Below are 51,189 nucleotides of genomic sequence, written 5' to 3'. Positions count from 1 at the left end.
CCACCAGTGATTCGCGGCATCCATAGAGATTGTCGAATTTGGATTTGGTGACTGAATCATTGACATTGATTGCCGGAAACGGGAGTTCGCCTTTCTTTTCCATTTCGTACAGGCGATGGACACCGGTTGTCGTTTCTTCAGTCACACCGTGAATTGCAGCAAGATTGCGTGAATACCAGCCCGGATGGCTGGCAAGACGGTTGCGGATGGAAGCAAACAGGACCTGCTCTTCTTCATTGGTCGGATTGGCAATCACGGAAGGATCGCGCTCAGCCTTGCTGCCCAGAATCAGCAACAGGGTTGCATCCCCCCCATCATCCAGAATCATGTTGGCAGCATGAGAACCATCGCTGACCCATTCAAAAATCCGGTGAGCATAATCCCAGTACTCTTCCAGTGATTCCCCCTTGTAGGCGAATACCGGGATATTACGGGCGGCAATCGCTGCGGCAGCATGATCCTGAGTAGAGAAAATGTTGCAGGAAGCCCAGCGAACTTCTGCTCCCAGCGCCACCAGTGTTTCAATCAGTACAGCAGTCTGGATGGTCATGTGCAGAGAACCTGCAATCCGCGCACCTGCCAGCGGTTTCCTGCCGGCATATTGCTCGCGTAATGCCATCAGACCGGGCATTTCGGTTTCGGCAATGGCAATTTCCTTTCTTCCCCAGTCAGCCAGCGATAGATCAGCCACTTTGCAGTCGGTGAAAACAGGATTGCCCGCTATAGGGTTAATTGTTGCGCTCATAACATTCTCCACAAAAATGAAAGAGCGCCGTTGTTGAACTATCCATTGGTACGAGCCTCACGGAATCAACCGTTGCAGCGCCCCTCGGTACCAATGGAACTTTATTCACATTGAATGACAGTGAAAACGATCAGAAACCGGCATCTGCTTTAAGCTGTTCTGCCTTATCGGTATTTTCCCAGGTGAAACCGGGCTCTGCCCGGCCAAAATGACCATAAGCAGCTGTTTTGCCATAAATCGGGCGCAACAGATCCAGATCATGAATAATCGCCCGGGGCCGCAGATCAAAATTGCGGGCAACCAGTTCAGCAAGTTTTTCATCTGAAACTTTACCCGTACCGAAAGTTTCCACCATGAGTGAAACCGGTTTCGCCACCCCGATTGCGTAGGCCACCTGGACCTCACATTTACGTGCCAGACCGGCAGCCACAATATTTTTGGCAACATAACGCGCAGCATAAGCGGCTGAACGATCCACTTTGGAGGGATCCTTGCCGGAAAAAGCACCGCCACCATGATGGGCTGTGCCACCGTAGGTATCGACGATAATCTTGCGCCCGGTCAGCCCGCAGTCCCCCATGGGGCCACCCACCACGAAACGGCCGGTCGGATTGATCAGGTACTGAATATGATTGCTCAGCATTTCAGCCGGCAGAACGGGTTTAATGATCTCCTCAATAACACCTTCAACCAGTTCAGTACGGGAGACATCGGGAGAATGCTGAGTGGAAATAACGACAGTTTCGATATTTTTCGGGCTGCCATCCGCATAACGAACGGAAACCTGTGATTTGGCATCCGGACGCAACCATGGTAATTTGCCGCCTTTTCTCAGTCTGGCCTGCTGTTCAACCAGACGGTGTGCATAATAAATCGGCAACGGCATCAGTTGCGGCGTTTCGTCACAGGCATAGCCGAACATCAGCCCCTGGTCACCCGCCCCCTGATCCATTTCCTCTTCTTTGCTGCGATTCACACCCTGAGCAATATCAGGAGACTGTTTATTAAAAGCGGTCAATACCGCGCAAGTACTGGCATCAAAACCAATTTCAGAACTGGTATAGCCGATTTCACGCACGGTATCACGCGGGATAACATTGTAGTCAATCGTGGCATGAGTCGTGATCTCGCCGGATAAAACAATCAGCCCCGTACTGCACATGGTTTCACAGGCAACTCGCGCATGCGGGTCCTGATGCAGAATTGCATCGAGAATGGCATCCGATATCTGGTCGGCAACTTTGTCAGGATGACCTTCCGAGACAGATTCAGAAGTAAAAAGATAGTTACTCATTATTAGTTATTCGTTAGATTCAGATTGTGAGTGAGATAATGCTTACAGATAAATCGGCTCCGGGTTTGAGTCGGGAACCGATAACAACGGCAGGTCGTAACGGCAGATACAAAAATTACCTTAGTTCGCCTCTGCGCGAACTTTTGGATTATTCCAGAAATTCATATAAAAATCATTGCTCATTTGCCGGATACCCCTTAACCCATAAAATGCGAATGAAATAATCGGATATTTTTCAATTTGTAATTTATTTACCTGGTTAAAGTGAAACGATTCAGTTACTGATAAAGGTCATTATGAATACTGTTTTGATTACGGGCGCAAATCGGGGGATAGGCCTTGAATTTGCCAGACAATATGCTGCAGACGGCTGGCAGATAGTAGCCTGCTGCCGGCAGCCGCAACAGGCCATGGCGCTTAACCGGCTGGCTGAGCAGCACAAAGATCGGTTTTCTGTTTATCCGCTTGATGTGCGGAAGCTGTCTGAAATAGATCAGCTGTCGCAGAAACTGCATGATTTATCCATTGACATTCTGATCAACAATGCCGGAGTTTATCCCCCTGCACAAAACGGAGAATTCGGTCGTATCAGCTATGATGACTGGATAGAAGCCTTCAGGGTAAATACATGCGCTCCTCTCAAAATGGCAGAAGCCATGGTAAAACAGGTTGCACGCAGTAAATTGAAAGTTATTGCCACCCTCACCAGCAAAATGGGCAGTATCGGCGACAATCAGCGCGGTGGCAGTTATATCTACAGATCCAGCAAAACTGCCGTTAATATGGTGGTAAAGAGCCTGGCCATTGATCTGCAGCCACGTGGCATTATTACGGTGCTGCTGCACCCGGGCTGGGTACAGACTGACATGGGCGGGCGTGGTGCATTGATATCTGCAGAGCAAAGTGTTGCCGGTATGAGACGTATTCTGGATAAAATTACGCATGCAGATACAGGTAAGTTTTTTGCCTATGATGGCCAGCCTGTCCCCTGGTAGCTTTTCCATCAGCCGATCGGGAAAAATTTTATCGGACTCCGGATGCATTCACCTCATGTGGTAAAGCTGGATGATGAAGTAGCGACCCTGGCGCTTGGGGAGCAGCTTGCCACCCTGCTTCATCCCGGTTTGACTATTTTTTTATATGGCGATTTGGGGGCGGGCAAAACCACGCTGGCTCGCGGGATACTGAAGGGGTTGGGGCACCACGGCAAGGTCAGAAGCCCCACCTATAACCTGGTTGAAATCTATAAACTTTCTAGGTTATACTTGTATCACTTTGATTTTTATAGATTCAATAACCCTTTAGAGTGGGAAGAGGCGGGTTTCCGGGAATATTTCAACCAGGGTTCAGTTTGCCTGGTTGAATGGCCTGAAAAAGCAGAAGGTTTTTTGCACACAGCTGATCTGAAAATAAGGATCAGTTATTCTGGAACAGGAAGAATCGCTGAATTTAGAGCCGAAACGGAGGCTGGAGAACAATGCTTATCACACTGGAAAAAACGGGTATCCGTTTGAATCAACTTAGCGTCAGATCGTTAACATTTTTCTCATTTCTCATCATCACATTCTTCCTGCTGCTGGCTTCATATAAAACTGCAGTTGCTGATACGCAAATCACTGCAGCGCGCTATTGGGCTGACAAGGAATACACCCGGGTGGCAATGGAAGTAAGCAAGCCTGTTAAATATAAAATCAGCACGCTTGATGCTCCCAAAAGAATTGTCATGGATATTGAGGATGTGGCCCTATCTGGTGCACTGAATGATTTATCCGGCAAACTCAAATCGCAGGATCCCCTGGTTAAAGCACTCAAAATAGGTCGTTCTGCCCCGCAAACAACCCGGCTGGTTATCGAATTAAAAGCAGACGCCGTACCCAGGGCTTTTGTGCTTGCACCGGACAAACAATACGGGCACCGCCTGGTTCTGGATATTCACGCATCCCAATCAGCTGGCAAAGCTCAGGAAACAGAAAATTATGATCCGCTAATGGCGTTATTACGTAAGGAAACCAGGCCGGCAGCGATGTATTCCCCCCGACCGGTCGCTCAAAAACCAAATTCAAATCTCGTCATGACTGCGATCAATCGCAGCCCCGGGAGTAAACAGAATTTTGTGGTCGCAATCGATGCAGGACATGGTGGCAAAGATCCGGGAGCAGTGGGTCCACGAGGTACGATGGAAAAAGATATCACACTGTCTGTTGCCAAAAAACTTAAAGCCAGAATAGATAAGGAGCCTGGCATGCGCGCCGTTCTGATTCGTGACGGTGATTATTTTATTTCGCTGGCCGGACGGCGTATCAAGGCAAGACAGGCTAACGCTGATTTGTTTATATCTGTCCATGCTGACGCTGCACCGCGCAGAGAAGCGCATGGTGCCTCGGTTTATGCCTTGTCTGAACATGGCGCGACTTCAACTACGGCAAGCTGGCTCGCCAAAAAAGAGAATGAAGTTGACCTGCTCGGCGGCGTCAAGCTGGATGACAAGGATCGTTATCTGAAACAAACACTTATTGACCTGTCCTTAAATGCCACTATTGACGATAGCATCCGGCTGGGCAGCCATGTGCTGAATGAAATTGGGTCCATCAATCATCTGCATAAGAGAAACGTCGAACAGGCGGGGTTTGCTGTACTCAAATCTCCCGATATTCCGTCAATTCTGATAGAAACCGCATTTATCAGCAATCACTCTGAAGAAGCCAAACTCAATTCCGAGATCTATCAGAACAAACTGGTTGATGCAATATCATCCGGTCTTAAGCGCTATCACGGTGGGAAATCCTGGCAAACACGTGTGGATGTTGCTGATACCCGGTAAGCTGTATCCCGTGCTATGGGTAGATCAGTTCAAGTTTATAGCCCTCAGCGTTCACTCCACCTGTATTTAGAAAACATCTGGCCTGCACTTCACTCCCTCCGGCAAACACTGATTGCTCCACTGCAGAATCAAGATAGTCCTTTGCAGTAAACACCCGACTGGCAAGCAGTTTTTCTTCAGCATCAGTCAGTGTCAGCAGCAACGCTGGCAGTTCCTGTGGAAATGGTGCGTGATTACGGATGATTGCCGTTAACGTTACCACATCAGGATCTGTGGTGGAGCTGACACGTAAGTCGGATGATTCCAGACTCAGCAAATGAAGATGGCGCGGCATGTTGATTTCACATCGCATTAAATTGCAGTAATGATTTAATGCTGACTGAAGTGCAGGGAAGGCAATAAAAATTTCAGTACGGTAGGCATGAACAAACTGCCCTGACAGCAATACCAGCAACAAGGTATTGGATACCAGCCACCATCGGGAAAGCTTGTGTGCCGGAGGATTGGTATCAAAATGATCAGCGGGGAATACAGACGTGGCAGCCGGTAAAGCAGCAGCACTGCTATCGGGCTGTTCAAGGGATGTTGATACGGCTGCAGGTTGAATCACCATTTCCGGAACAGTAATCAAAGCTGCAAAACCATTGAAAATCTGCTTGCACTGCCCGCAGCGAACCTCTCCGTTATGCGTGTGCAGCTGGATTCCTGTCAGCCGAAAAACTGCGTGGCAGCCCGGGCATTGCGTCACCAGCGGCATTAAAAGCCACTCCTTTTTTTCCGGCCTGAAAGCAGCACCCAGTCCAGCTCTTTTTCAGCAACGCGCATATCACACCATTGACTGTAAACCCGCAGCACCTCATCAGCCTGGGATTCCAGTATTCCTGAAAGTACAACATGCCCGCCAGGCTGCAATGCCTGCATCAGAACAGGAGCCAGCATAATGAGGGGGTTGGCCAGAATATTGGCCACTACCAGGGTAACAGCGGCATTACCCGACCTTCCATTCTCCAGAGAAGACAATGATGTAGTAAATCGAAGTCTGCCAAGATCACAATCATTATTTCCGGCATTACTCAAGCTTGCGGTGATGGCGTTGGGATCGATATCAACTCCCGTGACTCGATCAGCCCCGAGCTTTAGTGCTGCTATCGCCAGAATTCCCGATCCACAGCCGTAATCAAGCACGCTGTCACCCGGTTGAAGAAACTTATCCAGCCAGGTCAGGCATAAACGGGTGGTCGGATGACTGCCTGTGCCAAAAGCCAGCCCCGGATCCAGTCTGAGATTGATTGCTGAAGAATCAGGCGGGGCATGCCAGGAGGGAACAATCCACAACCGTGACGAAATCTCAATCGGCTCAAACTGTGACTGGGTTAATCTGACCCAATCCTGCTCCATCACTTGTGCCAGCTGATATTCCGGTAATTCAGCCAGCCCGGTTATCTCAGCAACCTTCCGGATAAACTCATCTGTATTGGTATTTTCTTCCAGCAGCACAGTTACCTCGGCCAGCTGCCAGAACTGATCCGGGGGTGAATCCGGCTCGCCGAACAAAGGCTGCTCCCGGCTTGTCCCCTCTCCGGCATCATGCACATCCACTGATAAAGCGCCCTGCTCCAGTAAGCGGTCACTTACCCAGTCAACGTGATCTGATTCAATTCTAAAGGTTAAGGATAGCCAGGGCATGACCGAAGTGTACCGCTCAGGTTGCTCACTGCCTTATCAGCCCGATTTTTTGTTATGCAGCGAAAGTTTATTTTCGAGATAGTGAATAGAAACAGAATCAGACAGGAAATTACAATCCGCCAGCAGATCCAGATGTAGCGGAATATTGGTTTTTATGCCATCGATGATCATTTCCGTTAAAGCAATACGCATACGAGCCACAGCGAGATCACGATCATCACCATAAGCGATTACCTTGGCAATCATGGAATCATAATAAGGAGGCACACGGTAATTATGATAAATGTGTGAATCCACTCTGATCCCCGGCCCTCCGGGAGCATGATATTGCGTAATACGTCCGGCCGAAGGCGTTAATTTGTAAGGATCTTCCGCATTAATACGGCACTCTATAGCGTGCCCCTTGAATACGATATCTTTTTGCTGCAAAGACAGCTTTTCTCCCGCGGCCACGCGAATCTGTGCCTCAACCAGATCGATTCCGGTAATAGCCTCTGTCACCGGATGTTCGACCTGTAACCGGGTATTCATCTCGATAAAATAAAATTCATTATTCTCATACAGAAATTCGAAAGTCCCGACACCCCGGTAATTGATGCGTTTACACGCCTCCACACACCGCTCCCCGACTTCATCACGCAACTGAACAGGAATACCTCGAGCGGGTGCTTCTTCAAGAATTTTCTGATGGCGACGCTGCATGGAGCAATCACGCTCACCCAGATGAACGACATTGCCATATTCATCAGCCAACACCTGAAATTCAATATGGCGAGGATTTTCCAGGTATTTTTCCGCATAAACAACCGGATTACCAAATGCTGCCTGCGCCTCGTTACGTGTGGTAATCACAGCGTTTGAGAGCGCCGCTTCAGTATGCACAACGCGCATACCACGCCCTCCTCCTCCGCCAGCTGCCTTGATAATGACCGGATAACCTATCTCTTTAACAATTTCCTTAACTTCATCCAGAGATTCCGGCAATGCACCACCGGAACCCGGGACACAAGGTACGCCTGCCTGCAGCATGGCATTTTTGGCACTTACCTTGTCCCCCATTAACCGAATCGTATCCGGCCTGGGGCCAATAAAGAAAAAACCGCTTTTTTCAACTCTCTCGGCAAAATCAGCATTTTCAGACAGAAAACCATATCCCGGATGAATTGCTTCTGCATCGGTTACTTCTGCAGCACTGATAATGGCCGGTATGTTCAGATAGCTCTGTGCTGAAGCCGCAGGTCCGATACATACGGACTCATCGGCCAGTTTGACGTACTTGGCCTCGGCATCCGCTTCGGAATGTACAGCGACAGTTTTAATACCCATGGTACGACATGCCCGCTGGATGCGCAGTGCGATCTCGCCACGATTTGCGATCAATATTTTTTCAAACATAGAAATTGGATGCTGAAAGCCTGAGCTGGGTGGTTGCTTGAGAATTCAAGAAATTACTTCCCGGAAAATCATCATTCAATGACAAACAATGGCTCCCCATATTCAACCGGTTGACCATTTTCCGGCAAAATAGCTTTAACTTTGCCGTCACGATCCGCTTCGATTTCATTGAGTAATTTCATCGCCTCAATGATGCACAGCGTCTCACCAGATTTAACCTGCTGGCCGATCTCAACAAACGGTTTTGCTCCCGGAGCCGAGGCACGATAAAAAGTCCCGACCATGGGCGATTTAACAATATGCCCTGCCGGCAAACCGGGCGTATCCGGTGAATCAGTTTCAACCGCAGCATTAACAGCCGGCTCTGCAGGAACAGGAACCTGATACTGTGGTATTACTGCGGTTGTTTGTGTCAAAGCAATAGATTTACTGATTCGCACCTTTTCTTCACCCTCAGTTACCTCCAGCTCAGTAATGCTATATTCTTCAACTAATTCAATTAATTTTTTGAGTTTTCTCAAATCCATATTTTTCTCCGGGGAAAGATCCCGCGCATAAACACCTTAATCTATCTTCAGGAATTAAAACAAATCGATTTTTGATAAGTGCTGTAACTGATTAGTGAGCATATTTCAGCTTTCCGGCCGGTGTGTTTATTTGCTGATCAAGAAATCCAGCCGCAAATAAACCTGTTCTTACATATAGTATTCCCTTCTTTTTGCGCTAGTCCCGGCCAAGCGCAAATTGGAGTGCCAGCTCATACCCCGCAGCACCTAAACCACTGATAACCCCAACTGCAATATCCGAGAAATAAGAGGTACGGCGGAACTGTTCACGTGTATAGATATTGGAAAGGTGGATTTCTACAAATGGCAGGCTTGTCGCAGCCAAAGCATCTCGCAGTGCAACGCTGGTATGAGTCAATGCAGCCGGATTAATAATAATAAAGTCAGTACCATCATCCATGGCCGCCTGCACACGATCAATCAACTCGTGCTCAGCATTGCTTTGAAAGGTACTTAAGGTCACAGAAGCTGTCTGTGCCTTCAGGAGCAGATTCCTGTTAATATCTTCCAGCGTTACCCGCCCGTAAACAGTCGGCTCCCTTCTGCCCAGAAGATTCAGATTAGGACCATGTATTACCAGGATATTTACAGCCATGCCAACCGCTTTTCCGTGATGGTTAATTATGTCTTTTTCTCCTGATATTGTACAGTTTTTTGTGTATTTTCCCCGAAGTTACTGAAGTAACGATTATCTGAACAGGATACCCGGATGTGGATCCGGGAGCTGCACTCCGCCAAACACGCACATGAACACCAGCCGGATGACAAGAACAAGTGATTTCGTCGTAATTGGTGCTGGCATTATCGGCCTTTCCACCGCACTCCGATTACTGGAGGAAGGCGCTTCCGTCACTTTGCTTGATCGTGGAAAAATCGGATGCGAGGCTTCGTGGGCCGGTGGTGGTATTTTATCTCCCTTATACCCGTGGAATTATGTCACTCCAGTCATTCAGCTGGCCACATTCAGCATGTCACGCTACGCACGGTGGGTTGCAGTACTGGAAATGGCTACCGGCATTAACCCTGAATACCAGACAAGCGGGCTTGTCATCCTTCCCCCCTATGACCTGAATACGGCGGTCAGCTGGTGCTCTGCCCATGCAATAAAACTGAGACATCAACCGCTCTCGCTCATTAGCGGATTACCCGGCATTTACAATGACAGGCAGGAAAATACCCAGGTACTGTTTTTTCCTGAAATTGCTCAGGTTCGCAATCCGCGCCTGTTGCAAGCACTGTGTATACGAATCAGGCAGCTGGGGGGCAACATCATTGAGCACTGTGAAATCCGGAAACTGGATACACTCAAACATAAAATTCATACCGTTCACTCTGCACAAAGCGAATTCCATGCCGATCAGTATATTCTTTCAGCCGGTGCCTGGAGCAAACAAATCCTTGGGAAACACGCACTGAATCTCGATATAAAGCCCGTACGCGGACAAATGCTGTTATACAAACTACCCGAACAACTGCTCCACCACATTGTGCTGCAGCAGGATTTTTATCTTATTCCCCGATGCGACGGACATTTGCTGGCAGGCAGTACGGTTGAAGATACAGGGTTTAACAAACAGACCACACCAGAAGCCGGAAACATGCTGGCCAATCGGGCTGAAAAAATCCTGCCGCAACTGGAAAACAGGTTACCGCTGAAACATTGGGCGGGATTGAGACCGGCCACACCCGGCAATTTACCTGTCATTGGAGCGCACCCGTACCTCAGAAATCTTTATATCAACAGTGGGCATTTTCGCTATGGTGTAACAATGGCACCCGGCAGCGCAGAAATTTTACTGAATGAAATTCTAAAACGCCCGCAACCGTTCGATACCACGCCATATCAGCAGGGGTGGAATTTCTCCGGACAGTCGAATCCGGGAACCTCTGAGAAACGTTAGTGAGGCAGCCCGCACAAGGAAAAAAACAGAAAAAACGAAAAAAAGCAGGCGACGCAAGCAAAGTACGACGAACAGCTGTGAGGCTGGTTCGCAGGGCATACGAGATGAGATTGCCTGCGCCGGGTAAAAATACAGTTACAGATAATAAACAGGTATTTTGAGATCGTTTCTAACGTGGCGGGGTAATGCCGGTAGTTTTCAGAGAATCCTTAGATATATTTATTGAAGCTCAGGGGTTCTGCCTTTGGAAGCGGGAAAGTTACCGATTCAAGCACCCCCCCCAACTCTTCCACCACCACACTCTGATCCGACTGGCTCTCTGCAATTTTCTCAAGGCGCTCCAATACCTGCTGAACCAGTATTTCCGGAGCTGACGCCCCTGCTGTAATGCCAATACACTGTTTGTTAAGCAACCAGCTCGCCTGCAACTGGTTCGCCTGATCAACCATGTAAGCCTCTACATTTTCATTCCTTGCCACTTCACACAGCCGGTTTGAATTTGAGCTGTTTGGCGAACCCACCACGATTACCAGATCGCAAAGCTTGACCAGTTTTTTGACTGCGTCCTGGCGGTTCTGTGTGGCATAACAGATATCATCCTTCTTCGGACCGATAATTTTTGGAAAACGGCGCTTCAGCGCCTTGATCACGCGCGCCGCATCATCAACCGACAGAGTCGTCTGGGTAACATATGCCAGATCACCGGCATCTCTGACCTGCAGTTTATCCACATCCTCAGCTGTTTCCACGAGATACATCGTTCCCTTGTTTTTTTCTATCTGCCCCATGGTCCCTTCAACTTCAGGATGACCCTGATGGCCAATCATGATGATCTCCTTTCCCTCCTTATCCATTTTCGCCACCTCAACGTGCACCTTGGTAACAAGCGGGCAAGTGGCATCAAATATCTGCAGTTTACGAGCAGCCGCTTCCCTTCTCACTTCATGGGAAACACCATGTGCGCTGAAAATGAGCATACTTCCTTCCGGCACCTCTTCCAGATTTTCCACAAATACCGCCCCTTTTTTTTCCAGGCCTTCAACCACGAAGCGATTGTGAACAACCTCATGTCTTACATAAATTGGCGCCCCATACATGGTCAGAGCCCGCTCGACGATTTCAATAGCTCGGTCAACACCAGCACAGAACCCCCTCGGATTCGCAAGCAATACTTTAATCATCAGCCCATCCCTCCAGGATTTTAAATATAAGTCCGATTATAAAATAATCCCGGCAGGGTACCATACACAAACTTCTTAAAATTTCACTCTGGATGTATACTTTTCCACAGAAAACACTTAATCTGCTTCAGAAGCATTTAACAGTTTTGTTTGGAGTTACTCGGGATTTTTGATGGGTGCGCTACTTTTTTATACTTTTATTTATTTTGTTGGCCATTTTGCCGCACTCGGTCTGAACGAAGTCACCAAAAAAAAATTACTCAAGCATCGCCGGGCGGGGTTGGGTGGCGTCGTCGCCGTAGCAATACTGCATGGCTATAAAATTATTAGCAGCATTCCTCCGTCAGGCCACGAAGATGACACGCTGTATGCACTCAGTTATTTTGTGATTTTTCCGGTCGCCGTTATCAGTGCAGCTGTCTTTTACCTCAGCAGCAAGGATAAAAACGATAGTGGTTCCAAATAACGACTGCGCATCCTGGCTCCTTCCATTTTTTTCTGTCTGATATATGGCTTTAACGTTACCTGACCAGATCGTTCGCCAGGAAATTCTTGCACTATCGGCCTATCACATCTCTCCCGCACAGGATATGATCAAGCTGGATGCGATGGAAAATCCCTATCAGCTGCCACCTTTCCTGAATAAAGAAATTTCCCGTATTACGGCAGATGTGTGCATTAACCGCTACCCGGATCCACATGCTACTGCACTCAAGGAAACACTCCGCACCACATTATCCATTCCGGCCGAAATGGATATCATGCTGGGTAACGGCTCTGATGAAATCATTCAGATCATTATGCTGGCAGCAGCAAAACCGGGAGCAAAGCTGCTGACGGTCGAGCCTGGATTTGCCATGTTCAGAATGATTGCCACTTTTACAAATCTTGAATACATCGGTATTCCATTAAGGTCCGATTTTTCACTGGATACCGATACGATGCTTACGGCACTCAGGCACCATCAGCCGGCTATTACATTCCTGGCCTACCCGAACAATCCGAGTGGCAATCTGTTCGACACCGGTGCTCTGGAAAAAATTATAGAAGCATCTCCCGGGCTGGTCGTGATAGATGAGGCCTACCACCCCTTTGCCGGAAAAAGTTTTATTGAAAAGCTTGCCGATTACCCCAACTTACTGGTAATGCGCACTCTTTCAAAATTAGGATTGGCAGGGCTCCGCCTGGGGCTTCTGTCTGGCAGACCGGAATGGCTGTCTCAACTGGAAAAACTGCGCCTGCCCTATAATATCAACGTGATCACTCAGCTTGTCGCAACCAGGGTCATGCAGCACTACGATGTGTTACAACAGCAGGCTGAAGCCATCAAACAAACACGTACCAGACTTCAAGAATTTCTAGCCACTTTAAAAGGGGTTGAGGCATACCCTTCCGATGCTAATTTCATTTTATTTCGCCTCGACGACGCCAGCCGGATCTTCAGACAGCTTCAGCAGCGCGGTATCCTGGTGAAGAATCTTGACAACAGTCACTCCTTATTAAAAAATTGTCTGCGTGTAACGGTTGGCACTCCCGAAGAGAGCGATTACTTCTGCAATACACTGCAAGACCTGGTCGGGAAATAACCCGGAAAGCCGGTCAGGATACTCTGTTAAAATCCAATATTCATGCGTACAGCTCAAGTCACCCGAAATACCCAGGAAACACAGATCACAGCAGCAATCAGCCTGGATGGCAATGGGAAAGCAGAACTGGACAGTGGCGTTCCATTCCTCGATCACATGCTCGATCAGATTGCCCGTCATGGTATGTTTGATTTGAGTATCTGCGCAAAAGGGGATCTCCATATTGATGCCCACCATACCGTGGAAGACATTGGTATTACACTGGGCCAGGCGTTTAGCCGTGCAATCGGCGACAAAAAAGGCATTTTCCGTTATGGTCATGCTTATGTACCGCTTGATGAAGCCTTATCCAGAGTAGTTATCGATTTATCAGGAAGACCGGGCCTGCAGTTCAATGTCACGTTCACACGCGCTGTTATCGGTACTTTTGACGTGGACCTTGTCCGGGAATTTTTCCAGGGTTTCGTTAATCACGCCATGGTGACATTGCATATCGACAATCTGGCCGGGGAAAATGCACATCACCAGGCTGAAACTGTTTTCAAAGCTTTTGGCCGGGCACTGCGGATGGCCACAGCAACTGATCCGCGCTGTGATAACCTTGTTCCGTCCACTAAAGGTGTCCTGTAGATAACCCCTCTGAATCCCGGAAACAAACATGAATTCGATCGCCGTTGTTGACTACGGAATGGGCAACCTGAGATCGGTATCCAAAGCACTGGAATACGTCGATTCATCTGCGGTTGTCACCGTAACCAGTGATCCTGAAGTGATCCGTTCAGCCTCCCGCGTTGTCGTCCCCGGCCAGGGAGCAATGCCTCATTGTATGCAGGCGCTGGACGAGCAGGGTTTGCGTGAAACTGTTGTTGAGGCTGCCCAAAACAAGCCTTTTCTCGGTATCTGTCTTGGACTGCAAATGCTGTTTGAGGAAAGTGAGGAAGGCTGTACTCGCGCACTTGGTATTCTGCCTGGCCGGGTAAAAAAACTGGAACCGGCAAAGACGGCTGATAACAGTTCCACTAAAATCAAGATCCCTCATATGGGCTGGAACCAGGTTCACCAGACCCGGGCACACCCGTTATGGCAAAATATTGCAGCCGACACACGCTTTTACTTCGTTCACAGCTATTACGTGACAACAGATGAATCACAGTCAGTGGCGGGCAGTACTGATTATCCGGATCCGTTCACATGTGCAATTGCCCGGGATAATATTTTTGCTGTTCAATTCCATCCCGAGAAAAGCCACTCTGCAGGACTGACACTACTGAGCAATTTCCTGAAATGGGCACCCTGACGGTATTCCTGTATCGTTTTCTTCCCTGTTTTTACATAACTTCAATCCTGATCAACAACCCAGATAAACCTGTATGCTGATTATTCCTGCTATAGACCTGAAAGATGGACATTGCGTCCGGCTGAAACAAGGCATTATGGAAGATGCCACAGTATTTTCAGAAAACCCTGAAACAGTAGCTCTGCACTGGCTTGAAAACGGGGCACGTCAACTGCATCTGGTTGATCTCAACGGTGCATTTGCCGGAAAGCCAAAAAATGGTGAAGCAATCCGCGCCATTGTCGAAGCAATTGATGGAAGAATCCCTATCCAGCTGGGTGGTGGAATCCGTGATATGGAAACCGTGGAATACTATCTGGACAACGGTATCAGCTACGCTATCATCGGCACCGCTGCAATCAAGGTGCCCGGATTTCTGCACGATGCCTGCTATGCATTTCCGGGTCAGATTATGGTCGGTCTGGATGCCAAAGGAGGTAAAGTGGCGGTTGATGGCTGGTCCAAAGTAACAGGCCATGATGTCATTGACCTTGCAAAAAAATTTCAGGATTATGGTGTGGAGGCAATTATTCATACCGACATCGGCCGTGACGGCATGCTTAACGGCCTCAATATTGAGGCTACTGTCGAACTCGCTCAGGCACTGACAATTCCTGTCATTGCAAGCGGCGGCGTTACCAATCTGGATGACATCAGAAAGCTGTGCAAAGTCCAGTTTGAGGGAATTACAGGTGTCATCACCGGTCGTGCAATTTATCAGGGCACGCTTGATTTCAAAGAAGCACAATCACTGGCGGACAAACTTAATTCAGAAGCGTGATCGTCATATACTCAAACTTCAGAGCTGTCTGAGTGTCCTATTCCACTTTCCTTTCTGTTCCACAGGTTTTCTGATCAATGGGATTAGCCAAACGTATCATCCCCTGTCTTGATATCAAAGACGGGCGCGTCGTCAAGGGAGTCAATTTTGTTTCACTGCGGGATGCGGGTGATCCGGTTGAAATCGCCCGCAGCTATAACGAACAGGGAGCCGACGAACTCGTTTTTCTTGATATTACCGCCAGTTCAGATAATCGCGATCTGATCCTGCATATCGTGGAAAAAGTTGCTGAACAGGTATTCATCCCCCTGACAGTGGGTGGCGGTGTCCGGAAGGTTGAAGATGTCCGCCGACTTTTGAACGCAGGGGCGGACAAAGTCAGTATCAACACTTCCGCCGTGTTAAATCCGGCACTGATCCGGGAATCAGCAGACCACTACGGTTCTCAATGTATTGTGGTCGCCATCGATGCCAGACAGGTATCTGACGCAAATCCTGAATCCCCGCGCTGGGAAGTGTTTACACATGGCGGCCGCAAACCAGCCGGAATTGATGCCATTGAATGGGCTCGGAAAATGCAATCCCTGGGAGCGGGAGAAATCCTGCTGACCAGTATGGATCGTGACGGCACCCGTTCCGGATTTGATCTTGCACTGACACGCGCCCTCTCCGATGCAATTGATTTACCGGTTATCGCCAGTGGTGGCGTAGGTAACCTGGATCATCTGGCGGATGGGATCTTGCAAGGCCGCGCTGACGCCGTGCTGGCAGCCAGTATTTTCCATTATGGTGAATTCAGCATTCGCCAGGCCAAGGAATATCTGTTGTCACACGGCATAGAAGTTCGCCTGTAATACCCCCAGTACAATTACACGATTACCCGTCTCACCATTTTATAAACACACCTGAAACTGTTAAGATCGCCCGGGAAAACAACAAAATCTATGGAGCGCACAGTGGCAGATGAATGGCTGGATACAATCAACTGGTCGGCTGATGGCCTCATTCCCGCCATTGCGCAGGATAAAGATAACGGTAGAATCCTGATGGTTGCATGGATGAATCGTGAAGCACTCAGGCGTACTGTCGAAACAGGTGAGGCTGTTTACTGGTCCCGCTCCAGAAAAAAATTGTGGCACAAAGGCGAAGAATCAGGCCACACCCAGAAAATCAGCGAGATCCGTCTGGATTGTGATGAAGATGTGCTGCTGCTGAGCGTGGAACAGCAAGGCAGTATCGCCTGCCATACAGGCAGACAGAGCTGCTTCTTTCGCCGGCTGGAAGATGGCAAATGGGTTATTGCTGAACCTGTACTTAAAGATCCATCACAAATCTATACCAAATGACAGCATCAACCATACTGCAGCGCCTGGCGCAAACAATTGAAGCACGCAAAAATGCCGATCCTGCCCGTTCTTATGTCGCAAAACTGCTAAGCAGCAGCGAAGACAAGGTTCTGAAAAAAATTGCCGAAGAAGCAGCCGAGACTATCATGGCCTGCAAAGACAATGACAGAGAACAGATTATTTATGAAACAGCAGATTTGTGGTTTCATTGCCTGATCATGCTTGCCCGGCATGATATTTCTCCGGAAACAGTATTGTCTGAACTGGAGCGCCGGGAAGGTATTTCCGGTATCGAAGAAAAACGGTCACGATTGCAATCAACACAAACTGAATGATATGGAAGACTGTCTATTCTGCAAAATCGTCCGTGGAGAAATCCCGGCCACCAAAATCCATGAGGATGAGGATACACTGGTATTTCTTGATATCCATCCGGCAGCACCCGTGCATCTGCTGGTGGTACCAAAGCAGCATATCGGATCACTGAGTGAAGTCGATGCGAGCCATCAGCAGTTACTCGGGAAAATGTTGTGGCTGGCTCCCCGACTGGCAGCCAGTCAGGGATGTACAGATGGATTCCGAACCATTATCAACACCGGCCGGGTAGGTGGGCAGGAAGTGTTTCATCTTCACCTCCATGTTATCGGAGGGAAAGACCGCCTGCCCGCCATGATTCACCACAGTTAATCTGACCAAGGAGCAAATGATGGGAAGTTTTAGTATTTGGCACTGGTTGGTTGTTCTGGCAATCGTTGTACTGGTATTTGGCACCAAAAAACTGCGTAACCTTGGCAGTGATCTGGGTGGCGCCGTTCGCGGATTCAAGGAAGGAATGAAAGGCGCTGAAGAAGAAAATATTTCTTCCACTCCTTCCCGGCAGGTCACCAGCCATTCAATCAAAAGTGAAGCTGAAGAAAAAGAGCAGACAAAGGCCTGATTCGCCAACATGGCACACAACCATCACCGGTATCAGATTTCCCTGATTGCCGCACAGTGCGGTCTACTGAAGCTTTAATGCAAAATGTTTGACGTCAGCTTCGCCGAACTCATCGTCATCGGGATCGTGGCACTGGTTGTCATCGGCCCGGAAAGATTGCCGGCAGTTGCACGCACAGTTGGTTATTTTCTGGGACGGGCGCGGCGCTATGTCGATCAGGTCAAGCGTGACCTGCATGAAGAGATGGAGCTGGACAGTCTGAAAAAACTGAAGGATTCCATGCACGAAACCATCGATTCCTTTGAAAATTCGGTTCATAGCCAAATCAGCGAAATACAGGAAACGGTGGGTGCCCAATCTGTGGCCAAACCGGAAAAACAGCCTCAGGGTGAAAAATCTGCAGACAGTGCCAGACTTGCCGGCAGCAAAGAAACAACGGCTTCACCGGTTCCTCAGGAGCCCCGACAGCCGGAAAACTGATTTCTCGCACACATTCAGTGACTGCAGACTGCTGATTACCTTCAACTACTGTCCGATCGGCCAGGTGAGTTTAACAACAGCAATTTAATAACGGGATAAACCATTACAACAGATGGATGATGACATCAGCTTTATTTCGCATCTGGTGGAATTGCGTTTCCGGCTGATCCGGGTACTTCTGATACTGTTCCTGGGTTTTCTTCCCTGCGCCTTCTTTGCACGCGAGCTTTACAGCATTCTGGCTTTCCCGCTGCTGGCAAAGCTGCCGCAAGGCGGGCAGATGATTGCCACCGAAGTTATCACCCCGTTCTTCATTCCAATGAAAGTTGCGTTAATGGTGTCATTTCTTGCCACATTGCCGCATACGCTTTATCAGGTTTGGGCATTCGTTGCGCCCGGCCTGTACAGTCATGAAAAACGCCTGTTTCTACCGCTGGTATTCATCAGCAGCATCCTGTTTTTCATTGGTATGGCATTTGCCTATTTTGCCGTGTTACCACTGGTATTCGAATTTATTGTCTATTTTGCGCCGGAAGGTGTCGCGGTCATGACCGACATCAGCGAATACCTCAATTTTGTTCTGTCCATGTTCCTGGCTTTCGGGATTACATTCGAAGTCCCCGTTTTTGTGCTGATCCTGATCCGGACCGGACTCGTTTCAATCGGGAAAATGAAATCGATCCGCCGTTTTGTGCTGGTTGGCGCATTTATCATTGGTGCGATTTTCACCCCGCCGGATGTAATGTCACAAATCCTGCTGGCAATCCCGCTTTATCTGCTGTATGAGCTGGGCATCATCCTCGCCGCCCTGTCAATGAAACAATCTGCTCAAGAAGCAACATCCGCTATCGTACAGAACCAGCACAATGACATGGAAAAAGGTGAGTAACAGGATCTATTCACCGCAGCCGAAGCTATATACCTCTCCCCGATCAGAAAATCCTTTCTGTACACAGATACCCTCCCACCCGATCCAGAGGGTGTTTTCATCACCACCAGCCGGAGCCGGCTTGACAGGGTCATACTGCTGCTATAGTCTGCGCCCCTTGTTTGAGGTGTCCTTACTGCATTTGCACGTAGGATGAAACGGGAAGCCGGTGCGCGCTGCAATCAGCCAGCGCAATGCCGGCACTGCCCCCGCAACGGTAAATGAGTCAGCGATCTGCATACGCCACTGGGCTGCAAGGCACGGGAAGGCGCAGAATCAGGAAAATTATTCCACTCATGAGTCCGGAGACCGGCCTGAAGCAATATCACGTTATTGCGGAGGGCAATATGCGGTGCCGGATCTATTCCCGACATTCAGTCACGCCCGGTTTTCTGCAATTCCTCCGCAATCTGTTTACAACCTGAATAACGCGCGGGTGTGCGCGGAGGAAAAAATGTTGAGAAACCATCCCCTGTTTATACCAGCCTTAGCCATAGGGCTGATCCATTCTGCAACCTTGCCGGCTGAAACAGCTGGCTATCTTGAAGATCCCATTGTTGTTACTGCAACCCGCACCGCAGAAGCGGCAGATGAAACACTTGCCTCGGTTACTGTCATTACGCGCACTGATATTGAGCGCCAGCAGGCACGTTCCATGCAGGATCTGCTGCACGGCATCGCCGGTATCAACATCGCCAATACCGGCGGCCCCGGAAAACTGACCACCCTGCTCCTGCGCGGGACAGAATCTGATCACGTACTGGTTCTGGTGGATGGCATCAGAATGGGCTCTGCCACCTCCGGCTTCAGTGAAATCCAGAATTATCCGGTAGAACTGATCGATCGTATCGAAATCGTCCGGGGACCCCGATCCAGCCTGTATGGCTCGGAAGCTGTGGGAGGAGTAATCCAGATTTTCACCCGCAAAGGTGGAAAAAAAGGATTGAAACCGACTCTCAGTTTTGGAGGGGGCAGCTTCGGTACCATCAGTGGCTCAGCCACTCTCTCCGGCGGCAGTGAACGTGCCTGGTTCAATCTCGGCATCAACGGATCAGATACCGATGGCTTCAATGCCTGTAAAGGCTCATTCAGTGCGGGGTGCTTCACTGTTGAACCGGACAGGGATGGTTACCGCAACCTCTCCGGCTCGGCTCGCACCGGTTACCGCTTCGATAATGGCCTGGATGTCGAGGCAAGTTTTTTACATACTGACGGTCATTACGAGTACGACGGCAGCTTTCAAAACCGGACGAAACTGTCACAGCAGATGTTTGGAGGAACAGCGCGTTATTCACCCTTTGAGCCCTGGCGCATTACATTAACTGCGGGACGCAGCAATGAAGACTCCGATAATTTCAAGGAGAAGCTATTCACGACACGCTATTACGCCCGGCGCGACACGATCTCCTGGCAAAATGACATAACGATCACCCCGAATCAGCTTTTAACCATCGGTACGGATTATCTGTACGATCATGTCAACAGCTCGGAAAAATTCACCACCACTTCACGCTATAACTGGGGCGTATTTGCACAACACCAGCTTTCACTCGCCGCGCACAAACTGCAGCTTTCTGTACGCCATGATGACAACCAGCAGTTTGGTGGCCAGGTAACCGGTGGCGCTTCCTGGGGCTATTCACTGACCGAACGGGTCAGGCTGACTGCCGGCTTCGGCAGTGCGTTCAAGGCCCCTACTTTCAATGAGCTGTACTTCCCCGGATTTGGCAATCCCCATCTCAAACCGGAAGATGCCCGCACGGTGGAGCTGGGTGTATCCGGCCGGTTTAACCGGGGAAACTGGTCACTCAACCTGTATGAAAGCTGGATCGATAACCTGATTTCATTTAATGCCGCAACCTTTGCTCCGGACAATATCGACAAAGCGCGCATACAAGGATTGGAAGCTATCCTCAACACTGAAATCAGAGGCTGGCTGATTCAGACCAACCTGACTTTCCTTGATCCGGAAAACCGCTCCAAAGGTGCAAACCTGGGCAATATTCTGCCGCGGCGCAGCAAACAGGCTTTCCGGATTGATGCCAGTCGCCAGTTTGGCAATTTTGTAGCGGGAGCAATGTTCCTGGCGGAAGCCAATCGCTATGATGATCTGGCAAACAAGCAGAAGCTGGACGATTATGTCAAAGTCGATTTGCGGGCAGAATATCTGATCAATCCACAGTGGCGCATCCAGGGACGGATTGAAAACCTGTTTGACAAGGACTATGAAACCGCTGCATTCTTCAACCAGCCGGGGCGCAGCTTCTTTGCCACCCTGCGTTATCAACCATAGGATTAAAAAATATGCTGACATTACCACTGCGACATCAGTACCTGATCGGGTCGATTCTGGTCGCCCTGATGATCGCTACACGTGAATATCACTTCGCCTCACTGCACAGCCTGCCGGGCGCTTCCTGGGCCGTATTTTTTCTGGCTGGCATCTATCTTCGCTCGAGCTGGTCATTACCTGCCTTCCTGGCACTGACCTGGATACTCGATGCATCAGCCTACTTTACCATTGCCGAAAGCGAATTCTGCCTGACATCAGCCTACGCCTTCCTGCTGCCCGCCTACAGCGCACTCTGGGCTGCCGGCCACTGGTTTGCAACCCGTTATCAATTCTCATGGCAAGCATTGGCGCCCCTGTCCATCAGCCTCCTGATCGGAGCGATATTGTGCGAATTATTCTCCAGTGGCGGATTCTATTTTTTATCCGGCCAATTTGAAGAAACCACATTTGCCGAATTCTGGCAGCGTGAATTGCACTACTTCCCGCTTTATCTCCAGTCCCTGCTGTTTTATGTCGGTACTGCAGCCATGATACATACCCTGTTCGTGCTGATTCATAAATCACGCCACCCCCAGATTAATGCCACCGGCTGACAGCACAGACATTGATGCGAACAAAGCACAGCGCTACCGCTCGCGGATGCAGCGCCAGAAAGCAATCGTGGATGCAGCGATTGTCAGTGCCGATAAAAGCAAAGGGCTGTTGCTGGTACTGACCGGCAACGGCAAGGGTAAATCGAGTTCCGCCTTCGGTATGGCCACTCGCGCGCTGGGACATGGTATGCGCGTGGGTGTCGCACAATTCATCAAGGGGCGCTCCGATACCGGCGAGGAAGCCTTCTTCAGACAACAGAAAAATATTGTCTGGCATGTGCTGGGGGAAGGATTCACCTGGGATACGCAGGACCTTGCGCGTGACAGAGAAACCGCCCGGCGAGGGTGGGCAATCGTACAAGCCATGCTGTGCGATACATCGATCGATCTGTTGATACTCGACGAATTCACCTATCCACTCAAATTCGGCTGGCTGGAAATCAGCGAAGTATTAACCGATCTGCAGAACCGGCCGGCCATGCAGCATGTCGTCATCACCGGCCGCGCCGCGCCGGATGCTTTATGTGATGCGGCTGACACTGTTACCGAAATGCACGATGTCAAACATGCTTTTCAGGCAGGCATTCAGGCACAAACAGGAGTTGATTACTGATGGCGGCTTCTCAAAAAAAGAAGCAGGTTGAATTAATATTTCCAGGTTGAAGCAATCACGAAGCTTGTCATAAAATGTATTTGTCACACTACATCAGGCCAGGCGTGTCAGCGGAATCAGACCGGCAGCTTCATCTTCCTGGAAAAAGCCTGCTACATCCCCGCAGTACACGCACGTACTTCCGGAATCATTAAAAAACGACCATGCTCAGACTGATACCCAGTAAAGGATTGAAAAAAACGATAAATACACTCACAGTTGCTGAAAAAGCCAAAATCAACCATCAGGACATTGAAGAACAACTGCTGAGATATCAGAGAAACTGCCCCGAGGATGCGGCCAGAAACATCACCGAGGTCACCAACCCCAGCCAGGAGAAGCACGATGGACTCCGGGTGTTCGTAATCCAGACATGGATCGCGCTTATGCTGGCAAGTTCTTACGGCACAGAGACCTATCAGACTTTGAAAATGTACATGGAGAGGCAGGGCTACAAGACGCAGCCCGACCCCAAGTCCGCGGCGACAGAGCAGAAAGATTGAGATTTATGCACAATTTAGGCAGCTACAGCCATAAAGCTGTAATTACGGGGTCCAAATAGCTGGAGCAGTCAGCTGCCCATACAGATAGAGGTTGGTAATTTCCGTAATGCCGATCTGATTCCAGTTATAAGTCATGATTCACCTTTTTGTTGAATTGCTTCCACAGAAATACCACGCGTTCCGTTTTCTGCATCCCATAAGTTTCCGCAGACATCAAAATAAAATACCCCCCCTTCGCTGGATAACCAATTCCAACGATGACATCCTGCGCCCCGAATAGCCGGTGAATCAATGAATATTCTGTCAATATTCTGTCGGTTTACGTTTAACAATACAGCAATCCGGATCGTCAAAATCAGGCAGATGATCCCAGCGCTTATAAAACTCACTGCCATACTTCCCCCGATACCTGATAACAGAATCGTCATCTGCAGGAAGCCCGGCTGCTTTCAGTTGTTCTCTGATCTGCTGCGTATCCCTACCGGAGTTGGTGAAGCAGCTGCGATATTCCTGGGGCCAGATAGTTTCAATGATCCGATCGATGGCGGCCTGGAGGGCGTCAGAGGATCGTTCGGCGGCTTTATGCAGAAAGATTTTGATTCTGGAGAAGATCTGCTCAATGAGGTTGAAGTCGGGAGAATATATCAGTCCAGGCATCTTGCCAGACATTTGGATTGGATCGTAAGACGAGCAGCGGTGCATCACCAATCTATATGACTTCCACAGGTGCCACCTCATTTACCGTCACTGCAAAGCATCGGCATGGGTACCATCCTCATCGACCAGATCGACACTGATCGTATAGTTACTTCCAGCAGTCCCGACAACGCAATCGTTGGTGCCACATTGTTCACACCGAGATAGAATTACCGGGTGTTCGAATCATTTGTCATATCTGTGACTGTGGTACTGGTACTTCAGCACAGCAACCTTTGCTGCTGTAGCCGTTAATGGCGGTAAGCAGATCAACAGACCCGGCAATCGACGATATAATTTCACCAGCGAAGCAGTGCTCTCAGAATTTATAGGAAACATATCCCATAAATGTTCTGGGCATACCGGGGGTAAAACTGATACGTGAACCGCTGGCATCTTTATTGACATCAACCGCGTAGCGTTTATCGAACAAATTCTGGACATTAAACGTGACCCCCCAGTGCTTCCGGTCATAGCCAACAGTCAGGTTAGTCAGAAAATGATAACCGCCACGCCGCTCGGTATTGGCATTATCGGTAAAGTAATTACTTTGTCCGCGCGTTTCGACCCGCCCGTGCCAGCCACTCGGATGCCGGTAAGTTGTGTAAACGAAATACATATGCTCAGGAAAACGAGGTGTCTGGTTACCGGAACGATCGGCATTAATCGTGGTGCGCCGGTTCGTAACGGGATCAACCATCGTCAGTGGTTCAGTCAGTTTGCTGAATTTCAGGCTGGTATAGGTATAGCTGGTTCCCACTTCCAGCCCGGAATCAAATGCATAGTTTCCAAAAAATTCAAAACCGTTCTTGTCAGTTTTACCCGCGTTGACATACAGCGTCTGGAAATTTTGCATAAGTGAGATAATCTCGTTGCTGACATCGGTATGGTAACCGGCAAGATCAAACGACCAGTTTCGTCCACGCCCCTTGAATCCGGCTTCGTAATTAAGATGGCCGGATGCCTTCAGTGTGCGCCCGAACTCAACCGCATTTTGTACTTCACTATCCGCCGGCACCTGGTTGGCATGTGCAACTGTCGCATATATGTTGATCTGGTCAGTTGCACGGTACGTTATCGCCGCTTTCGGCGCAAACAGGTCATAACTTTCCCTGACCTTAATCAGGCCGCGACCCGGTACATAACGTCCATTTGCAAAATCGTAACTCTGAAACTCATCGCGCTCGATATCAAAACTGACCTGATCAAAGCGCATTTGCAGATCCACGGTCAGGCGATCCAGTGGAGAGAGGCTTTCCAGAAAATAGATCCCCCATAGGTCATTGGTAGATTTGCTGCGGGAATTAAGCTGCCCTTTACGATCAGAAAGAGTGGACAGGATGCGTCCGCTCCCCGGTACTGTCAGCACGTCAGCATAAGCGTACTGCAATGCACCGTCATTCCAGTTGCGCCGCCAGGTACCGCCGATCACCATTGACCCGGCTATGCCAAACAGCGAATGTGTATGGTTTCCTTCGAAATCAATACCAAAATTCCGCTCCCAGCCATCCGTGACATTAATCTGGCCGGTAACCGGATGAAACTGCTTCCACTGGTTGTAATAGATACGCGGCTTGAACAGCCAGTTGCCCACACGATGTTCCAGGCGGCTGTTCATAAATAATATCTGGGAATCTCGCGCAGAATTTTTCCAGGGATCCTGTGTTTCCAGTGCATTACCAGTATCACGATATCGCGCGTATTGCTCCCGATTGAGTGAACCCGGCAGGTTTAACTTGACATCACTGTAAGTAACCTCGGTTTCAAGCAGACTTGATCCCCCCAGTTGCCAGCCATGTTTAAGCCCCGCATTCGTGCTGCTGAAACGGTTATGCTCCCGCCAGTCATTGTCGGTGTGGCGGCGCGAAAAGGTAAAAGCAAGCGCATGCTCGTCGAAAACCTTGCCAAAACGGGTATGCAGGCTATGTGTACCCCAGTTACCAACGCCGCCCCGGACAACGTTATGTCGGTCATCAAATGCGGAACGTGAAATGATATGAATGGTGCCGCCGGCTGTCCCTGCACTGTAGAGATCACCCGGCCCGCGCGTGACTTCAATACGTTCGATATCATCCGGATCGACAAAATCAAGCCGGCCGAAGCTGTCCGGATCAAGAATCGGCACCCCATCACGCAGCAGATTGATTTCACGTACCCCAAACTGTGCCTTCAATCCCGCACCACGGATCGAAATCCTGGCATCGTAAGCATTGTTATTGCTTTCGATACGCAACCCCGGCACCTGTCCCTGGAGGGCGTCCTTGATATTGAACATACGCACATCTTTAATCCGCTTTTCATCCACCACGCTGACTGACTGCGGTACTTCTTTGGTGGTGCGCGCTTCACGTGTAACGGTAACGCTGATGGCATCAAACTGTGCCGGCTGATCTGGCGGAAGCGGTTGCGCAACTGAAGGGAGTGCCGGTAAACAGAGCAACAGATAAGAGGCGCATTTCCATGTCTCAATTCCTGCAAGACACATCCGGCATGTAAATTTACCCGGCACTGATGCACCCCGGTTACCACCACCCCAAACCTTCATAAAATTTCCTCCCTTATTCCTGTTAAAACGCTGACTGATACGAATAAGGATGCCGTGCAGGCCCGAGGGGCGTCAATGTGACAAATTGTCGCATGATTAAATGGATTAACCCGCAAATTTCACGGGAATCCTGTGGATTATGATCTTTTCGTGATTTTTGACTTACTGCACGTATGCCGGCTCTGACCAGAGAAGCTGCAGCAGTTCAGGTGTGATCCGGCATTCGGATCTTGTCAGGGGCGGTGGAATTCAAAGATGAAATTACCCGGTTTGATAATCCGGTTCTTCCAGGTATTCGCTGTTCAACGGGAAAATTACGCAGAAAAGATTGTGCAGAAAGACCGCGCAAGACTGCGGTCTTCATGATTATGCCGGCCAATAACCGGCACATCATTAACCATGGCTAAACTCGAATAGCCCTGCCTCTCAGCCGGCTGGTATTTTTCAGGAAAATTTACTTCACCCGCATCCCCGGTTGTGCACCGCTGTCCGGAGCAAGCAGAAAAGGTCCACCGGCTTCGCCACCTGCTGCCAGCACCATTCCTTCCGAAAGTCCAAATTTCATTTTGCGCGGAGCAAGGTTGGCAACCATTACCGTCAGCCGTCCTTTAAGCTGTTCCGGGTCATAAGCAGACTTGATGCCGGCAAAGACAGTACGCTGTTCAGAACCGATATCCAGCGTCAGCTGCAGCAGTTTGTCCGCACCGGGGACATGTTGTGCATCGAGAATACGGGCAATACGCAAATCTACTTTGCTGAAATCCTCGATTGAAACCGTGTCTGCGATCGGAGTTACGGCAGACTGTTGTGCTTCGCCATGGCGTTGCCGGGAGTGTGCGTCTGTGTTCACGGTCGATTGCACGGTTTGCTGCATGGTTTTCTGGTTGGCGGTAACCAGTGCGGTAATCTGCCCGGGATCAATACGGGTCATAAGATGCTGATAAGGATTGATTGCATGACCGGGCGGCAGCAATACGCTGGATAAGGGTTGCCCGGCCTGCTGTTTCTGCCAGCCCGGCTCGCCCAGATTGAGAAAACCTTCAACCTGTCTGGTGGTGTGCGGCAAAATCGGTTTCAGGTAGCAGGAAAGCAGATAAAACATCTGGATCCCCAGGCTGCAGGCACGGTGCAGTTCTCGTTCGCGCACGGTATCTTTAGCAATTTCCCAGGGAGCAAGCGCGTGAATAAGTTCATTCACTTCATCGGCCCGCCGCATGATAAGGCGCACTGCTGCAGAAAAATCACGTGCTTCATAAGCGGCTTCAATCCCCCCCGGCTGCCAGCCGGAAAAATGTTCATCCACCATTTGCTGCAGCAGACGGTAATCGTCACCGCTCACCAGTTTTCCTTCAAACCGTTTGCTGATGAACCCCGCACACCGGCTGGCAATGTTGATGTATTTGCCCACCAGATCGGAATTGACACGTGCGACAAAATCATCCAGGTTAAGGTCAATATCCTCCATGCTGCCATTCAGCTTGGCCGCGTAATAGTAACGCAGCCATTCCGGGTTTAATCCCTGCTGCAGATAACTCTCCGCGGTAATGAACGTGCCGCGTGACTTACTCATCTTTTCACCATTCACGGTCAGAAAACCATGAGCAAAAATCTGTGTCGGAGTTCGATAATCCGCATTTTCCAGCATCGCCGGCCAGAAAAGTGCATGAAAATACAGAATATCCTTGCCGATGAAATGATAAAGCTCCGTTATGGAATCTTTCTTCCAGTAGGTATCAAAATCAATTCCTTTGTCAGTGCAGAGTTTTCTGAAACTGCCCATGTAGCCGATAGGTGCATCCAGCCAGACGTAAAAATACTTGCCTGTCTCACCGGGAATCTCGAAACCGAAATAAGGGGCATCGCGCGAAATATCCCAGTCAGAGAGCTTGTTCTCCCCCGCTTCGCCCAGCCATTCCGCCATTTTGTTGGCCGCTTCCGCCTGCAGGTGATTGCCTTCACGTGTCCAGCGACGTAAAAAATCCGCGCAACGTGCATCCGACAGTTTGAAGAAAAAATGCTCGGAAGCTTTCCTGACGGGTGTTGCACCGGAAACAGCAGAATAGGGATTTTTCAGATCGGTTGGTGTGTATGCGGCTCCGCACACTTCACAGGAATCACCGTACTGGTCAGCCGCACCACATTTGGGGCACTCACCTTTGACAAAACGATCCGGCAGAAACAGGTTTCTGACCGGATCATAAAGCTGTTCGATTGCCCGCACGGCAATCAGCCCGGCCGCTTTCAGCCTTTTGTAAATTGTTTCAGCGTAATAGCGTGTTTCCTCGGAATGCGTACTGTAGTACTGATCAAATGTGATATGAAAACCGGTAAAGTCACGCAGATGCTCGGTATGTACACGCGCAATCAGTATTTCCGGCGAAATCCCCTCCTTCTCGGCACGCAACATAATGGGCGTGCCATGCGTATCATCCGCGCAGACATAATAAACAGAGTGTCCCTGCATTTTCTGGAAACGTACCCAGATATCGGTCTGGATATACTCGACCAGATGCCCCAGATGGATGCTGCCATTGGCGTAAGGCAGCGCGGAAGTTACCAGAATCGTGCGCGTAGTCATCAGTTATCAGTTGGTTTCAAACAGGGAAAAAAAAGATTGTAGCAAACCAGCCGGCGCGATATTTGCTAACATCAACGGTTTTGATGGCAGGAGAACGCTCTCAATGGTCACACAACAGCAGATTGAAACTGCACTCGCACAAATCACAGATCCCACAACGGGTAAAGACTACGTCACCAGTAAATCGGTCAGCAACATACAGATCAGCCAAAATAATGTAACCGTAGCAATCGAACTGGGTTACCCGGCAAAAAGTGTAATAGACCATATCCGTCAGCAGATCGAACAGGCATTGCGTGCCGTACCGGATATTGGATCGGTAACAGTCAGCGTAGCCAGCAACATCATCGCGCATAGTGCACAGCGCAAACTCAAGCTGATTCCCGGCGTCAAGAACGTTATTGCCGTGGCTTCCGGCAAGGGAGGGGTGGGTAAATCCTCAACTGCAGCCAATCTGGCACTGGCACTCGCCGCTGAAGGCGCCACTGTGGGATTGCTGGATGCAGATATTTATGGCCCTTCTCAACCGCAAATGCTCGGTGTCAGTGGCCAGCCGCATTCGCCGGACGGCAAAACCATTGAGCCAAAGATGGCACACGGTATTCAGATGATGTCGATCGGACTGCTGATTGATGTGGAAACCCCGATGGTCTGGCGCGGCCCGATGGTCACACAAGCCCTGCAGCAACTGCTGAATGATACCCGCTGGAATGATGTGGATTACCTGGTCATTGATCTGCCACCCGGTACGGGTGATATTCAGCTGACACTCGCCCAGAAAATCCCGGTCACCGGCGCAATCATCGTCACCACTCCACAGGATATTGCACTGCTGGATGCCCGCAAGGGGCTGAAGATGTTTGAAAAAGTCGGCATTCCCATTCTGGGCATTGTGGAAAACATGAGTCTGCACACCTGCTCAAAATGCGGCCATACCGAACCCATTTTCGGGACCGGCGGCGGGGAGAAAATGTGCCGCGACTACAACGTCGAATTGCTGGGCGCGTTACCGCTCGATATTCGCATCCGTGAACATACCGACGCCGGTAAACCCAGCGTGGTAGCTGAACCGGATGGACAGATCGCCGATATTTACCGCACCATTGCGCGCCGGGCGGCTGCCAGAATCTCCGATATGGCACGTGACTATTCGGATGTGTTTACACAGATCATCATGGAAGACGATTAGGGCAGCGCATGTCAATCAAATCAGATAAATGGATTCGCCGAATGGCGGCCGAATACAACATGATCGAGCCGTTCGAGCCCAACCAGATCAAGGAGACAAATGGCAAGAGTATCGTTTCCTATGGCACTTCCAGCTATGGCTACGATATTCGCTGCTCAGACGAATTCAAGCTGTTCACCAACCTGAACTCAACCATTGTTGACCCGAAACACTTTGATTCCAACTCGTTTGTCGATGTCAAAGGTGACGTCTGCATCATCCCGCCCAATTCTTTCGCGCTGGCACGTACGGTTGAGTATTTCCGCATCCCGCGCAACATACTGACGATCTGCCTGGGAAAGTCCACCTATGCCCGTTGCGGCATTATCGTCAACGTCACACCATTCGAGCCGGAATGGGAAGGATACGTCACTCTGGAATTTTCCAATACCACCCCGCTGCCCGCCAAAATTTACGCCAATGAAGGCGTGGCGCAGGTCATCTTCTTTGAAGCAGCTGAAGTGTGTGAAACTTCCTACAGGGACCGCAAGGGAAAATATCAGTTTCAGCAGGGCGTAACCCTGCCGAAAATATAAACCCGGGCAATATCAGAGCAGCCGGAACAGCCGAAGCAATCGGATTTTTTGTCATCCACACCATGTATATCACCATTGTTCATGTATCCGTCCAGGCAGACAAGATAGCCATGTTCAGGGAAGCTTCCCGTAAAAACCATGAAAGTTCGATTCGCGAGCCGGGCAATCTCCGTTTTGATATTCTGCAGTCTGTCGATGACCCCACTCAGTTCGTATTTTATGAAGCATATAAAACCGGAGCGGATGCAGCAGCGCACAAAAAAACTGCCCACTACCTGATGTGGCGCGATACCGTCGCAGACTGGATGACAGCACCACGCAAAGGTGTTGTATATGAAGGTCTATATCCAGTGGCAAGTAGCTGATGACACCATTTTCCATCGCCCGGCTGCCGCGTATTGAATTGGGTGCCGGTGTTCTGGGCAAGCTGCCGGCTATTATTGAAAATTACGGCCGCCATATTTTGCTGGTAACCGGTGCACGCTCCTTTACTGATACCACGTACTGGCCGTTTCTGACCGATCAGTTCAAACAGCGCAAAATCACCTGGCAACACGCCACCATTGCGGAAGAACCCTCTCCCGCGCTGATTGACAGACTCGTCAGAATTTACGCCCGCGCTGATTTTGCTGCGGTCATCGGCATCGGTGGCGGGAGTGCACTTGATGCCGCCAAAGCGATAGCCGGGTTGCTGCAGGTGCAACGCTCAGTGATGGATTACCTGGAAGGGGTCGGCCCGGAATTGCCCTACCATGGCCCTGCTGTACCATTCATCGCCGTACCGACGACGGCCGGCACAGGTAGTGAAGCCACCAAAAACGCTGTGCTCAGCGTACAAGGTGAAAACGGCTTCAAGAAATCCTTCCGTCACGACAGGCTGGTAGCTGAATATGCAATTATTGACCCGGATTTACTGACCGGCTGTCCACCGGGCATTATCGCTGCCAACGGGATGGATGCGCTGACACAACTGCTGGAATCTTATGTTTCCATCAAAGCCAATCCCTTCACGGACGCACTGGCTGTCAGCGGACTGCAGGCTGTGCGCAGTGCCCTCATCCCGCTGTATCACCAGCAGGGGAAGCTGGCACAGCACCGGGAAAAAATGGCTTACGCCGCCCTGCTTTCCGGTATCACACTGGCGCAGACAGGCCTGGGTTCAGTGCACGGTCTGGCATCTCCACTCGGCGCTTTCTATCCGATTCCGCATGGCACGGTTTGCGGCACACTGGTGGCCACCGCCACCCGAATCAATATTGGCAGTATGCAGGCACGCGAACCGGGCAATCCGGCACTGGCAAAATATCAGCACGCTGCTGACATTTTGTGCGGAACCCGTTTCAACAACCCGGAAACAGCCTTCAATGCTCTGACTGATCTGCTGGCACAGTGGACTGATGCACTCGCCCTGCCCCGACTGTCGCATTACGGACTGCAATCCGCTCATCTCGATAAAATCATTGCTCACTGCCGGGGCAGCAGTATGAAAACCAATCCGATCAGGCTCAGTGATGATGAAATTCGGCAGATTCTGCTGGAAAGGCTGTAGATCAGGTCATCTTCCGAAACGGTTTCGTAAAAAACTTCACCTGACGCTGCAAAAAACTCAACTGGATTTTCAGCAGCGTAATGACTGATAGCCGGGATACTGATAACCGGATGCTGCCAGTCTGCCTGATCAGGTACACTGGTTCTTTCTGCTGATCCACCTTTTGCATTCATGACGCCTCCATCTGCGGCCGGGCATGCTGAAATCCTGCAACAAACACAATGGCATGCATTGTCCCCGGCAGAAACTCAACAGATCCTGCAAACCGGCCCGGCTGGCCTGCAGGCGGCCGAAGCCGGGAATCGCCTGACCCGGTACGGGCCAAACCGTCTGATTCCGCCAAAGCGCCGCGGACCGTTGCTGCGCCTGCTGCTGCAGTTTCACAATATCCTGCTGTACATCATGATTGCCGCAGCGGTTATCACGGCTTTCCTGGATCACTGGCTGGATACCGGTGTTCTGCTGGCAGCCGTCATCATCAACGCCATTATCGGTTTCATTCAGGAAGGCAAGGCAGAAACCGCACTTGATTCAATCCGCGCCATGCTGTCACCTCACGCAACTGTTATCCGCGAAGGTATCCGCCATGAAGTCGATGCAGCTGAGCTGGTGCCCGGCGATCAGGTTCTGCTTGTGTCCGGTGACCGGGTACCGGCAGACATACGCCTGGCTTCGGTCAAAGAACTGCAGGTTGACGAAGCCGCACTGACCGGGGAATCCCTGCCGGTCAAAAAACAGGTTGAAGCAACCCTGCCCGATGCCCCACTGGGGGATCGTTTCAATATGGCGTATTCCGGCACACTGGTCGTATCCGGTCAGGCCAGCGGCTTTGTGGTAACAACCGGCAGCACAACCGAGCTGGGCAAAATCAATCGTCTGCTGGAAGACACGCAACGCCTGTCCACTCCCCTGCTGCGCCAGATTGACCGTTTCGCCGTCAGACTGGCTGTTTTCATACTGATTGCATCTGTTATCACATTCCTGCTGGGTGTCTTATGGCGCAACTACGCCCCTGCGGAAATGTTCATGATGACAGTGGCACTGATTGCTTCGGTGATTCCGGAAGAGCTGCCAGCCATCATGACCGTCATACTGGCACTGGGTGTGCAGCGCATGGCCCGGCACAAGGCCATCATCCGGCGATTGCCGGCAGTGGAGGCACTGGGATCAGTCACGATCATCTGTTCTGACAAAACCGGAACATTGACACGCAATGAGATGATGGTGCAGTGCGCGATCACCGCTGATGACCGGTTTGCTGTCAGTGGCGCCGGCTATACACCGGCAGGCGAATTCAGCAGCAACGGACAAGTGATTGATCCGGCCCGTTACCCGGCGCTCAGCCTGGCAATCCGTGCCGCAGTGCTGTGCAATGACGCCCGGTTACGGAAAGAACATGGCCAGTGGCATGTGGAGGGCGATCCTACCGAGGGTGCCCTGCTGGTTCTGGGCGAAAAAACCGGTTTCTCCAGTCACCTCGCCAATACTGCCTGGCCGCGACGGGATGTTATCCCGTTTGAATCGCAGCATTCGTTTATGGCAACTTATCACCTTGACAGTGAAAATGAACCCTGGATTTTTATCAAAGGTGCACCAGAACGAATCCTGGCCATGTGCACCACACAGTTGCAGCAGACTGACGAACAACCGCTCGATATCGAATACTGGCAACGGCAGGCAAATTCCACGGCAGCTCAGGGATTACGCCTGCTTGCACTGGCTTGCAAACGATCAGCTCCACAGGGAAATAATCTGAAAATCAGTGACATGCAAACCGGCTTCACGTTGCTTGCGCTGGTTGGCATCATCGATCCACCCCGTAAAGAAGCCGTTCAGGCGGTAGCGGAATGCCACCGGGCAGGCATCCAGGTCAAAATGATTACTGGAGATCACGCAGAAACCGCACGAACCATCGGAGCACAACTGGGAATCGGAAAAGACAGATCCGTACTCACCGGTGTAGAAATTGCAGCCATGGATGATGAAGCGCTGCGCGGAATTGTTATGGAAGTCGATATATTTGCCCGTACCAGTCCGGAACATAAACTGCGCCTGGTTCAGGCTTTGCAGGCCAGCCATCAGGTGGTAGCAATGACCGGTGATGGAGTAAATGATGCCCCCGCCCTCAAGCGTGCCGATGTAGGGGTGGCAATGGGCCTGAAAGGAACAGAAGCTGCACGGGAAGCAGCCGATATGGTGCTGGCCGACGATAATTTTGCCACCATCGCCCATGCTGTACGTGAAGGGCGGGCAATTTACGATAATCTGAAAAAATTTATTCTGTTTATCCTGCCAACCAACGGCGGTGAAGCACTGGTGGTCATTGCTGCCATGCTGTTTGAACTCACTTTGCCACTTACACCCGTTCAGATACTGTGGATTAACATGGCGACAACCAGCGCGCTGGGGCTGGCGCTGGCTTTTGAGCCGGCAGAACACAATATCATGAGCCGCAGCCCTCGCCCGCCTGGCGAAGCACTGCTGACCGGGTTTTTTATCTGGCGCGTACTCATGGTTTCGGTACTGATGATGGTGATCACGCTTGGCCTGTTTCTATGGGAACTGGAAAACGGCACACCAATTGACACGGCGCGAACGATCTCGGTCAACGCGATCGTACTGGCGGAAATGTTCTACCTGATCAACAGTCGCCATATTTTTGCTCCACTCACCCTGATCAGAGGAATGGCTGATAACCGCTCTATCCTGCTGGCGATTGCTGCCTGTATGCTGTTGCAGATTGCCTACACCCATCTTCCAGCCATGCAACACATCTTTGGCTCAACTGATCTGTCACTGCTGGAATGGAGCAAAGTCCTGGCCGCCGGACTGATCGTGTTCTACACAATTGAGCTGGAGAAATATATTATCCGGCACACCCGCATCGCCCCGGCCTCAACCGGGCATAACATCAGCCCGGAATAACTGCGCTGTACCAGCTTGCCCTGTGGTGCTGGTTTATCTGGCTATCATTTTGACTGTGTCAGTTTTCATGACTCATTCTTCTGATGTAATCATCAATGGACAGCTACCGGCTCAAAACAGCCGGGGTGAGCAGACCTGTGTTTCGCTGGTGATTGCAACAGGGGGTCTTTCGATTCCCAAGATCGGCACACCCCTTTAAGCTATACGGTTGCCAGACATCCGGGTGGCTTCAACTTCCAGCGGGCCTGACGTCCGCGACGCTTTGGTTTTGCAGTCGCTCAGGATTTCCCAAAACTGCGCACCCTGAACGCCAGAATTACGAGAAAAATACCAAATATGACGCCATATATCGCAATCAGCCAAAGCAGTGCGAGAGCACCCGCAACCGGCTGTGCCATCAGGAGAATGCCGAATATGACCGACACGAGGCCACCAAGAACAAGCAGCCACTCATCCCTGATCTCTTTTCGCAGGCGAATTGCAGCCACGATTTCAAGAACACCGGTGGCCACTGCCCAGACGGCAATATAAAAGAGAAGCGCCAGTGCGGTAACACCAGGTGCCAGGAACGTAAGAATTCCAATACCGACACCGATGCTCCCCCAGATAAACAGCACCCACCAGTCTTCGTGCTCCTTGCGCCCCGCAATGGCAGTCCAGATTCCGAGGACACCATCCACCAGCACGTAGGCACCGAAAATCAGCACCAGTGCCACAATCGAGATCTCCGGCTGAAGCCAGATCAGGATACCGAACGCAATGGCGATCAGCCCCCGCAGCAGCAGTAACCACCACGTACGGGAGAGCACCCTGGTAAATTGATTGTTGATCGTATTCATGTCAGATTCACTCCTTTTAATCAATAGCTGGAAGTAAGCTAACACCCGGTAATACCGCTCTGTCAAATCAATTTAGAAACATCCCTGTTTTGAGCCGGTTAGCAATGCTCCGGCTGGCTGAACCAGAGGTGAATAACCACGATTGAGTTGGAGAAACACATTATTTGACGGGCTCACCCTGCTCCTTTTGCAGCCAGAGATTAACCAATTAACCAGCTTTTTATGAAGACTGACGATGCGTTGTGATTATGTGGCAACACTTTCCTCAAGTGACAATTCAGCCGGTTTGTCATATACCAAAATGGCTCTCTTGAAGTGATCAGCATACTGATAAATATCTGAAAGATCTGCTACGGGCACAATCTTCTCTTCTTTGCCTGCAAATAACCCCAGCATCATCCTGGAAGGATTATTGAATCGCAAACGACAGATTGGTTTTCGGTTGTTATCATCAAGCAATATCGCGCAGTAACTTTTAGAATCCCGCATAACCACTCGCTTCGGATCAACTGTTTCCCGAAGAATTGCACGAACAATACGATACCCCTCAAACTCTTCTTCAGTTGTAATGATCCCGTCCGAATCCTGATCCCGGGTTGTGATGTCCTTCCCAAACTCTTCCGATGGCTCCATGGCCATCTTGAGTCTCTCATTAATCTTGTCCGAAATAAGTTGCTGAAATGCGTTCCTGGTTATCAGGGTAAATTGCTCTCTTATTGCAGGAGTGATACGTTTTCCGTTAATGACTTCAGAACAGGCCAGTCTGACAAAATCTTCAGACGGAGCAACCATCCAGTCAGCCAGGACATTACGGATTGCCCTTGTATATTTCAGATCACTTGCTGTATTTAATATCAGCTCAACATTGAATGCCGGCCTGGTAAATTTTTTAAGCTCCTCTACATACTGATCCTTGAAGTCAAGAATATTGAATTCAAGAAACGGCTTTTCATCCATCTTATTTGTCTGTTCCAGATCAGTAAAAAAGCGATATGAAATACCATTTGTAAGCACTCCAAAGCGTGCTTCTGTCGCATGAAAATATCTGAATAACTGTGAAGCATGGCCAATATTCAGATCACTTCCACTTTTCTTGCACTCAAAAAGCATAATCGGCTTACCATTCATCAGAATGGCATAATCAACCTTTTCTCCTTTTTTCATTCCCACATCGGCCACTAATTCTGGTGTCACTTCATTCGGATCAAATACGTTGTAGCCAAGTATCTGTATGAACGGCATGATTAATGCATTTTTTGTGGCTTCTTCAGTTTGTATCGTATCTTTTATTTTCCTGATACGAATTGACAGCTCTTTGAGTTGATCAATCAGATCCATGTTGTTTTCTCCATAAAAATAAATTTCCCTCACTTCTACGGAACAACCCTGAAAAAACTTGATCGTAGAGCAGGCGTGGTGCGGCAAACGATAAGTTGGTCCACCATCCGCCATCAGATGACAAATGCATTTATCCGGTTTTTCCCGGTATTACGCAAGCTCTGATACAGAATTACCGGCAGCGGTGTAGCAATCCCGGCTACGGGATGCATGGCTTCCGGCGGATACCACGCCTGTTGCTGGCGCCATCACTGCTGATCCCTGTCGTTGTCGCTTTCGCGAGGCAATACTATGTAAAATAGGCAGCCGCTCACACCGCTGGATTCCACAATTCACAACCGGCCTCCTTTTCATGAAGTTCACACAAAAAACAGAGGCAGATTTACCGGTTTCTCCGGAAATCCGGATTCTGCAGATAAATTGCCGGCCCGAAAATAAAACGATATGACCATGGAAGATGAAAATCAGGTTACTCCCGGGGTGGATCAGCCTTGCCCGGACAGGAAGCGCAAGTATTCATTGCGCAATGTACTTCTCATTATTGCGGCGCTGGCAATCATCACTCCGGTGGCATACCACCTGGCAAACCGCAGCACGGGTGGCATGCATACCCGTCCCGCCGCCGCTGTGGGTACTAGTTCCGCCGTCCATGCCGATATGCCCGTGACAGTCACGGCACTGGGTACAGTGCAGCCACTGGTCACGGCAACGGTTCGCCCGCAGCTCTCCGGCGTGCTGTTCAAGCTGCTGTTTCAGGAAGGCCAGATGGTACGGGCCGGACAAATGCTTGCACAGATAGATCCGCGCCCCTACCGGCTGGCACTGGCGCAGGCCAGAGCCAATCTGGCGCGCGACGAGGCCCAGCTTGCTGTTGCCAGACTCGACCTCAAACGTTATGAAACATTGCTGCGTCAGGATTCCATCGCCAGCCAGCAGGTAGATACCCAGCGCGCACTGGTACGCCAGCTGATCGGAACAGTGGCGGCCGACCGGGCAGCCATAGGCACGGCCGAGCTCAATCTGGACTATACCGCGATCAAATCTCCCATCGACGGTCGTGCCGGTATTCGTCAGGTGGATATCGGCAATTATCTGACTCCGTCAGATGTCAACGGCATTGTCGTCGTCACACAGCTCAATCCGATTGATGTCAGTTTTTTTCTGCCGCAAACCCAGCTTTCCATGATCGGCCATCAGGCCGGAAGCGGAGAAGGGCTGTCTGTACAGGCGCTGGATCAGAACGACAGCAGGATACTGGCCGAGGGACATTTCCTGACCTTCAACAACCAGGTTGATACCACAACCGGAACTGTTCGGGCCAAAGCACGTTTCGACAATGGCGACAACACCCTTTTCCCGGGGCAGTTCGTCAATATCTCGCTGCTTGTCACCACATTGCACGATACTGTTACTGTCCCCGTCAGCGCTGTCCGGCATGGGGTACCGGGCGATTTTGTCTTTGTTGTCCAGCCGGATAACACCGTTAAGCTGACACCGGTCACAACCGGCCCGAGTGCCGACGAACGGATTGCTGTCACATCCGGTCTGGCCGCCGGTGCAATCGTTGTCACCGATGGCGCAGACGGACTTGAAGACGGCTCCCCCGTCCGCCTGACGGGAGATAAAAATCAGCACGGCAATAAAACGCATGAAGGCGGCCATCATCAGACAGAATCCACGGATCGGCATTCATGAACGGTGATACTGGAGAAGCAGCCGTCACCCTGCCCGGCGGGCCATCACGCCTTTTCATCTTTCGCCCGGTTGCAACCACCCTGCTGATGATTACGCTGCTGCTGGGCGGCCTCATCGCCTACCGGTTTCTCCCCCTGTCTTCCCTGCCCGAGGTCGATTTTCCGACAATCCAGGTTACCACCCTTTATCCGGGAGCAAGCCCGGATGTCATGGCACTGACCGTTACTTCGCCACTGGAAAGGCAGTTCGGGCAAATGCCCGGCCTCGTGCGCATGACCTCTGCTTCGTCTTCCGGTGCATCGGTCATTACCCTGCAGTTCCGTCTCGATCTCGCACTCGACATTGCTGAGCAGGAAGTTCAGGCAGCGATCAACGTAGCGGGCACATTACTCCCGGCTGCACTTCCCACGCCCCCCGTTTACGCAAAGGTTAACCCTGCCGATGCGCCAATCCTGAGTCTCGGCATTACATCGGATACACGGCCGCCGGGCGAAGTGCAGGGAATCATCGAGCGGCAGTTCTCCAACAAAATTGCACAGGTTTCCGGTGTCGGACTGGTTTCCATGATTGCCGGACAAAGACCGGCCGTGCGTATCCAGGCCAATATCGCCGCGCTGGCGGCACGGGGTCTGTCACTCGAAATGCTGAGAACCACGATCAGCAATGCCAACGTGAATGCCGCCAAAGGCAATCTCAACAGTGACAGCAGAAGCTGGACCATTGACGCCAATGACCAGCTGACAGATATCGACAGCTATCGCAATCTGGTCATCGGTTTTACCAATGGTGCGCCAGTCCGCCTGAGTGATGTCGCCAGTGTAGTCCAGGCAACCGAGAATGTTCGTCTGACAACCTGGATGAATGGTGTGCCAGCCGTGATTCTCGATGTACAGCGGCAGCCGGGCGCCAATGTTATTGCCACGGTCGATACGATCAAAACCGTTTTACACGGTCTCGAAGCACAGTTACCTGCTGATGTGCATGTCACCCTGCTGGCCGACCGGACTGCCGGCATCCGGGCATCGGTGAAAGATGTACAGTTTGAGCTGGTGGTAGCTGTTTTTCTCGTCACACTCGTTATTTTCCTGTTCCTGGGATCCGTGCGCGCAACCGTTATTGCCAGTGTTGCCGTACCGCTTTCCCTGATCGGCGCCTTTGTCGCCATGTATTTTCTCGGTTTTTCCGTCAACAACCTGACACTGATGGCACTCACCATCGCTTCCGGTTTTGTGGTGGATGATGCCATCGTCGTACTGGAGAACATTGCCCGCCACATCGAAAACGGAATGCGACCATTCGAAGCCGCGCTGAAAGGTGCAGGTGAAATCGGTTTCACCATCATCTCGCTCACCATCAGCCTGATAGCCGTGCTGATTCCGCTGCTTTTCATGGGAGATGTGGTTGGCCGCCTGTTTCGTGAATTCGCCGTCACACTGGCGGTAACCATCCTGCTGTCTGCAGTCATTGCACTGACACTGGTGCCCATGCTGTCCGCCCGCTGGCTGCATTCCCGCGAAGAAGAACGCGGGCACCGTATTGTGGAGCTGACCCACCGGTGGTTTGAATGGCTAACAAACCAATACGCCACGGCACTTGACCGGGTAATGGCGCACCGCACGCTGACATTGCTGGTGTTTACCGTCACCCTGGTCGTCACCATCCTGCTCTATCTGTTTGTTCCCAAGAACCTGTTCCCGGAACAGGACACAGGGCAGATTGCCGTCACCACTTCCGCCAGGCAGGATATTGGTTACCAGCGTATGGCAGAACTCCAGCAGCAGGTGGCTCACGTCATACTGGCCGATCCTGCTGTTACCAGCCTCAGCTCCGCAATCGGAGTGGATGGACAGAATCCGGCACTCTCCCAGGGGCGAATGCTCGTTAACCTCAAACCACACAGAGATCGTGCCGATCTGCCCTCGGTACTGGCCAGCCTCGAACAGGCAACCGCCAATATCGCCGGTATGCAGGCCCATTTCCGCCCCGTACAGGACCTGACCATCGACACCTCTACCGGAATCAATGCCTACCGGTTCTCCCTGCAGGGTGCTGACGAGGCACAAGTCATCCAATGGGGAGAGAAACTGGCCACAGCGCTGAAACAAGACCCTCGCCTGCATAACATTACTTCCAATATTTTCTCGGGAGGGCGCTCTGTCACCGTTGACATCAATCGTGATACCGCCGGCCGGCTGGGCCTCAGTGTGCTTGCCATCGACAACGCACTGTATGATGCTTTCGGTCAGAGGATCATTTCCACCATCTATACCCAGTCAAGCCAGAATCGCGTCATACTGGAAGCGATGCCGGGGCTCATTGCCGATCCGCAGTCACTGGGAATGCTGCAGATTCCGCTGCCTGACGGAACCAGCGTCCCTCTGTCCACTCTTGCCACGATTCGTACAGGTGCGGTACCCCTGGTTATCCCGCGGGAAGATCAGTTTCCGGCAGTCACTATCGGTTTTGATCCCGCCCCCGGCATTTCACTGGAAAACGCCGTCGAAGCCATCGAACAGGCGGAACAGACGATCGGCATTCCCGTTGCACTGACCACCCGCTTCACCGGAGCGGCGAGCGCATTCAAATCCTCACTGGGTAACGAGTTGTGGCTGATTCTGGCAGCCATCGGTGTCGTCTATATCGTGCTGGGCGTCCTGTATGAAAGCTTCATCCATCCGGTGACGATCCTGTCCACCCTGCCCCCGGCGGGAATCGGCGCACTGCTGGGCCTGTGGCTGACGGGATCCGGGCTGGGCGTTATCGGGATCATCGGCATCGTATTGCTGATCGGCATCGTGAAAAAGAACGCGATTATGATGATTGATTTTGCGCTTGATGCCATGCGTCATGAACAGGCCGACAGCCATCATGCCATTCGTCAGGCTGCACTGCTGCGTTTCCGCCCGATCATGATGACCACCTTTGCCGCCCTGTTTGCCGCCCTGCCGCTGATTTTTGGTGGCGGGACAGGACATGAGCTGCGCCAGCCGCTCGGAATCGCCATCGGCGGCGGCCTGCTGCTCAGTCAGATACTGACCCTGTTCACCACACCTGTTATTTTTCTTGCACTGGAAAACTGGAAAGAACGCAGACAGCAGATGAATCGCGTACCTGTCCGGGATGACACACCGTGAATATCTCCGCTCCTTTCATCCGCCGGCCGGTAGGTACCATTCTGCTCACCATCGGCCTGATACTGGCCGGAATCAGCGCATTCTTCAAGCTGCCGGTGGCAGCACTGCCACAGGTTGATTTCCCAACAATCATGGTGCAGGCCAATCTTCCCGGCGCCAGTCCATCCACCATGGCATCGAGTGTGGCTTCCCCTCTGGAGCGCCATCTGGGTCTGATCGCCGGGGTAAGTGAAATGACCTCCAGCTCCGTAACCGGCGCAACGCAGATCACACTTCAGTTCGATCTGTCTCGCGATATTGACGGGGCCGCACGCGATGTCCAGGCAGCAATCAGCGCTTCACGTGCTGATCTGCCCGCCACACTCAGAACCAACCCCAGTTACCGTAAGCTCAACCCGGCCGAATCACCAATCCTGATTCTCGTCCTCTCCTCGCCCACGCGCAGTCCGTCTGAAATCTATGATCAGGTTTCAACTGTCGTTCAGCAAAGGCTGCTGCAGGTACAGGGCGTGGGTAATGTCGAGCTGGGTGGCGCCGCCTTACCTTCAGTACGGGTGGAAGTTAATCCGCTGGCACTTTCCCGTTATGGTATCGCTCTGGAAGATGTTCGTACCGCCCTCCAGTCTGAAAGCGCCAACCGCCCGCGCGGCGTGGTTGATTCCGGCGATCTGAGCTGGCAGGTTTACCTGAATCAGCCCGGACTGCATGCCGCCGACTATCGCGATATCGTTATCGCCTGGCGAAATGGTGCAGCAATCCGTCTGTCCGATATCGCCGAGGTAAATGACGGCCCTGAAGATATTTACACCATGGGCCTGTATAACGGCAGTAAAGCGATACCCGTTCTGATCCGGCGTCAGCCGGGAGCAAACATTGTCCAGGTGGTGGATGCACTCAAAGCGCAAATTCCTGCCCTGCGCGCCACCATCCCCCCTGATATCCATCTGGACATTGTCTCGGATCGCACCCTCACCATCCGTTCATCGCTGCATGAAGTCGAAATAACACTGCTGATCGCCACCCTCCTTGTCGTGCTGGTGGTCAGCCTGTTTCTCAGAAGCTGGCGCGCCACACTGATTCCGGCAGCTGCTGTGATTACCTCACTGCTTGGTACCTTTGCCGTGATGTACCTCGCTGATTTTTCGCTTGATAACCTGTCATTAATGGCACTCACCATTGCTACCGGTTTTGTCGTGGATGATGCCATCGTGGTGGTGGAAAACATCAGCCGCCACATCGAAAAGGGAGTGGCACCCTTCCAGGCTGCACTGGCTGGCGCACGTGAAGTCGGCTTCACCGTCCTGTCCATTTCACTCAGCCTGATTGCGGTGTTCGTTCCACTCATTTTCATGGGGGGACTGGTGGGACGATTATTCAGGGAATTCTCGCTCACCATGACCGTGGCAGTCGTCATCAGCCTGGTCGTTTCGCTCACCACCACCCCCATGCTGGCTGCACGCTGCCTGGGCAAAGAAGCGGATCAGGGAAAAATCATGCGCCTGGCACAGCGCAGCTTTGACCGGATGCAGGCCTGGTATGAGCGAGTCCTTGACTGGGCACTTGCCCACCGCAAGACAGTACTGATGCTGCTGGCCGGTGCAGTGGTACTCAATGTTTATCTTATTATCATTGCACCCAAGGGCTTTTTCCCGGGGCAGGATACGGGAGGCATCATGGGGGGAGTGCGTGTCGATCAAAGTATTTCTTTTAACGCTCTGCAGGACAAACTGACGCAAGTTGCCAATATCGTAAAAGATGACCCGGCGGTGACAGCCGTTATTGCTGTCTCAGGAGGAGGACGCGCAGGTGGCGGTTTTCTTTATGTGACCCTTAAACCCAGATTGCAGCGTCCACCAGCCCCGGTCGTGATTGCCCGTCTTCGCCCCAAACTGAGTCAGGTCGAAGGGATCAGCCTTTTCCTCAATCCGACTCAGGATCTTCGGGTTGGAGGGCGTCAGACGACCGGCACCTATCAGTATGTCCTGAAAGCGGTGGATTCCGAGACGCTCAGAACCTCCGGGCAGAAACTGGTAGAAGCACTGAAACAGCGTAGCGATACACTGGTTGATGTCGATATTGACCAGCTGGATGCAGGCGCCAGCGTTTTCGTGGAAGTCAACCGGAATACCGCCGCCCGCCTGGGAGTTTCAATGCAATCTGTCGATGCGGCTTTATACAACGCCTTTGGACAACGGCAGGTTGCCAACATCTATTCAGGGCTTAACCAGTACCATATCGTGATGGAAATCCCGGATCCATTCAGAAGTTCACCAGAAGCGCTCGACAATATCTACCTGCCAGTGACAACAGCAGGTGAGGCAGCTCCCTTCGCCAGTACAGGCGGCACTGCCAGTGGCGGCTCCGCTACCGCTTTCGGCAATGCGGTCAGCACATCGGCCCGCACCATGATTCCGCTCTCCGCTGTCGCCCACTGGTCGACCGGCCCGGCCAGCACCTCCGTCAGCCATTCCGACGGAGAACCTTCAGCCACGCTTTCTTTCAACCTGCCTCCGGGAGGATCACTGGGTGCCGCGGCCAGTACGATTGAAGAAGTCCGGGCGAGTCTGGCTCTGCCTGCCACCGTGCACGGGGGATTCAGCGGAACCGCCAGGGTTTTTGAGGAAACAACGGCCAGTATGCCGCTCCTGATCCTGGCCGCACTGATCACCATTTACATCGTGCTGGGCATACTGTACGAAAGCCTGATCCATCCGCTTACCACACTTTCCACCCTGCCCTCGGCCGGAGTCGGTGCCATGATCGCGCTGATGGCAACCGGCGGGCAGTTCGACATCATTGCCCTCATCGGTATCATTCTGCTCATCGGAATCGTAAAAAAGAACGCGATCCTGATTATCGACTTTGCGCTGGAAGCAGAACGCAGCGGGCTAAGCCCGCTTGCAGCCGTACGTGAAGCATCCCTGCTGCGCTTTCGTCCGATCCTGATGACAACACTGGCGGCAGCACTGGGCGCACTACCGCTCGCCCTCGGTTTTGGTGATGGCGCGGAACTCCGCAGGCCGCTGGGCATTGCCATTTTCGGCGGGCTTGTCGCCAGCCAGATCCTGACACTGGTAACCACGCCCGTCGTTTACCTTGCACTTGACCGCTTCCGCCGGCGTGGCGCTCACGAACAACAGCTCACCCGGCACGGTGATACACCAGCGCCCCTTTAATAATGAATCTCTTCATGAAACCAGCCCTGTCCCTGTTCGTTCTGCTCCTTACCGGCTGCAACCTGGCTCCGAAATACCACCCTCCGGCAATCACGCTCCCGCCGAACTATAAAGAAGCACCGGGATGGGTGGCAGCAGAGCCGTCCGATGCTGTCGCACGCGGGGAATGGTGGATACTTTTCAATGATCCCGTACTCAATGAACTGGAAGCCAGGGTCATCATCACCAACCAGAACGTCGCATCCTATCGGGCCGCGTACCAGGCGGCGCGGGCACTCGTCATTACCCAGCGGGCTTCACTGTTTCCTTTGGTTAACCTGTCCGGCAACCGGTCCCGTTCCATTCCCTTTGAAAATAGAACATCCGGCAGCGGCTCGTTTGTTTCAGGCGCCGGGGGAGCCCTTTCCGCCTCATCCAATTTTATGTTTGGTATTGGGGCAAGCTGGGAACCGGATCTCTGGGGAAAACTGAGTAATGCCGTATCACAGGCAGAAGCGGGGGAAGCTGCCAGCGTGGGGGATCTGGCCAACGCTGCCCTGTCTGCGCAGGGAGAGCTGGCCACCAACTATATTCAGCTGCGTGGCATTGATGCGCGGCGCGATCTGCTCGACCGGATCATTCACGATTATCAGCGTGCACTCACCATTGCCACCAACAAATATGAAGCGGGTACGGTTGCCCGTTCCGATGTTTTTCAGGCACAAACCACACTTAACAGTGCAATTGCTTCGCGGCAGGATCTCGATCGTCAGCGCGCCGTGCTGGAACACGCGATTGCGGTACTGGTCGGAGACAATCCCTCAACCTTCACTCTGGCACCTGTCGCCTGGAATCCGGTTGTACCGGATGTGCCGGCCACACTGCCAGCCACACTCCTGCAGCGCCGCCCTGACATTGCCGCCTCCGAGCGCCGGGTCGCCGCTGCCAACGCCAATATCGGCATTCAGCGTGCCGCCTATTTTCCGCAAATCACGCTGACGGCAGGTGTAAGAACGAGTACCAGCGTAATGGAGCAACTTTTCAAGGCTTCGACCGGTCTCTGGTCTTTTGGTCTGAGTGGCGTTGAAACACTGCTCGACTTCGGTGCACGCCGGGGACAAGTGCTGCAGGCACATGCACAATTTGATCAGACTGTCGCAACTTACCGGCAAACCGTACTTACCGCTTTTCAGCAGGTTGAGGACAACCTCGCTGCGACACAGGTGTTAGCTGATGTAACGCGCAGTCAGACAGAGGCAGCCGAAGCGGCATCCCGTGCTGAAGCCATTATCAGTAATCAGTATCTAAGCGGAATTGTCGATTATTCCCAGGTGGTTACCGCACAGACTGCCGCACTGAACACCCGGCAAACACAAATTCAGGCGGTAATCAACCAGCAGGCGGCAGCTGTTGCACTGATTCAGGCGATAGGTGGACACTGGCTGCCTCAGCTGCCGGATGTTAAGCAGGATGCCGGGCCGGATACGGAAAAGAAACCGTGGCCGTGACAATTCTGTTCAGGAATCCTGTTTTACGGGATCATCAGCGAAGGCTGTCTACGTTTTCCATACGTGACCTGATCCAGTCACGCCACATTGCGAACAGATCTGCATCCAGCCCGCCAATCACCGAACGGCGCCAGGGGTTGGTCGACCAGTAATCATCCTCTTCAAACGTGCACCGGTGCCCTCCGGCTTCTTCCAGAATCAGGCAACCGGCGGCATAATCCCACGGTTTCTGGCCACCGTGCAGATACAGGTCAAAATACCCCGCAGCGGTATAACACCACTCCAGCGTGCAGGTGCCGTAATTGCGCTGGGATGAATAGGGAGGCTTTGCCACAATGTCCACTGCCAGCCTGCGATCCAGTCGCTTGAAATCGACGTTGGCAATTGCTTTGTTCAGCGGGATTTTCCGTCTGGAAAAAGGTAATGGCTTTCCGTTCAGAAAAGCTCCCTTTCCCTGCTCGGCATAAAACATTTCATCCGTTGCCGGGTTGTAGACAACACCCAGCACACTTCTGCCGCCTCGCATCAGCGCTACGGAAACCGCAAAATAAGGCAGTCCGTTCAGAAAATTGGAAGTACCGTCGATCGGATCGACACTCCATAACCCATCCTGGCCGGCTGCCCATTGCGCCTGCTGCTCTGCTTCCGGCATCTCCTCACCGATTATTGCAACCGGAGCAATATCCTGCAGCCGCTCCAGCAGCTTTTCCTGAGCGATCAGGTCAGCTTCGGTGTAAAAACTGCCATCCGCTTTGTAAATCCGTTCAACCTGCAAATAGCGCGACATGATTTCATCTCGTGCTACTTCCCTTACTGCCGTGATGACACGATCCAGCATACTCAATCTTCCCGCCATTTGATCGAACAGCCGATACTCGGGATCTGTGCTTCAGGACCACGACCTGTTTCTGCTACCTGAACCATGGCTTCAAACAGGTCACGGTGTGCATCGGCAGGTGCCGCCTCTTTGCGGGAAGCATCCATCCGGCCACGATATTGCAGCTCCAGCCTGTTATTGAAACCAAAAAAATCCGGTGTACAGACCGCTCCATAGGCTTTGGCGATCTGCTGGGTTTCATCCTGCACGTAGGGAAACGGATAAGCATACTCCCGAGCAACTTTAACCATATTTTCAAATGAATCCTCAGGGTAATCTGCCGGATCGTTGGACATGATGGCAATGGTGCCGATACCGTACCCGGCCAGCTCCTTAACATCGCGAATGATCCGGTCACGAATCGCTTTCACATAGGGGCAATGGTTACAGATGAACATGACCAGCAGCCCGTTTTCCCCTTTCACCGATGCCAGGTTGTAACGTTTACCATCCACGCCCGGAAGATCAAAATCCACTGCCTTCCAGCCAAAATCACAGACTGGTGTTTCAAGACTCGCCATGCTGCCGCTCCTTTTAATTTATCGATTTTTCTTTTATCTATACTATCATAGAAAAATTTTGACCCTCCCGTTTCCCGGCCATTCAGTTACCCGTACAACAACGATGACAGCACGTTTTTTTCATCCCGCACCCATCCGCAACAGCGAACAGATTACGCTGGGCAGTGATACCAGCCATCATGCAGTTCAGGTACTTCGGCTGAAGCAGGGTGATGGTGTCATTTTATTTGATGGAACCGGTGGCGAGTTCTCCGGCCACCTCGCGCAGGCCAGCAAATCCGGCTGCCAGGTACAGATTGAAAGTCATCTGCCGGTCGAACGTGAATCCCCGCTTAAGATCGAACTGGCACAGGCAATCTGCATCAATGAAAAAATGGATTGGATCATCCAGAAAGCGGTTGAACAGGGTGTCACCCGCATACAACCCCTGATCACCCGCCGCACTCTCATCCGACTGGATGAAGAACGTGCCGGCAAACGCTGGCAGCACTGGCATAAGATTATTATTGCCGCCTGTGAACAGTGCGGAAGAAACACCATCCCGCAGCTTTTACCACTCCTCTCCCTGGCACACTGGCTGGAACAGAAGCTGGCACGGAAGCAGCAGCACGGCAGCCTGGCCGGACATCACATCATGTTCTCCCCAACCGCCAGCCAGCGTCTGGCCAAACTATCCCCTCCCGGATCCGGAGAATATGTCACTTTTCTGACGGGACCGGAAGGCGGATTTGCCGGGGAGGAAACCGATGCCGCCTGTTACGCCGGATTCATACCTGTTCGTCTCGGCAGCCGCATCCTGCGTACAGAAAGTGCAGCACTGGCTGCCATCGCCGCCGCCCAGACACTCTGGGGCGATTATTGATAACCTCTCCAACATTCTGATCAGCCATGAAATCGGATACCGAATTTGTCACCTGGTTTCGCTCCGTTACGCCTCATATCCACACCAGTCGCGGAAAAATTTTTGTTATCGCCTTTGGAGGTGAGGTTGTCGAAGATGGAAAATTCATTGAACTGGTGCAGGATTTTAATCTGCTCGCCAGCCTCGGCATTCGGCTGGTGCTGGTACACGGCGCACGTCCACAGATTGAATCCCGGTTGCAGGCAGATCAGCTGGAAACAAGCTATGTGCAGGACATGCGGGTAACGGATGCCGCCACGCTGCAATGTGTAAAAGAAGCGGTGGGCAAAGTCCGGGTAGAAATTGAAGCCCTGCTGTCGATGGGTCTGCCTAATTCCCCCATGGCCAATGCCGCCATACGGGTAGCCAGCGGCAACTTTGTTACTGCCCGCCCGGTTGGTGTGCTGGAAGGCGTGGATCTGCAATACACCGGAGAAGTCCGCCGCATCAACACCACCGCCATTCTCGATCAGCTCAGGCAGGGCACAGTTGTTCTAATCTCCCCCCTGGGCTATTCGCCAACAGGAGAAATATTCAACCTGACACTGGAAAATACTGCTGCTGAAGTCGCTATTGCCCTGCAGGCCGACAAACTGATTTTTCTGGTGAATACCCCGGGCATCCAGCAGCAAACCGAATCAGGCGCCACATTACTGCCGGAGCTCACTGTCAAACAGGGAAAAGTGTTGCTTGCCACCATGGAAACCGCTATTGACCGGCAGCCGGATGAGGATACCCGCATCTATTTGCCGTGGGCCCTGCATGCCTGTGAAAAAGGTGTAAAACGTGCTCATCTGGTCAGCCGTCATACCGATGGTGCGCTGCTGCTGGAACTGTTCACTCATGGCGGTATTGGCAGCATGATCACGCGTGATTCGCTGCAAATCATCCGCCAGGCCGGAATCGAAGATATCGGCGCCATCCTGCAACTGATCGAACCTCTGGAAAATGCAGGCATCCTGGTACGGCGCAACCGGGAACTGCTGGAAATGGAAATCGAGCGCTTCACCGTAATCGAGCACGACAACATGATTATCGCCTGCGCGGCGCTCTATCCTTTCCCGGACGACAATGCCTGCGAACTCGCCTGCCTTGCAGTCCATCCGGATCATCGCAAAGCCGGTATCGGCCGCATACTCATCGACCACCTTGAAGATCAGGCTGAAAAACAGGGCTACCGCCGCCTGTTCGTCCTTACCACCCGCACCGCTCACTGGTTTGTCGAACGCGGCTTTTCAGAAACCACACCCGATCAGCTGCCCCAGCTCAAACAAAGCCTCTACAACTACCAGCGACGTTCCAAAGTATTCATGAAAATGATCTGATGCAGGTGTACAGCAAACCTGTTTACGGTATGTCAAACATTACAACCGGGGTAATCGTGACAAAAACCATATTCACAGCACTCTAAAAAAATAAGTCAGGAATCTGATTATCACGATTGCAGATATGGATGCCACAAAAATTATCCAAAGTGATTTGATTAAATATCTTTTTAATTTTTCGGGCAAAACCAGCAGCAGTATCAATATAAACGACCCAATTGCAATTAACATTGGCACTTCTGAAAATTCCTGCAATAGCACTATTTATCCAGATAAAAGAAAAAATCCAGGCACACACATCCGGATTCTCCCACAAAAAACACATGGAACACGCCGAAAAAGACAACCGGGAAGGTTGCAGATTCTGCTCATGCCAGTCCGGCAAGCTGTCAATCAGATGCTAACGGGGTATTTCTGCCACGGTTTGCGTCTGTCAGATAATTCTAAAAACCTCAGCTGGGCGAGCAGGAGTGTGCCTTTTCCCGGATGCAGGGCAAGGCGCAACAGCGCGGAATGGTCGTCCCTTCCAAGGAAAATCGCAACGCAACCATATGCCCGGAAAAAGGTGCAATCCTGCCGTAGCGAACTCACCAGAGAGGTGAATACAAAAATGGAAATAAAGTTGAAAACTGTCATGATGTTAAGGCAGCAAACAGGCGGTCAGCCGGGGTTTTTAGGATAATGTGGTGATAGGGAGATGTGATGAGCAGTTCAGATAACGGGGCGATTGTTTTCGTACATGGGTTACTGGGTTTTTCCTCTTTTTCAATACTTGGGAGGGAAATACAGTATTTCCGCAATCTTCGTTCCAGCCT

The 51,189-nt window shown here is 51.4% G+C and carries 48 protein-coding genes and 2 riboswitches; of the genes, 33 read left to right on the top strand and 15 right to left on the bottom strand.

Annotated features, from left to right (window positions below; genetic code table 11):
* Nucleotides 1–745 (bottom strand): adenosylhomocysteinase (locus IT527_RS01980; protein WP_292965812.1); only part of this gene is annotated, 745 nt, incomplete at its 3' end.
* 15 nt (nt 746–760) lie between these two features.
* A riboswitch (S-adenosyl-L-homocysteine riboswitch) is annotated at nt 761–838 on the bottom strand.
* A 37-nt stretch (nt 839–875) separates the two neighbouring features.
* Nucleotides 876–2,039, bottom strand: a complete 1,164-nt coding sequence (gene metK, locus IT527_RS01975) for a methionine adenosyltransferase (RefSeq protein WP_292965810.1) — start codon at nt 2,037–2,039, stop codon at nt 876–878.
* Between the two features lie 296 nt (nt 2,040–2,335).
* On the opposite strand from metK, the gene IT527_RS01970 reads away from it, so the two are divergent.
* From IT527_RS01970 to IT527_RS01960, 3 genes are read left to right on the top strand one after another with little or no spacing between them, the layout of a single operon-like run.
* A complete protein-coding gene (locus IT527_RS01970; protein WP_292965808.1) occupies nt 2,336–3,034 on the top strand; it encodes an SDR family oxidoreductase in 699 nt (232 codons plus the stop codon).
* Between the two features lie 42 nt (nt 3,035–3,076).
* Nucleotides 3,077–3,553 (top strand): tRNA (adenosine(37)-N6)-threonylcarbamoyltransferase complex ATPase subunit type 1 TsaE, encoded by a 477-nt coding sequence (gene tsaE, locus IT527_RS01965; protein WP_292965805.1) that lies wholly within the window; start codon nt 3,077–3,079, stop codon nt 3,551–3,553.
* A complete protein-coding gene (locus tag IT527_RS01960; RefSeq protein WP_292965802.1) occupies nt 3,517–4,860 on the top strand; it encodes an N-acetylmuramoyl-L-alanine amidase in 1,344 nt (447 codons plus the stop codon). The genes tsaE and IT527_RS01960 overlap by 37 nt, the downstream gene beginning before the upstream one ends.
* 13 nt (nt 4,861–4,873) lie before the next feature.
* On the opposite strand, the gene IT527_RS01955 is transcribed toward IT527_RS01960, so the two are convergent.
* The 5 genes from IT527_RS01955 to aroQ form a co-directional block, all read right to left on the bottom strand.
* Nucleotides 4,874–5,617: a zinc-ribbon and DUF3426 domain-containing protein gene (locus tag IT527_RS01955; RefSeq protein ID WP_292965798.1), complete on the bottom strand. Its 744-nt coding sequence runs from the start codon at nt 5,615–5,617 to the stop codon at nt 4,874–4,876.
* Nucleotides 5,617–6,546 carry a 50S ribosomal protein L11 methyltransferase gene (gene prmA, locus IT527_RS01950; RefSeq protein WP_292965795.1) on the bottom strand — a complete coding sequence of 310 codons (930 nt, stop codon included), beginning with the start codon at nt 6,544–6,546 and terminating at the stop codon, nt 5,617–5,619. Before prmA ends, IT527_RS01955 begins: the two co-directional genes overlap by 1 nt.
* A 36-nt stretch (nt 6,547–6,582) precedes the next feature.
* Entirely contained in the window at nt 6,583–7,941 is a 1,359-nt protein-coding gene (gene accC / locus IT527_RS01945; RefSeq protein WP_292965792.1) for an acetyl-CoA carboxylase biotin carboxylase subunit, read from the bottom strand.
* 71 nt (nt 7,942–8,012) lie between these two features.
* Nucleotides 8,013–8,468, bottom strand: a complete 456-nt coding sequence (gene accB, locus IT527_RS01940) for an acetyl-CoA carboxylase biotin carboxyl carrier protein (protein WP_292965789.1) — start codon at nt 8,466–8,468, stop codon at nt 8,013–8,015.
* Nucleotides 8,469–8,664: 196 nt separating this feature from the next.
* Nucleotides 8,665–9,102, bottom strand: a complete 438-nt coding sequence (aroQ, locus tag IT527_RS01935) for a type II 3-dehydroquinate dehydratase (protein WP_292965786.1) — start codon at nt 9,100–9,102, stop codon at nt 8,665–8,667.
* Between the two features lie 166 nt (nt 9,103–9,268).
* On the opposite strand from aroQ, the gene thiO reads away from it, so the two are divergent.
* Nucleotides 9,269–10,408: a glycine oxidase ThiO gene (gene thiO / locus IT527_RS01930; protein WP_292965784.1), complete on the top strand. Its 1,140-nt coding sequence runs from the start codon at nt 9,269–9,271 to the stop codon at nt 10,406–10,408.
* A gap of 209 nt (nt 10,409–10,617) precedes the next feature.
* Here the strand turns inward: thiO and ispH are convergent, their stop codons facing one another.
* A complete protein-coding gene (gene ispH / locus IT527_RS01925) occupies nt 10,618–11,589 on the bottom strand; it encodes a 4-hydroxy-3-methylbut-2-enyl diphosphate reductase (protein ID WP_292965782.1) in 972 nt (323 codons plus the stop codon).
* Between the two features lie 172 nt (nt 11,590–11,761).
* Here ispH and IT527_RS01920 point away from each other — a divergent pair, with 172 nt between their 5' ends.
* The 16 genes from IT527_RS01920 (at nt 11,762) to IT527_RS01845 (ending at nt 23,024) form a co-directional block, all read left to right on the top strand.
* The gene (locus IT527_RS01920; protein WP_292965780.1) at nt 11,762–12,055 is read left to right on the top strand and encodes a hypothetical protein; all 294 of its coding nucleotides are present in this window, start codon (nt 11,762–11,764) and stop codon (nt 12,053–12,055) included.
* 43 nt (nt 12,056–12,098) lie between these two features.
* Entirely contained in the window at nt 12,099–13,175 is a 1,077-nt protein-coding gene (gene hisC / locus IT527_RS01915) for a histidinol-phosphate transaminase (protein ID WP_292965778.1), read from the top strand.
* Nucleotides 13,176–13,217: 42 nt separating this feature from the next.
* Nucleotides 13,218–13,805, top strand: coding sequence for an imidazoleglycerol-phosphate dehydratase HisB (gene hisB, locus IT527_RS01910; protein ID WP_292965776.1), 588 nt, complete (start codon nt 13,218–13,220; stop codon nt 13,803–13,805).
* 28 nt (nt 13,806–13,833) lie between these two features.
* Nucleotides 13,834–14,472, top strand: coding sequence for an imidazole glycerol phosphate synthase subunit HisH (gene hisH / locus IT527_RS01905; RefSeq protein ID WP_292965773.1), 639 nt, complete (start codon nt 13,834–13,836; stop codon nt 14,470–14,472).
* A 73-nt stretch (nt 14,473–14,545) separates the two neighbouring features.
* Nucleotides 14,546–15,292, top strand: coding sequence for a 1-(5-phosphoribosyl)-5-[(5-phosphoribosylamino)methylideneamino]imidazole-4-carboxamide isomerase (hisA, locus tag IT527_RS01900; RefSeq protein ID WP_292965770.1), 747 nt, complete (start codon nt 14,546–14,548; stop codon nt 15,290–15,292).
* A gap of 77 nt (nt 15,293–15,369) precedes the next feature.
* Nucleotides 15,370–16,146, top strand: a complete 777-nt coding sequence (hisF, locus tag IT527_RS01895; RefSeq protein WP_292965766.1) for an imidazole glycerol phosphate synthase subunit HisF — start codon at nt 15,370–15,372, stop codon at nt 16,144–16,146.
* A 102-nt stretch (nt 16,147–16,248) separates the two neighbouring features.
* Nucleotides 16,249–16,638, top strand: coding sequence for a phosphoribosyl-AMP cyclohydrolase (hisI, locus tag IT527_RS01890; protein WP_292965820.1), 390 nt, complete (start codon nt 16,249–16,251; stop codon nt 16,636–16,638).
* Nucleotides 16,635–16,973: a phosphoribosyl-ATP diphosphatase gene (locus tag IT527_RS01885; protein WP_292965763.1), complete on the top strand. Its 339-nt coding sequence runs from the start codon at nt 16,635–16,637 to the stop codon at nt 16,971–16,973. Before hisI ends, IT527_RS01885 begins: the two co-directional genes overlap by 4 nt.
* Before the next feature lies 1 nt (nt 16,974).
* Nucleotides 16,975–17,325 carry a histidine triad nucleotide-binding protein gene (locus IT527_RS01880; RefSeq protein ID WP_292965760.1) on the top strand — a complete coding sequence of 117 codons (351 nt, stop codon included), beginning with the start codon at nt 16,975–16,977 and terminating at the stop codon, nt 17,323–17,325.
* Nucleotides 17,326–17,344: 19 nt separating this feature from the next.
* On the top strand, nt 17,345–17,575 hold the full coding sequence (gene tatA / locus IT527_RS01875; protein ID WP_292965817.1) for a Sec-independent protein translocase subunit TatA: 231 nt from the start codon (nt 17,345–17,347) through the stop codon (nt 17,573–17,575).
* A gap of 84 nt (nt 17,576–17,659) precedes the next feature.
* Nucleotides 17,660–18,055: a Sec-independent protein translocase protein TatB gene (gene tatB, locus IT527_RS01870; protein WP_292965757.1), complete on the top strand. Its 396-nt coding sequence runs from the start codon at nt 17,660–17,662 to the stop codon at nt 18,053–18,055.
* A gap of 112 nt (nt 18,056–18,167) precedes the next feature.
* The gene (gene tatC, locus IT527_RS01865) at nt 18,168–18,944 is read left to right on the top strand and encodes a twin-arginine translocase subunit TatC (protein ID WP_292965754.1); all 777 of its coding nucleotides are present in this window, start codon (nt 18,168–18,170) and stop codon (nt 18,942–18,944) included.
* A 147-nt stretch (nt 18,945–19,091) separates the two neighbouring features.
* A riboswitch (cobalamin riboswitch) is annotated at nt 19,092–19,316 on the top strand.
* Nucleotides 19,317–19,437: 121 nt separating this feature from the next.
* The gene (gene btuB / locus IT527_RS01860) at nt 19,438–21,276 is read left to right on the top strand and encodes a TonB-dependent vitamin B12 receptor (RefSeq protein WP_292965751.1); all 1,839 of its coding nucleotides are present in this window, start codon (nt 19,438–19,440) and stop codon (nt 21,274–21,276) included.
* Between the two features lie 11 nt (nt 21,277–21,287).
* Nucleotides 21,288–21,869: a hypothetical protein gene (locus IT527_RS01855; RefSeq protein ID WP_292965749.1), complete on the top strand. Its 582-nt coding sequence runs from the start codon at nt 21,288–21,290 to the stop codon at nt 21,867–21,869.
* Nucleotides 21,856–22,482 carry a cob(I)yrinic acid a,c-diamide adenosyltransferase gene (gene cobO, locus IT527_RS01850; protein WP_292965746.1) on the top strand — a complete coding sequence of 209 codons (627 nt, stop codon included), beginning with the start codon at nt 21,856–21,858 and terminating at the stop codon, nt 22,480–22,482. The genes IT527_RS01855 and cobO overlap by 14 nt, the downstream gene beginning before the upstream one ends.
* Before the next feature lie 230 nt (nt 22,483–22,712).
* Nucleotides 22,713–23,024, top strand: a complete 312-nt coding sequence (locus IT527_RS01845) for a hypothetical protein (protein WP_292965743.1) — start codon at nt 22,713–22,715, stop codon at nt 23,022–23,024.
* 303 nt (nt 23,025–23,327) lie between these two features.
* Here IT527_RS01845 and IT527_RS01840 read toward each other — a convergent pair whose 3' ends face one another.
* The 3 genes from IT527_RS01840 to metG form a co-directional block, all read right to left on the bottom strand.
* A complete protein-coding gene (locus IT527_RS01840; protein WP_292965740.1) occupies nt 23,328–23,681 on the bottom strand; it encodes a hypothetical protein in 354 nt (117 codons plus the stop codon).
* Nucleotides 23,682–24,039: 358 nt separating this feature from the next.
* The gene (locus IT527_RS01835; RefSeq protein WP_292965737.1) at nt 24,040–26,265 is read right to left on the bottom strand and encodes a TonB-dependent receptor; all 2,226 of its coding nucleotides are present in this window, start codon (nt 26,263–26,265) and stop codon (nt 24,040–24,042) included.
* Nucleotides 26,266–26,719: 454 nt separating this feature from the next.
* Entirely contained in the window at nt 26,720–28,843 is a 2,124-nt protein-coding gene (gene metG, locus IT527_RS01830; RefSeq protein WP_292965734.1) for a methionine--tRNA ligase, read from the bottom strand.
* Between the two features lie 103 nt (nt 28,844–28,946).
* On the opposite strand from metG, the gene apbC reads away from it, so the two are divergent.
* The 6 genes from apbC to IT527_RS01800 all read left to right on the top strand — a co-directional run bounded on the left by apbC (nt 28,947) and on the right by IT527_RS01800 (nt 35,280).
* Entirely contained in the window at nt 28,947–30,032 is a 1,086-nt protein-coding gene (gene apbC / locus IT527_RS01825) for an iron-sulfur cluster carrier protein ApbC (RefSeq protein ID WP_292965731.1), read from the top strand.
* 8 nt (nt 30,033–30,040) lie between these two features.
* Complete coding sequence (dcd, locus tag IT527_RS01820) at nt 30,041–30,607, top strand: dCTP deaminase (protein ID WP_292965728.1); 567 nt, start codon at nt 30,041–30,043, stop codon at nt 30,605–30,607.
* Between the two features lie 62 nt (nt 30,608–30,669).
* Nucleotides 30,670–30,972, top strand: a complete 303-nt coding sequence (locus IT527_RS01815) for an antibiotic biosynthesis monooxygenase (RefSeq protein ID WP_292965725.1) — start codon at nt 30,670–30,672, stop codon at nt 30,970–30,972.
* Complete coding sequence (locus IT527_RS01810; RefSeq protein ID WP_292965722.1) at nt 30,972–32,156, top strand: iron-containing alcohol dehydrogenase; 1,185 nt, start codon at nt 30,972–30,974, stop codon at nt 32,154–32,156. Before IT527_RS01815 ends, IT527_RS01810 begins: the two co-directional genes overlap by 1 nt.
* 171 nt (nt 32,157–32,327) lie before the next feature.
* A complete protein-coding gene (locus IT527_RS01805; RefSeq protein WP_292965719.1) occupies nt 32,328–35,081 on the top strand; it encodes a cation-transporting P-type ATPase in 2,754 nt (917 codons plus the stop codon).
* 67 nt (nt 35,082–35,148) lie between these two features.
* Nucleotides 35,149–35,280, top strand: a complete 132-nt coding sequence (locus tag IT527_RS01800) for a hypothetical protein (RefSeq protein WP_292965716.1) — start codon at nt 35,149–35,151, stop codon at nt 35,278–35,280.
* A 79-nt stretch (nt 35,281–35,359) separates the two neighbouring features.
* Here the strand turns inward: IT527_RS01800 and IT527_RS01795 are convergent, their stop codons facing one another.
* Together IT527_RS01795 and IT527_RS01790 are read right to left on the bottom strand one after the other, a co-directional pair.
* Nucleotides 35,360–35,920 carry an HdeD family acid-resistance protein gene (locus IT527_RS01795; protein ID WP_292965713.1) on the bottom strand — a complete coding sequence of 187 codons (561 nt, stop codon included), beginning with the start codon at nt 35,918–35,920 and terminating at the stop codon, nt 35,360–35,362.
* Nucleotides 35,921–36,166: 246 nt separating this feature from the next.
* A complete protein-coding gene (locus tag IT527_RS01790) occupies nt 36,167–37,258 on the bottom strand; it encodes a type I restriction endonuclease (RefSeq protein ID WP_292965710.1) in 1,092 nt (363 codons plus the stop codon).
* Between the two features lie 444 nt (nt 37,259–37,702).
* Here IT527_RS01790 and IT527_RS01785 point away from each other — a divergent pair, with 444 nt between their 5' ends.
* Genes IT527_RS01785 through IT527_RS01770 form a run of 4 tightly spaced genes read left to right on the top strand, consistent with a single transcriptional unit; the run spans nt 37,703 to nt 46,750 of the window.
* On the top strand, nt 37,703–38,953 hold the full coding sequence (locus IT527_RS01785; RefSeq protein ID WP_292965707.1) for an efflux RND transporter periplasmic adaptor subunit: 1,251 nt from the start codon (nt 37,703–37,705) through the stop codon (nt 38,951–38,953).
* Entirely contained in the window at nt 38,950–42,087 is a 3,138-nt protein-coding gene (locus tag IT527_RS01780) for an efflux RND transporter permease subunit (RefSeq protein WP_292965704.1), read from the top strand. Before IT527_RS01785 ends, IT527_RS01780 begins: the two co-directional genes overlap by 4 nt.
* Nucleotides 42,084–45,263 (top strand): efflux RND transporter permease subunit, encoded by a 3,180-nt coding sequence (locus tag IT527_RS01775; protein ID WP_292965701.1) that lies wholly within the window; start codon nt 42,084–42,086, stop codon nt 45,261–45,263. Before IT527_RS01780 ends, IT527_RS01775 begins: the two co-directional genes overlap by 4 nt.
* A gap of 14 nt (nt 45,264–45,277) precedes the next feature.
* On the top strand, nt 45,278–46,750 hold the full coding sequence (locus IT527_RS01770; protein WP_292965698.1) for an efflux transporter outer membrane subunit: 1,473 nt from the start codon (nt 45,278–45,280) through the stop codon (nt 46,748–46,750).
* Between the two features lie 34 nt (nt 46,751–46,784).
* Here the strand turns inward: IT527_RS01770 and IT527_RS01765 are convergent, their stop codons facing one another.
* Both IT527_RS01765 and IT527_RS01760 read right to left on the bottom strand, forming a co-directional pair.
* The gene (locus tag IT527_RS01765; protein WP_292965814.1) at nt 46,785–47,588 is read right to left on the bottom strand and encodes an inositol monophosphatase family protein; all 804 of its coding nucleotides are present in this window, start codon (nt 47,586–47,588) and stop codon (nt 46,785–46,787) included.
* A gap of 2 nt (nt 47,589–47,590) precedes the next feature.
* A complete protein-coding gene (locus IT527_RS01760; RefSeq protein WP_292965695.1) occupies nt 47,591–48,148 on the bottom strand; it encodes a thioredoxin family protein in 558 nt (185 codons plus the stop codon).
* 103 nt (nt 48,149–48,251) lie between these two features.
* Between IT527_RS01760 and IT527_RS01755 the strand changes: the two genes are divergently transcribed.
* The 3 genes from IT527_RS01755 to IT527_RS01745 all read left to right on the top strand — a co-directional run bounded on the left by IT527_RS01755 (nt 48,252) and on the right by IT527_RS01745 (nt 51,056).
* The gene (locus tag IT527_RS01755; protein ID WP_292965692.1) at nt 48,252–49,010 is read left to right on the top strand and encodes a 16S rRNA (uracil(1498)-N(3))-methyltransferase; all 759 of its coding nucleotides are present in this window, start codon (nt 48,252–48,254) and stop codon (nt 49,008–49,010) included.
* Nucleotides 49,011–49,036: 26 nt separating this feature from the next.
* The gene (gene argA, locus IT527_RS01750) at nt 49,037–50,374 is read left to right on the top strand and encodes an amino-acid N-acetyltransferase (RefSeq protein WP_292965689.1); all 1,338 of its coding nucleotides are present in this window, start codon (nt 49,037–49,039) and stop codon (nt 50,372–50,374) included.
* 124 nt (nt 50,375–50,498) lie between these two features.
* The gene (locus IT527_RS01745) at nt 50,499–51,056 is read left to right on the top strand and encodes a hypothetical protein (protein WP_292965686.1); all 558 of its coding nucleotides are present in this window, start codon (nt 50,499–50,501) and stop codon (nt 51,054–51,056) included.
* Nucleotides 51,057–51,189 lie beyond the last annotated feature (133 nt).

Source organism: Nitrosomonas sp. (assembly GCF_020852615.1).
In the GTDB taxonomy this organism is placed as follows: domain Bacteria; phylum Pseudomonadota; class Gammaproteobacteria; order Burkholderiales; family Nitrosomonadaceae; genus Nitrosomonas.
This window is presented reverse-complemented; position numbering and strand designations above follow the sequence as displayed.

Excerpts from the sequence above, each read along its gene's own strand:
- metK (WP_292965810.1), bottom strand. The coding sequence starts at position 2,039 with ATGAGTAACTATCTTTTTACTTCTGAATCTGTCTCGGAAGGTCATCCT.
- IT527_RS01970 (WP_292965808.1), top strand. The coding sequence starts at position 2,336 with ATGAATACTGTTTTGATTACGGGCGCAAATCGGGGGATAGGCCTTGAA.
- tsaE (WP_292965805.1), top strand. The coding sequence starts at position 3,077 with ATGCATTCACCTCATGTGGTAAAGCTGGATGATGAAGTAGCGACCCTG.
- IT527_RS01960 (WP_292965802.1), top strand. The coding sequence starts at position 3,517 with ATGCTTATCACACTGGAAAAAACGGGTATCCGTTTGAATCAACTTAGC.
- IT527_RS01955 (WP_292965798.1), bottom strand. The coding sequence starts at position 5,617 with ATGCCGCTGGTGACGCAATGCCCGGGCTGCCACGCAGTTTTTCGGCTG.
- prmA (WP_292965795.1), bottom strand. The coding sequence starts at position 6,546 with ATGCCCTGGCTATCCTTAACCTTTAGAATTGAATCAGATCACGTTGAC.
- accC (WP_292965792.1), bottom strand. The coding sequence starts at position 7,941 with ATGTTTGAAAAAATATTGATCGCAAATCGTGGCGAGATCGCACTGCGC.
- accB (WP_292965789.1), bottom strand. The coding sequence starts at position 8,468 with ATGGATTTGAGAAAACTCAAAAAATTAATTGAATTAGTTGAAGAATAT.
- aroQ (WP_292965786.1), bottom strand. The coding sequence starts at position 9,102 with ATGGCTGTAAATATCCTGGTAATACATGGTCCTAATCTGAATCTTCTG.
- thiO (WP_292965784.1), top strand. The coding sequence starts at position 9,269 with ATGACAAGAACAAGTGATTTCGTCGTAATTGGTGCTGGCATTATCGGC.
- ispH (WP_292965782.1), bottom strand. The coding sequence starts at position 11,589 with ATGATTAAAGTATTGCTTGCGAATCCGAGGGGGTTCTGTGCTGGTGTT.
- IT527_RS01920 (WP_292965780.1), top strand. The coding sequence starts at position 11,762 with ATGGGTGCGCTACTTTTTTATACTTTTATTTATTTTGTTGGCCATTTT.
- hisC (WP_292965778.1), top strand. The coding sequence starts at position 12,099 with ATGGCTTTAACGTTACCTGACCAGATCGTTCGCCAGGAAATTCTTGCA.
- hisB (WP_292965776.1), top strand. The coding sequence starts at position 13,218 with ATGCGTACAGCTCAAGTCACCCGAAATACCCAGGAAACACAGATCACA.
- hisH (WP_292965773.1), top strand. The coding sequence starts at position 13,834 with ATGAATTCGATCGCCGTTGTTGACTACGGAATGGGCAACCTGAGATCG.
- hisA (WP_292965770.1), top strand. The coding sequence starts at position 14,546 with ATGCTGATTATTCCTGCTATAGACCTGAAAGATGGACATTGCGTCCGG.
- hisF (WP_292965766.1), top strand. The coding sequence starts at position 15,370 with ATGGGATTAGCCAAACGTATCATCCCCTGTCTTGATATCAAAGACGGG.
- IT527_RS01885 (WP_292965763.1), top strand. The coding sequence starts at position 16,635 with ATGACAGCATCAACCATACTGCAGCGCCTGGCGCAAACAATTGAAGCA.
- IT527_RS01880 (WP_292965760.1), top strand. The coding sequence starts at position 16,975 with ATGGAAGACTGTCTATTCTGCAAAATCGTCCGTGGAGAAATCCCGGCC.
- tatA (WP_292965817.1), top strand. The coding sequence starts at position 17,345 with ATGGGAAGTTTTAGTATTTGGCACTGGTTGGTTGTTCTGGCAATCGTT.
- tatB (WP_292965757.1), top strand. The coding sequence starts at position 17,660 with ATGTTTGACGTCAGCTTCGCCGAACTCATCGTCATCGGGATCGTGGCA.
- tatC (WP_292965754.1), top strand. The coding sequence starts at position 18,168 with ATGGATGATGACATCAGCTTTATTTCGCATCTGGTGGAATTGCGTTTC.
- btuB (WP_292965751.1), top strand. The coding sequence starts at position 19,438 with ATGTTGAGAAACCATCCCCTGTTTATACCAGCCTTAGCCATAGGGCTG.
- IT527_RS01855 (WP_292965749.1), top strand. The coding sequence starts at position 21,288 with ATGCTGACATTACCACTGCGACATCAGTACCTGATCGGGTCGATTCTG.
- cobO (WP_292965746.1), top strand. The coding sequence starts at position 21,856 with ATGCCACCGGCTGACAGCACAGACATTGATGCGAACAAAGCACAGCGC.
- IT527_RS01840 (WP_292965740.1), bottom strand. The coding sequence starts at position 23,681 with ATGCCTGGACTGATATATTCTCCCGACTTCAACCTCATTGAGCAGATC.
- IT527_RS01835 (WP_292965737.1), bottom strand. The coding sequence starts at position 26,265 with ATGAAGGTTTGGGGTGGTGGTAACCGGGGTGCATCAGTGCCGGGTAAA.
- metG (WP_292965734.1), bottom strand. The coding sequence starts at position 28,843 with ATGACTACGCGCACGATTCTGGTAACTTCCGCGCTGCCTTACGCCAAT.
- apbC (WP_292965731.1), top strand. The coding sequence starts at position 28,947 with ATGGTCACACAACAGCAGATTGAAACTGCACTCGCACAAATCACAGAT.
- dcd (WP_292965728.1), top strand. The coding sequence starts at position 30,041 with ATGTCAATCAAATCAGATAAATGGATTCGCCGAATGGCGGCCGAATAC.
- IT527_RS01815 (WP_292965725.1), top strand. The coding sequence starts at position 30,670 with ATGTATATCACCATTGTTCATGTATCCGTCCAGGCAGACAAGATAGCC.
- IT527_RS01810 (WP_292965722.1), top strand. The coding sequence starts at position 30,972 with ATGACACCATTTTCCATCGCCCGGCTGCCGCGTATTGAATTGGGTGCC.
- IT527_RS01805 (WP_292965719.1), top strand. The coding sequence starts at position 32,328 with ATGACGCCTCCATCTGCGGCCGGGCATGCTGAAATCCTGCAACAAACA.
- IT527_RS01800 (WP_292965716.1), top strand. The coding sequence starts at position 35,149 with ATGACTCATTCTTCTGATGTAATCATCAATGGACAGCTACCGGCTCAA.
- IT527_RS01795 (WP_292965713.1), bottom strand. The coding sequence starts at position 35,920 with ATGAATACGATCAACAATCAATTTACCAGGGTGCTCTCCCGTACGTGG.
- IT527_RS01790 (WP_292965710.1), bottom strand. The coding sequence starts at position 37,258 with ATGGATCTGATTGATCAACTCAAAGAGCTGTCAATTCGTATCAGGAAA.
- IT527_RS01785 (WP_292965707.1), top strand. The coding sequence starts at position 37,703 with ATGACCATGGAAGATGAAAATCAGGTTACTCCCGGGGTGGATCAGCCT.
- IT527_RS01780 (WP_292965704.1), top strand. The coding sequence starts at position 38,950 with ATGAACGGTGATACTGGAGAAGCAGCCGTCACCCTGCCCGGCGGGCCA.
- IT527_RS01770 (WP_292965698.1), top strand. The coding sequence starts at position 45,278 with ATGAAACCAGCCCTGTCCCTGTTCGTTCTGCTCCTTACCGGCTGCAAC.
- IT527_RS01765 (WP_292965814.1), bottom strand. The coding sequence starts at position 47,588 with ATGCTGGATCGTGTCATCACGGCAGTAAGGGAAGTAGCACGAGATGAA.
- IT527_RS01760 (WP_292965695.1), bottom strand. The coding sequence starts at position 48,148 with ATGGCGAGTCTTGAAACACCAGTCTGTGATTTTGGCTGGAAGGCAGTG.
- IT527_RS01755 (WP_292965692.1), top strand. The coding sequence starts at position 48,252 with ATGACAGCACGTTTTTTTCATCCCGCACCCATCCGCAACAGCGAACAG.
- argA (WP_292965689.1), top strand. The coding sequence starts at position 49,037 with ATGAAATCGGATACCGAATTTGTCACCTGGTTTCGCTCCGTTACGCCT.
- IT527_RS01745 (WP_292965686.1), top strand. The coding sequence starts at position 50,499 with ATGGATGCCACAAAAATTATCCAAAGTGATTTGATTAAATATCTTTTT.